This is a genomic window from Pseudomonas sp. B3(2017) (assembly GCF_002113595.1).
Taxonomy (GTDB): Bacteria; Pseudomonadota; Gammaproteobacteria; order Pseudomonadales; family Pseudomonadaceae; genus Aquipseudomonas; species Aquipseudomonas ekonensis.
Genome location: NZ_NEIU01000008.1, coordinates 1 through 55,462, shown reverse-complemented (window position 1 = coordinate 55,462; position 55,462 = coordinate 1). Strand labels below are relative to the sequence as shown.

General features: G+C 64.2%; 52 protein-coding genes, 4 tRNA genes and 1 pseudogene (1 of these 57 cut by a window edge). 25 read left to right on the top strand and 32 right to left on the bottom strand.

The annotated features are described in order from the left end of the window. The 6 genes from clpB to CAG33_RS13765 form a co-directional block, all read left to right on the top strand. Positions 1–945: the 3' portion of an ATP-dependent chaperone ClpB gene (gene clpB / locus CAG33_RS13790; protein ID WP_085584216.1), read on the top strand. Its footprint begins 1,620 nt before the window's first position; 945 of the gene's 2,565 nt are visible here — the last part of the coding sequence; the start codon falls outside the window, past its left edge; it ends in the stop codon at positions 943–945. A gap of 295 nt (positions 946–1,240) precedes the next feature. Beyond that, positions 1,241–1,316: transfer RNA gene (locus tag CAG33_RS13785), tRNA-Asn, on the top strand. A 9-nt stretch (positions 1,317–1,325) separates the two neighbouring features. Continuing rightward, a tRNA-Pro gene (locus CAG33_RS13780) sits at positions 1,326–1,402 on the top strand. A 5-nt stretch (positions 1,403–1,407) separates the two neighbouring features. Continuing rightward, a tRNA-Lys gene (locus tag CAG33_RS13775) sits at positions 1,408–1,483 on the top strand. Between the two features lie 93 nt (positions 1,484–1,576). Then, positions 1,577–1,653: transfer RNA gene (locus tag CAG33_RS13770), tRNA-Pro, on the top strand. A 169-nt stretch (positions 1,654–1,822) separates the two neighbouring features. Beyond that, entirely contained in the window at positions 1,823–3,448 is a 1,626-nt protein-coding gene (locus CAG33_RS13765) for a methyl-accepting chemotaxis protein (protein ID WP_085638852.1), read from the top strand. A 73-nt stretch (positions 3,449–3,521) separates the two neighbouring features. On the opposite strand, the gene CAG33_RS13760 is transcribed toward CAG33_RS13765, so the two are convergent. The 4 genes from CAG33_RS13760 to CAG33_RS13745 form a co-directional block, all read right to left on the bottom strand. Beyond that, entirely contained in the window at positions 3,522–3,929 is a 408-nt protein-coding gene (locus CAG33_RS13760) for a hypothetical protein (RefSeq protein ID WP_085584220.1), read from the bottom strand. Between the two features lie 389 nt (positions 3,930–4,318). Beyond that, on the bottom strand, positions 4,319–5,617 hold the full coding sequence (locus CAG33_RS13755; protein WP_085584222.1) for an NAD(P)/FAD-dependent oxidoreductase: 1,299 nt from the start codon (positions 5,615–5,617) through the stop codon (positions 4,319–4,321). Between the two features lie 63 nt (positions 5,618–5,680). Continuing rightward, the gene (locus CAG33_RS13750) at positions 5,681–5,854 is read right to left on the bottom strand and encodes a DUF3094 family protein (RefSeq protein WP_085584224.1); all 174 of its coding nucleotides are present in this window, start codon (positions 5,852–5,854) and stop codon (positions 5,681–5,683) included. Positions 5,855–5,997: 143 nt separating this feature from the next. After that, positions 5,998–6,624 (bottom strand): DUF1780 domain-containing protein, encoded by a 627-nt coding sequence (locus CAG33_RS13745; RefSeq protein ID WP_007959580.1) that lies wholly within the window; start codon positions 6,622–6,624, stop codon positions 5,998–6,000. Between the two features lie 224 nt (positions 6,625–6,848). On the opposite strand from CAG33_RS13745, the gene CAG33_RS13740 reads away from it, so the two are divergent. Both CAG33_RS13740 and CAG33_RS13735 read left to right on the top strand, forming a co-directional pair. After that, complete coding sequence (locus CAG33_RS13740) at positions 6,849–7,538, top strand: energy-coupling factor ABC transporter permease (protein WP_085584226.1); 690 nt, start codon at positions 6,849–6,851, stop codon at positions 7,536–7,538. Positions 7,539–7,603: 65 nt separating this feature from the next. After that, positions 7,604–7,819: a hypothetical protein gene (locus CAG33_RS13735; protein ID WP_085584228.1), complete on the top strand. Its 216-nt coding sequence runs from the start codon at positions 7,604–7,606 to the stop codon at positions 7,817–7,819. Positions 7,820–7,826: 7 nt separating this feature from the next. On the opposite strand, the gene yacG is transcribed toward CAG33_RS13735, so the two are convergent. Genes yacG through pilB form a run of 5 tightly spaced genes read right to left on the bottom strand, consistent with a single transcriptional unit; the run spans position 7,827 to position 12,438 of the window. After that, positions 7,827–8,027 (bottom strand): DNA gyrase inhibitor YacG, encoded by a 201-nt coding sequence (yacG, locus tag CAG33_RS13730; protein WP_085632277.1) that lies wholly within the window; start codon positions 8,025–8,027, stop codon positions 7,827–7,829. Further along, on the bottom strand, positions 8,024–8,647 hold the full coding sequence (gene coaE / locus CAG33_RS13725; RefSeq protein ID WP_085638849.1) for a dephospho-CoA kinase: 624 nt from the start codon (positions 8,645–8,647) through the stop codon (positions 8,024–8,026). Before coaE ends, yacG begins: the two co-directional genes overlap by 4 nt. Then, positions 8,644–9,516 (bottom strand): A24 family peptidase, encoded by an 873-nt coding sequence (locus CAG33_RS13720; RefSeq protein WP_085632273.1) that lies wholly within the window; start codon positions 9,514–9,516, stop codon positions 8,644–8,646. The genes coaE and CAG33_RS13720 overlap by 4 nt, the downstream gene beginning before the upstream one ends. Position 9,517: 1 nt before the next feature. Further along, complete coding sequence (locus tag CAG33_RS13715) at positions 9,518–10,735, bottom strand: type II secretion system F family protein (protein WP_085584236.1); 1,218 nt, start codon at positions 10,733–10,735, stop codon at positions 9,518–9,520. A gap of 2 nt (positions 10,736–10,737) precedes the next feature. Further along, positions 10,738–12,438 (bottom strand): type IV-A pilus assembly ATPase PilB, encoded by a 1,701-nt coding sequence (pilB, locus tag CAG33_RS13710; protein ID WP_085584239.1) that lies wholly within the window; start codon positions 12,436–12,438, stop codon positions 10,738–10,740. A gap of 226 nt (positions 12,439–12,664) precedes the next feature. On the opposite strand from pilB, the gene CAG33_RS13705 reads away from it, so the two are divergent. Together CAG33_RS13705 and CAG33_RS13700 are read left to right on the top strand one after the other, a co-directional pair. Beyond that, positions 12,665–13,084 carry a pilin gene (locus CAG33_RS13705; RefSeq protein ID WP_085584241.1) on the top strand — a complete coding sequence of 140 codons (420 nt, stop codon included), beginning with the start codon at positions 12,665–12,667 and terminating at the stop codon, positions 13,082–13,084. Positions 13,085–13,376: 292 nt separating this feature from the next. Then, positions 13,377–13,733: a BON domain-containing protein gene (locus tag CAG33_RS13700; protein ID WP_085584243.1), complete on the top strand. Its 357-nt coding sequence runs from the start codon at positions 13,377–13,379 to the stop codon at positions 13,731–13,733. A gap of 411 nt (positions 13,734–14,144) precedes the next feature. Here the strand turns inward: CAG33_RS13700 and CAG33_RS13695 are convergent, their stop codons facing one another. The 16 genes from CAG33_RS13695 to dksA form a co-directional block, all read right to left on the bottom strand. After that, entirely contained in the window at positions 14,145–14,441 is a 297-nt protein-coding gene (locus tag CAG33_RS13695; RefSeq protein ID WP_085638846.1) for a DUF2845 domain-containing protein, read from the bottom strand. Then, positions 14,441–17,392: a DUF748 domain-containing protein gene (locus tag CAG33_RS13690; protein WP_085632269.1), complete on the bottom strand. Its 2,952-nt coding sequence runs from the start codon at positions 17,390–17,392 to the stop codon at positions 14,441–14,443. Before CAG33_RS13690 ends, CAG33_RS13695 begins: the two co-directional genes overlap by 1 nt. Positions 17,393–17,501: 109 nt before the next feature. Further along, positions 17,502–18,518 carry a class I SAM-dependent rRNA methyltransferase gene (locus CAG33_RS13685; RefSeq protein WP_085638843.1) on the bottom strand — a complete coding sequence of 339 codons (1,017 nt, stop codon included), beginning with the start codon at positions 18,516–18,518 and terminating at the stop codon, positions 17,502–17,504. 66 nt (positions 18,519–18,584) lie between these two features. Beyond that, positions 18,585–19,457 (bottom strand): oxygenase MpaB family protein, encoded by an 873-nt coding sequence (locus tag CAG33_RS13680; protein ID WP_085638840.1) that lies wholly within the window; start codon positions 19,455–19,457, stop codon positions 18,585–18,587. 61 nt (positions 19,458–19,518) lie between these two features. Then, positions 19,519–21,456 carry an acetate--CoA ligase gene (acs, locus tag CAG33_RS13675; RefSeq protein ID WP_085632264.1) on the bottom strand — a complete coding sequence of 646 codons (1,938 nt, stop codon included), beginning with the start codon at positions 21,454–21,456 and terminating at the stop codon, positions 19,519–19,521. Between the two features lie 239 nt (positions 21,457–21,695). After that, complete coding sequence (pgi, locus tag CAG33_RS13670; protein WP_085584255.1) at positions 21,696–23,360, bottom strand: glucose-6-phosphate isomerase; 1,665 nt, start codon at positions 23,358–23,360, stop codon at positions 21,696–21,698. 224 nt (positions 23,361–23,584) lie between these two features. Further along, positions 23,585–23,965 carry an aspartate 1-decarboxylase gene (gene panD / locus CAG33_RS13665; RefSeq protein WP_047229851.1) on the bottom strand — a complete coding sequence of 127 codons (381 nt, stop codon included), beginning with the start codon at positions 23,963–23,965 and terminating at the stop codon, positions 23,585–23,587. 273 nt (positions 23,966–24,238) lie between these two features. Then, positions 24,239–25,099: a pantoate--beta-alanine ligase gene (panC, locus tag CAG33_RS13660; RefSeq protein ID WP_085638837.1), complete on the bottom strand. Its 861-nt coding sequence runs from the start codon at positions 25,097–25,099 to the stop codon at positions 24,239–24,241. Then, positions 25,096–25,896 (bottom strand): 3-methyl-2-oxobutanoate hydroxymethyltransferase, encoded by an 801-nt coding sequence (panB, locus tag CAG33_RS13655; RefSeq protein WP_085584259.1) that lies wholly within the window; start codon positions 25,894–25,896, stop codon positions 25,096–25,098. Before panB ends, panC begins: the two co-directional genes overlap by 4 nt. A 383-nt stretch (positions 25,897–26,279) precedes the next feature. Continuing rightward, on the bottom strand, positions 26,280–26,756 hold the full coding sequence (gene folK, locus CAG33_RS13650; RefSeq protein WP_085638833.1) for a 2-amino-4-hydroxy-6-hydroxymethyldihydropteridine diphosphokinase: 477 nt from the start codon (positions 26,754–26,756) through the stop codon (positions 26,280–26,282). A gap of 3 nt (positions 26,757–26,759) precedes the next feature. Further along, positions 26,760–28,145: a polynucleotide adenylyltransferase PcnB gene (locus CAG33_RS13645; protein WP_085584263.1), complete on the bottom strand. Its 1,386-nt coding sequence runs from the start codon at positions 28,143–28,145 to the stop codon at positions 26,760–26,762. 748 nt (positions 28,146–28,893) lie between these two features. Further along, positions 28,894–30,330, bottom strand: coding sequence for a sigma-54 dependent transcriptional regulator (locus CAG33_RS13635; RefSeq protein ID WP_085584267.1), 1,437 nt, complete (start codon positions 30,328–30,330; stop codon positions 28,894–28,896). A gap of 22 nt (positions 30,331–30,352) precedes the next feature. Next, the gene (locus CAG33_RS13630) at positions 30,353–33,307 is read right to left on the bottom strand and encodes a sensor histidine kinase (RefSeq protein ID WP_170930000.1); all 2,955 of its coding nucleotides are present in this window, start codon (positions 33,305–33,307) and stop codon (positions 30,353–30,355) included. Beyond that, the gene (locus tag CAG33_RS28270; protein ID WP_003176118.1) at positions 33,291–33,467 is read right to left on the bottom strand and encodes a hypothetical protein; all 177 of its coding nucleotides are present in this window, start codon (positions 33,465–33,467) and stop codon (positions 33,291–33,293) included. Before CAG33_RS28270 ends, CAG33_RS13630 begins: the two co-directional genes overlap by 17 nt. 77 nt (positions 33,468–33,544) lie before the next feature. Continuing rightward, the gene (gene gluQRS / locus CAG33_RS13625) at positions 33,545–34,432 is read right to left on the bottom strand and encodes a tRNA glutamyl-Q(34) synthetase GluQRS (RefSeq protein WP_170929999.1); all 888 of its coding nucleotides are present in this window, start codon (positions 34,430–34,432) and stop codon (positions 33,545–33,547) included. A 181-nt stretch (positions 34,433–34,613) separates the two neighbouring features. Next, positions 34,614–35,051 (bottom strand): RNA polymerase-binding protein DksA, encoded by a 438-nt coding sequence (dksA, locus tag CAG33_RS13620; protein ID WP_085632256.1) that lies wholly within the window; start codon positions 35,049–35,051, stop codon positions 34,614–34,616. 331 nt (positions 35,052–35,382) lie between these two features. Between dksA and CAG33_RS13615 the strand changes: the two genes are divergently transcribed. Beyond that, positions 35,383–36,555 (top strand): pyridoxal phosphate-dependent aminotransferase, encoded by a 1,173-nt coding sequence (locus CAG33_RS13615; protein ID WP_085584275.1) that lies wholly within the window; start codon positions 35,383–35,385, stop codon positions 36,553–36,555. Next, positions 36,555–37,268 carry a DNA/RNA nuclease SfsA gene (sfsA, locus tag CAG33_RS13610; RefSeq protein WP_085584277.1) on the top strand — a complete coding sequence of 238 codons (714 nt, stop codon included), beginning with the start codon at positions 36,555–36,557 and terminating at the stop codon, positions 37,266–37,268. Before CAG33_RS13615 ends, sfsA begins: the two co-directional genes overlap by 1 nt. Here sfsA and CAG33_RS13605 read toward each other — a convergent pair. Further along, entirely contained in the window at positions 37,265–37,582 is a 318-nt protein-coding gene (locus CAG33_RS13605; protein ID WP_085584279.1) for a Rieske (2Fe-2S) protein, read from the bottom strand. The two genes, sfsA and CAG33_RS13605, sit on opposite strands and share 4 nt — an antisense overlap. A 164-nt stretch (positions 37,583–37,746) precedes the next feature. Here CAG33_RS13605 and CAG33_RS13600 point away from each other — a divergent pair, with 164 nt between their 5' ends. From CAG33_RS13600 to CAG33_RS13585, 4 genes are read left to right on the top strand one after another with little or no spacing between them, the layout of a single operon-like run. Continuing rightward, positions 37,747–38,619, top strand: a complete 873-nt coding sequence (locus CAG33_RS13600; protein WP_085638830.1) for a hemin ABC transporter substrate-binding protein — start codon at positions 37,747–37,749, stop codon at positions 38,617–38,619. Positions 38,620–38,669: 50 nt separating this feature from the next. Beyond that, the gene (locus CAG33_RS13595; protein ID WP_170930003.1) at positions 38,670–39,653 is read left to right on the top strand and encodes an iron ABC transporter permease; all 984 of its coding nucleotides are present in this window, start codon (positions 38,670–38,672) and stop codon (positions 39,651–39,653) included. Continuing rightward, on the top strand, positions 39,653–40,420 hold the full coding sequence (locus tag CAG33_RS13590) for a heme ABC transporter ATP-binding protein (RefSeq protein WP_085638824.1): 768 nt from the start codon (positions 39,653–39,655) through the stop codon (positions 40,418–40,420). Before CAG33_RS13595 ends, CAG33_RS13590 begins: the two co-directional genes overlap by 1 nt. Before the next feature lie 21 nt (positions 40,421–40,441). After that, a complete protein-coding gene (locus tag CAG33_RS13585) occupies positions 40,442–41,290 on the top strand; it encodes a ChaN family lipoprotein (RefSeq protein ID WP_085638821.1) in 849 nt (282 codons plus the stop codon). 226 nt (positions 41,291–41,516) lie between these two features. Here the strand turns inward: CAG33_RS13585 and CAG33_RS13580 are convergent, their stop codons facing one another. The 4 genes from CAG33_RS13580 to CAG33_RS13565 all read right to left on the bottom strand — a co-directional run bounded on the left by CAG33_RS13580 (position 41,517) and on the right by CAG33_RS13565 (position 44,791). Next, positions 41,517–42,308, bottom strand: coding sequence for a Crp/Fnr family transcriptional regulator (locus tag CAG33_RS13580; protein ID WP_085632246.1), 792 nt, complete (start codon positions 42,306–42,308; stop codon positions 41,517–41,519). 16 nt (positions 42,309–42,324) lie between these two features. Further along, positions 42,325–42,597: a TfoX/Sxy family protein gene (locus tag CAG33_RS13575; protein WP_003228231.1), complete on the bottom strand. Its 273-nt coding sequence runs from the start codon at positions 42,595–42,597 to the stop codon at positions 42,325–42,327. Positions 42,598–42,798: 201 nt separating this feature from the next. Beyond that, a complete protein-coding gene (locus CAG33_RS13570; protein ID WP_085584291.1) occupies positions 42,799–43,143 on the bottom strand; it encodes a pentapeptide repeat-containing protein in 345 nt (114 codons plus the stop codon). Between the two features lie 91 nt (positions 43,144–43,234). After that, entirely contained in the window at positions 43,235–44,791 is a 1,557-nt protein-coding gene (locus CAG33_RS13565) for a bifunctional aminoglycoside phosphotransferase/ATP-binding protein (protein WP_085584293.1), read from the bottom strand. 116 nt (positions 44,792–44,907) lie between these two features. On the opposite strand from CAG33_RS13565, the gene mrcB reads away from it, so the two are divergent. The 3 genes from mrcB to CAG33_RS13550 are packed head-to-tail and all read left to right on the top strand — an operon-like array spanning position 44,908 to position 48,333. Further along, positions 44,908–47,232, top strand: a complete 2,325-nt coding sequence (gene mrcB / locus CAG33_RS13560) for a penicillin-binding protein 1B (protein ID WP_085584295.1) — start codon at positions 44,908–44,910, stop codon at positions 47,230–47,232. Between the two features lie 16 nt (positions 47,233–47,248). Then, positions 47,249–47,998: a tetratricopeptide repeat protein gene (locus CAG33_RS13555; RefSeq protein WP_085584297.1), complete on the top strand. Its 750-nt coding sequence runs from the start codon at positions 47,249–47,251 to the stop codon at positions 47,996–47,998. Beyond that, positions 47,998–48,333, top strand: a complete 336-nt coding sequence (locus CAG33_RS13550; RefSeq protein WP_085584299.1) for a YqcC family protein — start codon at positions 47,998–48,000, stop codon at positions 48,331–48,333. Before CAG33_RS13555 ends, CAG33_RS13550 begins: the two co-directional genes overlap by 1 nt. An 18-nt stretch (positions 48,334–48,351) precedes the next feature. Here the strand turns inward: CAG33_RS13550 and CAG33_RS13545 are convergent, their stop codons facing one another. Further along, positions 48,352–48,777 carry a DUF4124 domain-containing protein gene (locus CAG33_RS13545; RefSeq protein WP_085584301.1) on the bottom strand — a complete coding sequence of 142 codons (426 nt, stop codon included), beginning with the start codon at positions 48,775–48,777 and terminating at the stop codon, positions 48,352–48,354. 401 nt (positions 48,778–49,178) lie between these two features. Here CAG33_RS13545 and CAG33_RS13540 point away from each other — a divergent pair, with 401 nt between their 5' ends. The 6 genes from CAG33_RS13540 (at position 49,179) to msrQ (ending at position 55,161) form a co-directional block, all read left to right on the top strand. Next, positions 49,179–50,903, top strand: coding sequence for an acetolactate synthase 3 large subunit (locus CAG33_RS13540; protein WP_085584316.1), 1,725 nt, complete (start codon positions 49,179–49,181; stop codon positions 50,901–50,903). Between the two features lie 2 nt (positions 50,904–50,905). Further along, positions 50,906–51,397 carry an acetolactate synthase small subunit gene (gene ilvN / locus CAG33_RS13535; protein WP_040064172.1) on the top strand — a complete coding sequence of 164 codons (492 nt, stop codon included), beginning with the start codon at positions 50,906–50,908 and terminating at the stop codon, positions 51,395–51,397. A gap of 48 nt (positions 51,398–51,445) precedes the next feature. Further along, positions 51,446–52,462: a ketol-acid reductoisomerase gene (gene ilvC, locus CAG33_RS13530; protein WP_085632244.1), complete on the top strand. Its 1,017-nt coding sequence runs from the start codon at positions 51,446–51,448 to the stop codon at positions 52,460–52,462. A 147-nt stretch (positions 52,463–52,609) separates the two neighbouring features. Continuing rightward, positions 52,610–53,467: a CDP-diacylglycerol--serine O-phosphatidyltransferase gene (gene pssA / locus CAG33_RS13525; protein ID WP_085584305.1), complete on the top strand. Its 858-nt coding sequence runs from the start codon at positions 52,610–52,612 to the stop codon at positions 53,465–53,467. Positions 53,468–53,530: 63 nt separating this feature from the next. Then, complete coding sequence (gene msrP, locus CAG33_RS13520; protein WP_085638819.1) at positions 53,531–54,544, top strand: protein-methionine-sulfoxide reductase catalytic subunit MsrP; 1,014 nt, start codon at positions 53,531–53,533, stop codon at positions 54,542–54,544. Beyond that, positions 54,544–55,161, top strand: coding sequence for a protein-methionine-sulfoxide reductase heme-binding subunit MsrQ (msrQ, locus tag CAG33_RS13515; RefSeq protein WP_085638816.1), 618 nt, complete (start codon positions 54,544–54,546; stop codon positions 55,159–55,161). The genes msrP and msrQ overlap by 1 nt, the downstream gene beginning before the upstream one ends. Before the next feature lie 116 nt (positions 55,162–55,277). Here msrQ and CAG33_RS28670 read toward each other — a convergent pair. Beyond that, positions 55,278–55,462: pseudogene (locus tag CAG33_RS28670) on the bottom strand (hypothetical protein); the annotation flags it as partial.

The following is a 55,462-nucleotide window of genomic DNA, read 5'->3' as shown; positions in this document are numbered from 1 at the left end:
TCGAAATGGACCGGTATTCCGGTGTCGAAAATGCTCGAAGGCGAGCGCGACAAACTGATGAAGATGGAAAGCCTGCTGCATCAGCGTGTGATCGGCCAGGACGAGGCGGTGGTGGCGGTGGCCAACGCCGTGCGGCGTTCCCGCGCCGGGTTGGCGGATCCGAACCGGCCGAGCGGCTCGTTCATGTTCCTCGGCCCGACCGGGGTCGGCAAGACCGAGCTGTGCAAGGCACTGGCTGAATTCCTTTTCGACACCGAAGAGGCGATGGTGCGGATCGACATGTCCGAGTTCATGGAGAAACACTCCGTGGCCCGGCTGATCGGTGCGCCGCCAGGCTACGTGGGCTACGAAGAGGGCGGTTACCTGACCGAAGCGGTGCGGCGCAAGCCGTACTCGGTGATCCTTCTGGACGAAGTCGAGAAGGCCCACCCGGACGTGTTCAACATCCTGCTGCAAGTGCTGGAGGACGGACGCCTGACCGACAGCCACGGGCGCACGGTGGACTTCCGCAACACAGTGATCGTGATGACCTCCAACCTCGGCTCGATGCAGATCCAGGAACTGGTGGGCGACCGCGAGGCCCAGCGTGCGGCGGTGATGGACGCGATATCCACCCACTTCCGGCCGGAGTTCATCAACCGGGTCGACGAAGTGGTGATCTTCGAGCCGTTGGCGCGGGATCAGATCGCCGGCATCACCGAGATCCAGTTGGGCCGCCTGCGCAGCCGTCTGGCCGAGCGCGAGCTGAAGCTGGAGCTGAGCCCGGAGGCGATGGACAAGCTGATTGCCGTCGGCTACGACCCGGTCTATGGCGCACGGCCGCTGAAGCGGGCGATCCAGCGCTGGATCGAGAACCCGTTGGCGCAGTTGATCCTGTCCGGACGCTTCATGCCGGGGGAAACGGCGACCGGCGTGGTGGAGAACGACGAGATCACGTTCAACTGACGCTCGGCGCCAAAAGAGAAGGCCTCGCCCATCGCGAGGCCTTTTTTTTCGCCAGGCTGTTGAACTCAAAGGAAAAGGCTTGTAAAGTGCGCCCCGCAGTCAGTCACCCGCAGGGCTTCAGCTCACTGAGCTGAAAACCGAAATAAGTTGCAAATCATTAACTTGAAAGCAATTTAGGGGGTTGACAGAGGTGTTCTAGGTTGTAGAATAGCGCGCCTCAGACACACGAACGCAGCGATGCGAACGGGTGGCAGAGGTGAGGAAAACCTCACTGTTGTAACTTGAAATATGTAGTTCCGTGATAGCTCAGTCGGTAGAGCAAATGACTGTTAATCATTGGGTCCCAGGTTCGAGTCCTGGTCACGGAGCCAATTTCAAACCGGGGTATAGCGCAGTCCGGTAGCGCGCCTGCTTTGGGAGCAGGATGTCAGGAGTTCGAATCCCCTTACCCCGACCATATTTGGGTCGTTAGCTCAGTTGGTAGAGCAGTTGGCTTTTAACCAATTGGTCGTAGGTTCGAATCCTACACGACCCACCATTTTTGAAACCAGTTCGCTGGGATCGAATCTTAAGATCAGACGCCAAAAGCTCTGTTCGCAGAAGGCGCCTTTCGAAGGTGCCTTTTTTTTACCGGGGTATAGCGCAGTCCGGTAGCGCGCCTGCTTTGGGAGCAGGATGTCAGGAGTTCGAATCCCCTTACCCCGACCATACAAAGAAATCCCCGCATCGAAAGATGCGGGGATTTTTTTTGCCCGTCAGAAATGCAATTTCATTCAAGTCATCGTACAACTTGCCGATAGCCCGCTAGCAAAAGAGGGGCAGGCCGCCGTGCCGTTCGCCCCCTAACCTGGCCAATACAAGAAAAAGGGCGTTCGTCATGTTGCTTCGTCAGTTGAACATTGCTCCCCGTGCCGCACTGGGATTCGCTGTGATCGCGGTATTGGTGGCGCTGCTCGGGGTGTTTTCGCTGGGGCAGATGTCGAGTATCCGCGACAGCGAGGTCGCGGTGGAAACCCAATGGCTGCCGAGCATCCGTGGCGGTGACGAGATCCGCGAGATCATGCTGCGCATCCGCACCATCTCCTTGCGCATGGCACTGGATCCGGATCCGAAGAACGACGCCGCCTACCGCAGCCAGATGGACACCCGCGACAAGGAACTGAGCGAGAAGATCGCCGCCTACGACAGGCTGGTGGTCACCCCTGAGGGGCAGCAGTTGTACGATCAGTTCAAGAAAACCTTCGCTGCCTACCGCACCGGCATCGCCCAATCCTTCGTCCTCGCCGAACAAGGCAAGCGCGATGAGCTGACCAAGCTGCTGCTGGTCGACATGAAGACCGTGGTCGACGGCTCCGGCAAGCAGCTCAGCGACCTGGCGGATCTGTTCACCCGGCAGGTCGCCGCCGAGAGCCAGAACTCCGCCGCACACTACGAGACCTCGCGCACCATCGTCAGCCTGTTCATCGTGCTGGCGGCGCTGGCCACCGTGGCGCTGGCGATGCTGCTGACCCGCAGCATCGTGCGTCCGCTGGCGAGCGCGGTGGACGCCGCCGAAAGCGTGGCCGGCGGCGATCTCACCCGCCCGATCGAAGCCCACGGCAACGACGAGGTCAGCCGCCTGCTCAAGGCGTTGGCGACCATGCAGCAGAACCTGCGCGAGACCCTGCAGGGCATCAGCGGCTCGGCCACGCAACTGGCCACCGCGGCCGATGAACTGAACGCCGTCACCCTCGACAGCACCCAGGGGCTGCAGCAGCAAAACAATGAAATCGAACAGGCGGCGACGGCGGTCAACGAGATGACCACGGCGGTGGAGGAAGTTGCGCGCAATGCCGTGTCCACCTCCGACGCCACGCGCCAGTCCAGCGAATCGGCGCACTTGGGGCAGGAGCGTGTCGGCGAGACCGCCGAGGCCATCAATGCGCTGGTCAGCGAAGTGCAGCACACCGGCGAGCTGGTGCAGTCCCTGGCCGACCAGTCCCAGGACATCGGCAAAGTGCTCGACGTTATCCGGGCGATCGCTGAGCAGACCAACCTGCTGGCCCTCAACGCCGCCATCGAGGCGGCCCGGGCGGGCGAGAGCGGACGGGGCTTTGCGGTGGTGGCCGATGAGGTGCGGGCGCTGGCCTATCGCACCCAGCAATCGACCCAGGAGATCGAACAGATGGTGCAGGGCATGCGCAGCGGATCGGGCCTGGCGCTGGAATCGATGCAGGCCAGCGCCTCCCGGGCCGCCACGACGCTGGTGCTGGCCGAGCGGGCGGGCGAGGCGCTGCAGACCATTACGGCGTCGGTGCACGAAATCCACGAGCGCAACCTGGTGATCGCCAGCGCCGCCGAAGAGCAGGCGCAAGTGGCGCGGGAGGTGGACCGAAACCTGGTGAACATCCGCGACCTGTCGGTGCGCTCGGCGGCCGGGGCCGACCAGACCAGCGCCTCCAGCCATGAACTGTCGCAACTGGCCAATGCCTTGCAGGGCATGGTGCAACGCTTCCGCCTCTGACTTCTGCGGGCACGAAAAAGCCGCGCTTCTCGTAGGAGAACGCGCGGCTGTGTGTCGGGCGTCAGATGGGCAATCAGGCGCCGTCTTGATCCTTCAGGTGCTCGAACAGGCCTTTGGGCATTTTCTTGCCGTTGGCTTCGAAGTTGGCTTTGACGTTGTTGTACGCCTCCTGCTCGTCGATGAAACCGTCATGGTTGGTGTCGATCTTGTCGAAGTCGGACTTCGGCGCGACCTTCAGGAACTCGGCGCGGGACACCTTGCCGTCGCCATCGGTGTCGGTCTTGGCCATCGAGGCATCACCGCATTTACCTTCGCCGCATTTGCCTTCCGGCGTCTTCACCGAAGTCTCGGCGGAGGCGACCATGTAGCCCTGGGCCAGCGGCTGGGCGGCGAACACCGAGCCGGACAGCATCAGGCCGCCGGCCAGCACGGCGCCGACCAGGCCAATGGAGTTCTTGCCGATTTTCGAGGTACGGGACATTGCATTCTCCTACGGTTGCTCAGTGCAACCACGCGTTAAGGGCATTTGCCGGCGCGGGTGCGCTCGGGTGTGGCCATTAGGCGGCGCCGATGTATCGCGACTGTGTCGCGGGGCGGGGCGTTTGTAAGCGAAGGCGGGAAATGCGGGGACGGGATACAGTGAGAAACAGAGGTTCGGGCGCGGGTCGGACAATGAGGGTTTGATCCAGACCAACGTCGGCTTCACCGGCGTCATCGCCAGCAGGCTGGCTCCCACAGGGTTGGGTGGGTGAATTCAGGGGCTGCGGTCACAGCGTGGGAGCGAGCTTGCTCGCGATGGCGTCGATCCAGGCGAGATCAACTCGTCTGGATCACCGCATCGCGAGCCGGCTCGCGCCTACAGGTGTTGCATCAATGCAGCTTCAGGCGCGGCTCGGTGCCCCGGCCGATCTTGCTGCCCAGCATCAGCATCGCCGTGCGGAACGGCCCGTACAGTGCCATCTGGTGCATGCGGTACAGCGACACGTAGAACATCCGCGCCAGCCAGCCCTCCAGCATCACGGTGCCGGTCAGGTTGCCCATCAGGTTGCCCACCGCCGAGAAGCGCGACAGGGAAATCAGCGAGCCGTAGTCGGTGTACTTGTACTCCGGCAGGGCCTTGCCTTCGATCCGCAGCTTCAGCGACTTGGCCAGCAACGACGCCTGCTGGTGCGCAGCCTGGGCGCGGGGCGGCACGTTGCGGTCCGTGCCCGGTTGCGGGCAGGCGGCGCAGTCGCCGAAGGCGAAGATGTTCTCGTCGCGGGTGGTCTGCAGCGTCGGCAGCACCTGCAGTTGGTTGATGCGGTTGGTCTCCAGGCCGTCGATGTCCTTGAGGAAGCCCGGTGCGCGGATCCCGGCGGCCCAGACCTTGAGGCTGGCCTTGATCTGGCTGCCGTCGGCGGTGATCAGGCTGTCGGCGGTGACTTCGCTGACCGACGCATTGGTCATCACGTTGACCCCGAGCTTTTCCAGGGTCTTGTGCACCGGGCCGCTGATCCGTTCCGGCAAGGCCGGCAACACCCGCGGGCCAGCTTCGATCAGGGTGATGTGCATGTTTTCCGGTTTGATCCGGTCGAGGCCGTAGGCCGCCAGCTCATGGGCGGCGTTGTGCAGCTCGGCCGCCAGTTCGACGCCGGTGGCGCCGGCGCCGACGATGGCCACGCTGATCTGCTCGTCGCTTTCGTTCTGGCCGGCATGGGCGCGCAGGTAGTGGTTGAGCAACTGCTGGTGGAAGCGCTCGGCCTGTTTGCGGGTGTCGAGGAACAGGCAATGCTGCGCCGCGCCCTGGGTGCCGAAATCGTTGGTGGTGCTGCCGACGGCGATCACCAGGGAGTCGTAGGGCACTTCCCGGGCAGGCACCAGTTCGATGCCGTTTTCGTCGTAGGTGGCGGCCAGTTGGATTTTCTTCGCGGCACGGTCGAGCCCGCTCATGCGCCCCAGCTGGAACTCGAAGTGGTTCCATTTCGCCTGGGCGACATAGTTGAGTTCGTCTTCGGAGGAATTCAGCGACCCGGCGGCCACTTCGTGCAGCAGCGGTTTCCAGATGTGGGTCAGGTTGGCGTCGACCAGCATGACGCTGGCGGTGCCGCGCTTGCCCAGGGTCTTACCCAGACGGGTAGCCAACTCCAGGCCGCCGGCGCCGCCGCCGACAATGACAATACGATGGGACATGGGAACAACTCGCAAGGCTAAAGGAAATCGTTGTCGTGGTTACCCGAGCGAGCGCAAGGCAGCTCATAGCGTCAGGTAACTGATGAGTCGGCTCAACAGGCCGAGGCCGACGGTCACCGCCACCACCAGCACCAGGAGCATCCACGGCCTGAAGGGCCGGCGCTCGACGCGGTGCTGGGACAATTGCAGGTACTCTTCGACATGCTTCTGGTCATCGGGGTTCAGGCGGCTGGTCATGTGAGGCCTCGTCAGGGATAGACGTTGCTGGATGCGCAGACGTTACAGCGGTTTGCCTGCGCGCGTTGAACGGCGCAGGGCATCCGGGCGAATGATTGCGCTTTTTTAACATCCGACCGGTGTTTGCGCCATCCTGCCAAGGGCTAAAGGCTGATGCCGACGTCGAACACGATGCTGCGCCCCAGGTTGCCGCGCAGGAAGTCCGGCGCGTCCGGGTGGGCGAACAGCACCCGGGCGAAGGTCGGCCCGACCAGCGACAGCGAGCGCCAGCCCTGGCGCAGGTACTCGGTCGGCGGCGGAAAGTGGCTGTTCAGGTCCAGCACTTCGCGCTTGAGGCTGGCGAAGGCGATGATGTCCAGCTCCCCCAGGTCCATGCCGCGTTCCTTGTAGTTGTGGGCCTTCTTGCGCAGGGTCGGGGCCAGGCGCAGGAGGAACTCGTTGGCCGGGATCCGCCGCGGCTTGGCTTCGCGGCGCACCAGTTGGCTCAGGGAAAACGCGCTGCGCCGGCGTTGCAGTTCATCGCGCCATTCGTCGTTGAGCCGGCGGCCTTCGTCGAGGACGAAGAACACCTCGAAGTTGGCGTCGCGGAACAAGACGTCCGGCGGCTCCCCGGCCGGGGCGAACTCATCGGCCCGATAGGGAATGTTCAGGCCTTGCAGCAGGCGCTGGCAGACCCAACGCTCACGCTCCCATTTGCGGGCATTGGACAGGAAGGCGTTGGCTTGCTCGGCCGCGATGGTCAGCAGGCGCAGGTAGTCTGAGTCATCCATAGGCCCAAGCTTAGCGTTCAAATGCGACAGGCAGATAGATTTGCGTCGGTTCGCCCTCGGCAGACGCGAGCCTGCTCGGCAAATGCATCGGCGGGGGCCTCATCGCCAGCAGGCTGGCTCCCGCAGGGTTTGCGGCGGGCGCAGGCCCTGCATTGAGCAGCGTTGTGGGGGTGTAGACTGCCACAGCTGCCACCAGGGAATTTGTCGCAAGGGATGAGGGAATCATGATCGGTGCCGAACTGCTGTCTTCCACGAGCCTGACCTTGGGCTGGCTGATCTATCTGCCGGTCTTGCTGTGGGCGGTCTGGAGCGCCTCGTGGGTCGAGCTGTTCAGCGACAGCCGGCGTCAGCACTTGCTGTTCGGCACTGTGTTCGCGCTGTTCCTGCTGTGGCTGGTGCGCAGAGACTTCGACACCGGCGTGTCGTACCACTTCATCGGGATGACGGCGGTGACGCTGCTGCTGGACTGGCCGTTGGCGATCGTCGGCGGGCTGGTGGCGCAGGCCGGGCTGGTGTTGCTCGGGCGCCAGGATCTGGTGGCGGTGGGGGTCAACGGCACATTGCTGATCCTGTTGCCGGTGCTCGTCACCGAATGCGTGGCGGTGATGGTCGAGCGCGCCCAGCCGCGCAACCCGTTCGTGTACATCTTCTGCTCCGGCTTCTTCGCCGCTGCGCTGGCGGCGCTGCTGTGCCTGGTGTCGAGCCTGGCGCTGCTGTGGTACGACGGCCTGTTCGCCCTGCCGGAGTGGCTGGAGGACTTCATCGGCTACCTGTGGCTGCTGATCTTTCCCGAGGCGTTCATCAACGGCATGGTGATCAGCGCGCTGGTGGTGTTCTGCCCGGAATGGCTGGAGACCTTCAACCGCACCCGCTACCTTTCGGCGCCCTGGAAGGACGACGACCCCAAGTCTTGATCCACATCAAATCCGCCGCCCGCCGTGCCTTCATGCTCCTTCGAATTCCTTCAGGAGCGAGCGGCATGAGCGTTTACGAGTGGGCGAGGCAGGAGTTGCGTCAGAGTCTGGACATGGCGCAGGAGGTGGGGTTCGATCCGGGGCTGAGCCTGCGGGCCTTGCTCAGCGCGGTGGTACAGCAGAGCAAGACCGTGCGCAACGCCGAAGACCTGGCCGACGAGTTGCGCTTTCTGGCGGAAAACCTCGACGACGATCAGGACTACGGCTTCATGCGGCCCTGACGGCGGGTCAGTGGCGCGGATCGAAGTCGCCGGAGAACAGTTCATCCTCGGCGTCCGGGGCGACCGGGATCTTGTGTTCCTCCGAGGCCCAGGCGCCGAGGTCGATCAGTTTGCAGCGGTCCGAGCAGAACGGCCGGTTGATGTTGCCGGCCACCCATTCCACGGGGGCGCCGCAGGTCGGGCAGTTGACGGTTGGGGTCTGGCTCATGGCTGGCCTCCGGATAAAGTCAGGTAAAAGTGATGCAGGCGCTCGACCTCGCTGTGCAGCCAGGCGAGGTCGCGGTCGTTGACCACCACGTCATCGGCACGGCTCACACGGTCCTCGCGGCTGGATTGGGCCTTGAGGATCGCCTGGACCTGCTGTTCGCTGGTGTGGTCGCGTTGCAGGGTGCGTTCGATCTGCAGGTGTTCTGGGGCGTCGATCACCAGGATCCGCCGGGTCATCGCGTATTGCCCCGACTCGATCAGCAGCGGCGAGACCAGGATCGCATAAGGCGATTCTGCCAGCGCCAGGTGATGGGCGATTTCCTCGGCGATCAACGGATGCAGCAGGGCTTCGAGCCAACGGCGCTCATCGGGCACTTCGAAGATCAGCTTGCGCAGGGCGGCGCGGTTCAGCGTACCGTCGGCCTGCAGCACGGCGGGGCCGAAATGTTCGGCGATCTTCGCCAGCGCCGGGCGCCCCGGCTCGACCACCCAACGTGCCGCATGGTCGGCGTCCACCACGTGGATGCCGAGGTCGATGAAGTGTTGGGCGGCCGCGCTCTTGCCGCTGCCGATGCCGCCGGTCAGGCCGAGAATCCAGGGTTTTTCCACAGGGGTATTCATTTCAAACCGACAAACTGCCAATAGTAGGCCGTCATTTGACCACCCCAGAGCATGGCAATCCAGCCGGCGATCGCCAGATAGGGGCCGAAGGGGATCGGCGTCGAGGCGTTGCGGTCGCGCAGGCGCAGCAGAATGATGCCGATGACCGCACCCACCAGCGACGACAGCAGGATGGTCAACGGCAGGATCTGCCAGCCGCCCCAGGCGCCGAGCATCGCCAGCAGCTTGAAGTCGCCGTGGCCGATGCCGTCCTTGCCGGTGAGCAGCTTGAACAGCCAGAACACCGACCACAGCGACAGGTAGCCGGCCACCGCTCCCCACAACGCATCGTGCAGCGACGTGAACAGGCCGAAGCTGTTGGCGATCAGGCCCAGCCACAGCAACGGCAGCACCAGCACGTCGGGCAGCAATTGGTGCTCGGTGTCGATCAGGCTCATCGCCAGCAGGCCCCAGGTCAGCACCGTCAGCAGGCACGCGGGCCAGCCGAACCCCAGGTGCCAGGCGATGAAGGCCGAGAGCAGGCCGCAGGCCAGTTCCGTCAGCGGATAGCGTCTGCCGATGGGCGCGGCGCAGGCCGAACAGCGTCCGTGCAGCCACAGGTAACTGAGCAGCGGAATGTTTTCCCACGCCCGGATGCGGTGGGCGCAATGCGGGCACTGCGAAGCCGGCAGCATCAGGTTGTAGGTAGGCAGCGGCGTTTCGCCGGGCATCCCCAGGATGTCGCGGGCCTGCTGGCGCCATTCGCGTTCGAGCATCTTCGGCAGGCGCCAGACCAGCACGTTGAGGAAGCTGCCGACCACCAGCCCCAGCAACAGGGCGGTGCACACGAAGGCCAGCGGATACAGGGCAAACAGTTCGTCGAGGGGCATGTCAGATCGCAGAGCCGAGTTGGAAGATCGGCAGGTACATGGCCACGACCAGCCCGCCGACGATCACCCCCAGCACCACCATGATGAACGGTTCCATCAGGCTGGTGAGGTTGTCGACCATGTTATCCACTTCGTCCTCGTAAAACCCGGCGACCTTGGCGAGCATGTCGTCGAGGGCGCCGGACTCCTCGCCGATGGCGGTCATCTGCACCGCCATGGTGGGGAACACCCCGGTGGTGCGCATCGAGAAATTCAGCTGCATGCCGGTGGCCACGTCCTGGCGGATGCGCAGCACGGCGTTCTTGAACACCACGTTGCCGGTGGCGCCGGCCACCGAGTCCAGCGCCTCGACCAGCGGCACCCCGGCGGCGAACGTGGTCGATAGGGTGCGGGCGAACCGCGCCACGGCGGACTTGTACATCAGCGTGCCCACCAGCGGCAGCTTCAGCAACCAGGCGTCCCGGCGGTCGCGCAGGGCCTTGGAGCGTTTGAGCGCATGGCGGGTGCCGAAGAAGGCGGCGACCAGGGCCGCGAGGATCGCCCACCACCATTGCTGCATGAATTCCGAGAGCGCGATCACCATCAGGGTGAAGGCCGGCAGCTCGGCGCCGAACCCGGAGAACACCGACTGGAACTGCGGCACCACCTTGACCAGCAGGATCCCGGTGACCACCGCCGCCACCAGCACCACGGCGGCGGGGTAGGTCATGGCCTTCTTGATCTTGGCCTTGAGGCTTTCGCTCTTTTCCTTGTAGGTGGCGACCCGCTCCAGAAGGGTGTCGAGGGCCCCGGACTGCTCGCCGGCATCCACCAGGTTGCAGTAAAGCTCGTCGAAATGCTGCGGCTTCTTGCGCAGGGCGGCGGCGAAGCTGTTGCCGGCGGCGACTTCCTGCTTCACCTCGTCCACCAGCTTGCGCATGGCCGGGTTCTCGAAGCCCTCGCCGATGATGTCGAACGACTGCAGCAATGGCACGCCGGCCTTCATCATGGTCGCCATCTGGCGGGTGAACAGCGCGATGTCCTGGGCCTTGATGCGTTGGCCGAAGCGGAGCAGCGAGGCGGACTTCTTGCGCACCTTGCCGGGGTTGATCCCTTGCTTGCGCAACTGCGCCTTGATCAGCGCCGGGTTCTGCCCGCTCAGTTCGCCGGTCACCTTGCCGCCTTTCTTGTCCGTGCCTTCCCAGGCGTACACGCTGGTTTTCGCTGCCTTGACCGCCATGTTCAGTCCTTGGTGACCCGGTTGATTTCCTCAAGGCTGGTGATGCCTTGCATGGCCTTGATCAGGCCGGAGGTGCGCAGGTCGTTGAAGCCGTCCCGGCGCATCTGGGTGTCGATCTCCAGCGAGTTGCCTTCGGCCATGATCAGCCGTTGCAGTTCGGCGGTGTTCTTCACCACTTCATAAATGCCCACGCGTCCCTTGTAGCCGCCGTTGCAGTGGTCGCATCCGGCAGGCTCATAGAGCGTGAAATGGCCGATGCGTTCCTCGGGGAAGCCTTCCTTGAGCAAGGTCTCCCGGGGGATCTCGGCGGGACGCCGGCAGTGGCTGCACAGCTTGCGGGCCAGGCGCTGGGCGATGATCAGGCTGACCGAGGTGGCGATGTTGAAGCCGGGGATGCCCATGTTGTGCAGGCGGGTCAGCGTCTCGGCGGCGCTGTTGGTGTGCAGGGTGGAGAGCACCAGGTGGCCGGTCTGCGCGGCCTTGATGGCGATCTCCGCCGTTTCGAGGTCGCGGATCTCGCCGACCATGATCACGTCCGGATCCTGACGCAGGAACGAACGCAGGGCCTGGGCGAAGTCCATCCCCTGTTTCGGGTTGACGTTGACCTGGTTGATGCCTTCCATGTTGATCTCCACCGGGTCTTCGGCGGTGGAGATGTTGATGTCGACGGTGTTGAGGATGTTCAGCCCCGTGTACAGCGACACGGTCTTGCCCGAGCCGGTGGGGCCGGTGACCAGGATCATGCCCTGGGGTTGCTTGAGGGCGGCCATGTACAGGTCTTTCTGCTCCGGCTCGTAGCCGAGGGCGTCGATGCCGATTTGGGCGCTGGAGGGGTCGAGGATCCGCATCACCACCTTTTCGCCCCACAGGGTGGGCAGGGTGTTGACCCGGAAATCGATCGACTTGCTCTTGGACAGGCGCATCTTGATCCGCCCGTCCTGGGGCTTGCGGCGCTCGGAGATGTCGAGGCTGGCCATCACCTTCAGGCGCGCGGCGATCCGGCCGGCCAGCTGAATCGGCGGCCGGGCCGCTTCGCGCAGGATGCCGTCGGTGCGCATCCGCACCCGGTAGTTCTTCTCGTAGGGCTCGAAATGCAGGTCGGACGAGCCGCTCTTGATCGCGTCCAGCAGCATCTTGTGGACGAAGCGCACCACCGGCGCATCGTCGGCGTCGAACCCGCCGATGGCATCCTGCCGGCTGTCGTCGACGGACTCGACGTCCAGGCCGTCCAGGTCGACGTCGGCCATTTCCTCAAGGCCGGTGGCGTGGGTGTCGAAGAATTTCTCGATGGCGTCGGTGAGCTTGTCGTCCTCCACCAGGATGGCTTCGGTGCTCAGGCCGGTGCTGAACTGGATGTCGTTGATCGCCTGCTGGTTGCTCGGGTCGGAGATCCCCACGAACAGCTTGTTCCCGCGGCGCCACAGGGGCAGCGCGTGATGCTGGCGCACCAGTTTTTCGCTGACCAGGCCTTTGGGCTGGGTTTCCTTGTCCAGGCAGTTGAGATCCAGGTAGGCCACGCCGAAATGCTCCGAGGCGATTTCGGCGACCTGCCAGCTTTTCACCAGTTTGTTCTGCACCAGATAGCTGACCAGCGACAAGCGGTTGCGCTGGGCCTGTTGCCAGGCTTGCTGGGCACTTTTTTCCGTCAGCAGTTCGGCCTGCACCAGTTGCTTGGCCAGACCGCTCAGAGCGATGTCATTCATGGGGATCCCGGACGCAGACAGTTCATGACTTATAGCCTAGACAAGTGACAGCGCCAAACCTGTGGGGTGCAGGTGACAAAAAGTGTCAGATACTGCGGTTCAAGGCTGTAGGACGTGCCTTGGGCATGCCGCCGCGCCCAGCCTTCAGGGCCTGCAAGGGATTGGCACGGGCTGTGCTGAGTCGTGTTCAGACCATGAGATTCCGACTCATGCAAGGAGCGTGTCTATGAAGAAACAACAAGGTTTCACCCTGATCGAGCTGCTGATCGTCGTGGCGATCATCGGTATCCTGGCGACCATCGCGCTGCCGCAGTACTCCAAGTACCAGGCCCGTTCGAAAGTGACGGCGGGGCTGGCGGAGATCAGCGCCATGAAGGTGCCGTTCGAGGACACCATCAATCAAGGCACCGACCCGACACTGACGCTGGTGGCCGGCAGCGCCACGGCGACCACGTCCAACTGCGGCACGCTGGCGGCGTCGGGCACAGCCTCCACCGGGGCCGGCACCATCACCTGCACCCTGGCCAATGCGCCAGGTCCGGTGCTGGGCAAAACCATCACCCTGACCCGCACCGCCGCCACCGGCTGGAGCTGCGCGACCACGGCAGCCCAGGACTACGCGCCGAAGGGCTGCACCGGGACCTGAGGGTCGCGCTGCGTCTCCCGAATGCCCCGCCTAGCGGGGCATTCTGTTTTCCGGGCGGCGGAAAAAGCCTGAATTGTTTCAGTGCCTTAGGAACTTTTCAGAAATCCGCAAGTTGCATGCAGAACGGATCGCGGTCATGCAAATTGCATGATTCCGTCAACTGAGTGTTTTCATAGGTTGTTGATTTTTAATGATTTATTTTTGTCGCGGAGTTGGCACAGCGTTCGCAATATCTCCAGTAACCTGCTGACAAGAAGCGCAGCAGACTTTCCAGAAAACAGGAGTTACTCGTATGAAGAAGTTCGCTATCACTGCCGCTGCTGCTACCGCGCTGACTCTGACCATGGCCACCGGCGCATTCGCCCAGTCCACCCAGACGGCTCAGGCGCCCATGACGCTGGCAGCCGGCGAAGTTACCAAAGCCAAGGAAGCCACTTCCGATACCTGGATCACCACCAAGGTCAAAGCTGACCTGGTCACCGAAAAAGGCATTCCCGGCACCGACATCAAGGTCGAAACCAACAAAGGCGTGGTGTCCCTGTCGTCCACCGTCGCCGTGACCGATTCGCAGAAAGAGATGGCGGTCGCGATCGCCAAGAAAATCAAAGGCGTCAAGGCGGTTTCCGCCGACGGCCTCAAAGCCGAGTAAGGCAAGGCTTCTCGCCTGGACGGGAGGAGGCGCGACAGGCGATCCGTGCAATACGTCTGCCGCACTTGTAGTTCATGCGAACGGCCACAGGGATGTGGCCACTGCGGGCCCCGGTTGATTGCCGGGGCCCGTTTCGTTTCGGGGCAACGCATGCCGCATCGCCTGGGATGGCGTCATCGCCAGCAGGCTGGCTCCCACAAGGGATCTGCGATGCTGGCGGATTCATTGCTCCTTGCCAGCGATGAGGCCGGCACTGCGGCATCTGTGTTGCCTGACCCGCCGCCATCGCCGGCAAGCCGGCTCCCACAGGGTTCAGCAGCGGCCGCAGTTCTGTGCTCACCACAAAAACCTGTGGGAGCGTGCCTGCAAGCGATGAGGCCGTCACAGCCAACATCGCCCACAGGGGGGATTTCAGTTGCCGCGCTTGCTGTTGATCTGCTTCAGGCGGTTGCCCTCGAAGCGCAGGTACTGGTACATGCCGTTGCTCGGGCCGTAGGTCCATTCCTCGACCTGGAACTCCTCACGGCGATTGGCGCTGCGCTTGTACCCCAGCACGTCACGGCTCAGCGGCTCGCCGCATTTCTGCAGCACTTCGCTGGCGCGGTCGCCGAGGCTGACCAGCTGGCTGCCGCAACGCAGGGTGTCGGACGCAGACGCTTGGCCGACGGCCAACGCCAAGAGGATTGCGGGCAGCCATTTGCGGTTCATCATTCGGCATCCAGATGCATTTGCGTCACCACCCGGCCATCGCTTTCCGCTTCGCCGAGGTTGGCGTCGATGAAGTACACCCGGTCGTCGGCCAGTTGGCCCTTGTCCACCAGGTAATCCTTGATGCTGCTGGCGCGGTCCTGACCGAGCTGGCGCAGCAGGACATCGCTGGAGCTCCAGAACTTGATCACGTCCTCGCGCATCTTCGCGGTGCGCTCTTCCTTGCCCAGGTCCTTCCATTCGGCTGGTGGCTGGGTCTTCAGGCGGGTGCGGTAGATGCCTTCGAGCAACGGGCCTTTCTCGCCGTCCGGCACCTGCAGCAAGGAAGCCTGGGCCGGCACCTTGTCGCCCCGGCGCTGGAGCATCTTGTAGTAGTTGTACTGGTATTCACGCTCCAGGCGCTGCTCGGCGATGAGCGGGCCGTCGCTGCTCTTGGCGGCGGTGCCTTCGATTTCCAGGCGCAGGGCCGGACGCTCCTTGAGCGCCTGGGACAGCTTGACCAGCGCCGCTTCAGCGTCCTTGCTCAGCTCGCTGGAGCCGGGCGCGAACGACACGCTGCCCAGGTCCTCCGAACCTCCGCCGCTGACCAGGCCGCCGATCAGCTTGAACGGCGCGGCGGCGGCCTTGACGATCAGGTTGCGCAAAGTCTGCCAGACGATCGGCATCACGCTGAACTGCGGGTTGTTCAGGTCGCCGCTGACCGGCAGCTCGATGGAGATCTTGCCGTCCACGTCCTTGAGCAGGGCGATCGCCAGTTTCAGCGGCAGGCTCACGGCGTCCGGGCTGTCGACCTTTTCGCCCAGCTGCAGTTGTTCCACCACCACCTTGTTCTCGGCCTTGAGCTGGCCCTTGGTGATCAGGTAGTGCAGGTCGAGGTTGAGCCGGCCCTTGCGGATCCGGTAGCCGGCGAACTTGCCGGAGTAGGGGGTCAGGGTGGTCAGCTCGACGCGCTTGAAGCTGGTGGCGATGTCGAGGCTGGCCATCGGGTCGAACGGGTTCACCGAACCTTTGATGGTCACCGGCGCATAGCGGTCGACCTTACCTTTGACGTCGACGCTGGCCGGCTTAGCCTGGCGGCTGTCGATGGTGCCGATCTGGCCGTTGAGCTGCTGGATCGCGGTGGCGAAGTTCGGGGTCAGGCTGAAGTCGGCGAAGTTGGCCGAACCGTCGTTGATCGCGATGGCGCCGATGTGGATGCCCAGCGGCTTGTCGCCTCCGGACGGCTGCTTGGCGGCGGCCGGCTTCGCCGCCGAATCGGCGGGCTGCGGCACCAGCAGGTCGTCGATGTTGGTGGTGCGGTCATCGTTGATCATGAACCGCGCATAGGGCTGGAACAGGTTGATCCGGTCGATGGACAGGCTGTCGCCGTGCTGGTAGTTCAGGCCCTCCACCACCACCTGCTGCCACTTGAGGAAGTCGCGGGTCTTGAGGGTGTCGAGGGTGTGCAGCTGATCGACCTGGGCACGCCCGGTGACGCTGAGCGCCAGGGGTTCGGTGCTCTTGAGGTTGACCTTCAGGTCGCTGCCGAGCATGCCGCTGCGCAGTTCCAGGCGGATGAACGGGGTGATGTAGGACTGGGCGACCCGCAGGTCGATGTCCTGGGTCTTCACGTTGAGCTGGGCGGTGACCGGCGCGAGGTTGACCACGCCGTCGGCGCTGATCTTGCCCTGCTTGCCCAGGCCGGTGTCGAGCTTGAGGTTGAAGGGCGAACCGTTGAGGCTGTCGAAGTTCTGCAGGTCGAGGTTCAGCGGGCCGACCTCCAGGGCCACCGGCGGCTGCGGCTGGCGGTCGGCCAGGTGCACCTGGTAATTGCGCAGCTGCACGTCCTTGAGCAGCACTTGCCAGGGCTTGGCCGGCGCTGCCGGTTCCTTCGGCGAATCGGCGGCGGCCGGCGCGGTCTTGGGTTCGGCGGCGGCCTTGGCCGCCGGTTTGGACGGCTGGCTGGCGAACAGCTTCTGCCAGTCCAGTTGCCCGTCGGCTTCGCGGGCGGCCCAGGTCTCCAGTTTCTGGCTGCGGATCTTGCCCACCACCACCTGCTGCTTGGCCAGGTCCACCGTGGTCTCGCTGACGTCGAGGCGTTCGAGCTTCGCCAGCGGACGGCCGTCCGGGGCCTTGATGGCGAACGGCGCGACGCTGACGGCGACGTTGTTCAGCAGCAGTTCGGTTTGCTTGGACAGATTGAGCTTGTAGTCGGTGCTGAGGCTGACCACGCCGTCTTCCAGCACCAGCGGCACGGCGTCGCGCACGTAGGGCCAGAAGGCCTTCATCTTGCCGTCGGTGATTTTCAGCGTGCCTTCGGAGGTGATCGGGATCAGGCTGAAGTTGCCGCTCCAGTCGATGCGCCCGCCGGCGGGGCCGACGGCGACCAGGGTCATGTCGGCGCTGTCTTCGGGCAGGGTGCTGAGGTTCTTCAGTTCGAAGTCGAGGGTGTCGTAGAGGAATTCGATCGGCTCGCTCGGGCGCGCGTCCTCGAAATGCACGGCGCCGCCGGCCAGCTTGATGCGGTCGATGCGCAGCGGAAACGGTTTGGCGTCGGGGTCGGCCGGCGCGGGTTCGCTGGCCGGAAGCTTGAACAGGCCGAGCAGGTTGAGCTGGCCGTCCTTGGCGAACAGGATTTCGGTCTTGGGCTTGTCCAGTTCGATGTCGGCCAGGTGCAGGGCCTTTGTCCACAGGCTGTCGAGCTGCAGGTTGGCGTAGAGGCGTTCGAACCCGACCTGTTCCTTGCCCGGTTCGCCGATGACCAGCCCCCACAGGGTGAGCTCAAGGCTGAACGGATTGAGTTCGATGCGCTGGATATGCGCCGGCACGGTGGCGTAGTTGGCCAGTTGCTGGTTGGCGACCCGTAACGCAATGCCCGGCAGAATCAGAAACCCCAGCAGGCTATAGAGGGCCAGAGCGGTCAACAGGGCGCCAATCGCGCGAATCAATCCTTTGGGCATGTGCGGCTTCATCTGTCTGAATCGGAGTGCCTTGGAGTATGGCACGCGATTGCGGTTCCGAAGTAATTGCCCATGGCCAGGATTGTTCAGATTTTTCTGTGGGAAATTTCCCAAGCAGACTTCACAGCTGGAGGATCAGGGTCTTCAGCGGCGGTTGTCCGTCCATGGACGGGAAGTCCCGGCCCGGTGTCATCACCGTCCATTCGCGCACCGGCCGCCCGGCCTTTTCCGCGCAGCGCAGCACCTGTTCGCGCCAGTCGTCCATGCTGACTTTCGCCAGGTTGTTGCAGCAGATCAGCACGCCGTCTTCGGCGGTGGCCAGCAGGGCCGGCTTGAGCAGGCTCTGATAGTCGCGCAGCAGGTCGACGGTGCCGAACGCGCTCTTGGCCCAGGCCGGCGGATCGAGCAGCACCAGATCGTACTGGCGCTGTTCCAGGCGCGGATAGCTCGGCAGCTTTTGCCCGCGCCGCTGGGTGATCGGCAGCCCGGCCAGTTGGCGGATCGCCGGGAAGTAGTCGGACTGGATGAATTGCATGGCCGGCAGTTGCGGATTGAGCTGGCCGTTCTCGCGGCCGACCGCCAGGTTGCCCTCGGCGAAGTCCAGGTTGCACACCTCGCGCGCACCGCCGGCGGCGGCACTGAGGCCGACCCCGCAGGTGTAGGCGAACAGGTTGAGCACGCTTTTGCCCTTGGCGTGATCCTTGACCCAGCCCCGGGTGTTGCGCAGGTCGAGGAACAGCAGCGGATCCTGCCCGGCGTGGCGCCCGCGCACGCGGTAGTTCAGGCCCCACTCGTGGCCGACCAGATCCGCCAGCGCCGCCTCGTCGGCCCGGTAGACGGGGTCGGTGCGGTCGATCCGCGAGTTGCCCCGGGAGCGGTCGTTGTAGACCAGCAGGGTTTCCAGGCCCAGGGTCTCGTTGACGGTCTCGTGCAGGTGCAGCAAGGCATCGCGTTCCAGGGTCTGGTGGAAGCTTTGCACCATCAGTTGCGGGCCGTAGCGGTCGACGGTCAGGCCGCCCGCGCCTTCCTGGCTGCCGTGGAACAGGCGGTAGCAGTCGGTGCCCTGGCCGTGCAGTTCGGCGAGCAGATCCTGGCGTTTGTCGAGGGCGGCGCGCAGCGCCTGGTTCAAGGAAGACATGCGGGCGCCTTGCTGGAGGGAATGGGGGCGCGGGAGTTTAGCATTGTCGGCGTCTGTGGCGAGGGATCAGGGCAGCAGCCCCATCCGCCGCTGGGCGCGCTGCACCGAGCCGTTGCGCATGGCCCAGCGCAGCATCGGCGCGCTGCGGTTGACGCTGGCGCGGATCAGCTGGCGGCGCAGCGGGTTCTGGCGCACGCCGAACATGTCGCTGGCCCAGTCCGGCAGCAGGTCGATGCCGGCCTTCATCATCAGGTCGCCGAAGGGTCGGGCCAGCAGGCTGGGGGCCGGTGCGTCGAGCAACAGTCGCAGGACTTCCCGGCTGCGCCCGTCGCACAGCAGCTGCGGGCGCATGCGCTGCAGGTAATCGGCCACCGCCGCGCGCGAACGGGGCACGTCCCGGGCGCCGAGCCGTTCGGCGATCACGGCGATCTCAGCGTAGTAGCGATCCTGGTCCGCCAGGGACAAATGCGGATTGCGGTAGCGCAGGTGGGCGGCGAGGAAATTGCTGACCTCCGCCACATGCACCCAGGTCAGCAGATCCGGGTCGCTGGCCGCATAGGGGCGGCCGTCCGGAGCGGTGCCGACCACTTGCAGGTGAATGGTGCGCACCTTTTCGATCAGCCAGTCGGCGTCCTTGCGCGAGCCGAACGTGGTGCCCGAGACGAACTGGCTGGTGCGGCGCAGCCGTCCGAGCATGTCCTGGCGAAAGTTCGAGTGGTCCCACACCCCGGCCAGCGCCAGCGGGTGCAAGGCCTGCAGCAGCAGCGCGGCGATGCCGCCGATCAGCATGCTGCTGAAGTCGCCGTGCACTTGCCAGCTGACCGAGTCGGGGCCGAACAGGCCGGGATCGCCCTTGGGGTTTTCCAGGTCGAGCTGGCCGAGGGACAGCCCGGTCAGGCTCATGAGCTGGCTTTCGATGCGGTGGCGGATGAATTCCATGGGGTCTCGACGGATGGCTTCAGGGCAGGGACGGCGCGGCCGGACGACCGCGCCGGCGCCGCTACCGGTTGAGGCGCTTGTCGATCAGGCCCTGCACCACGCTCGGGTCGGCCAGGGTGGAGGTGTCCCCGAGGCTGTCGAGCTCGTTGCAGGCGATCTTGCGCAGGATCCTGCGCATGATCTTGCCTGAGCGGGTTTTCGGCAAGGCCGGCGCCCACTGGATCAGGTCCGGCTTGGCGAAGCTGCCGATTTCCTTGCTGACGTGGGCCAGCAGTTCTTTCTTCAGTTCGTCGCCGGCCTCGGTGCCGTTCATGGGCGTGACGAAGGCGTAGATGCCTTGGCCTTTGACGTCGTGGGGATAACCGACCACCGCCGCCTCGGCGATGCTGTCGTGCAGCACCAGGGCGCTCTCCACTTCGGCGGTGCCGATGCGGTGGCCGGATACGTTGATCACGTCGTCGATGCGGCCGGTGATCCAGTAGTCGCCGTCCTCGTCGCGGCGGGCGCCGTCGCCGGTGAAGTAGTAGCCGGGGTAGGGTTTGAAATAGGTGTCGACCATCCGCTGCGGGTCGCCGTAGACGCTGCGGATCTGCGCCGGCCAGCTCGACTTGATCGCCAGCACGCCGCTGCCGGCGCCCTTGATTTCCTTGCCGTGCTCATCGAGCAGCACGGGCTGCACGCCGAACATCGGCCGGGTGGCGCAGCCTGGCTTGATCAGCTGGGCGCTGACCAAGGGGCTGAGCATGATGCCGCCGGTCTCGGTCTGCCACCAGGTGTCGACGATGGGGCAGCGCTGCTCGCCGACCACGTTGAAATACCATTCCCACGCTTCCGGGTTGATCGGCTCACCGACGCTGCCGAGCAGTCTGAGGCTTTGCCGCGAAGTTTCCTGCAGCGGGCCGGCCCCTTCGCGCATCAGGGCGCGCAGGGCGGTCGGCGCGGTGTAGAAGATGTTGACGTGGTGCTTGTCGATCACCTGCCAGAACCGCGAGGTGGTCGGGTAGCTCGGCACGCCTTCGAAGATCAGGGTGGTGGCGCCGTTGGCCAGCGGGCCGTAGACGATGTAGCTGTGGCCGGTCACCCAGCCGACGTCGGCGGTGCACCAGAACACTTCGCCGTCGCGGTAGTCGAGCACGTACTTGAAGGTCATCGCCGCCTGCAGCAGATAGCCGCCGGTGGTGTGCAGCACACCTTTGGGTTTGCCGGTGCTGCCGGAGGTATAGAGGATGAACAGCGGGTCTTCGGCGTCCATCGGTTCCGGCGGGCAGTCGTCGCTGACCTCGCGCACCGCCTGGTGATACCACAGGTCGCGGCCTAAGGTCCAGTCCACCTTGCCCTGGGTGCGCTCGACCACCACCACGGTGCTGACGTCCGGGCAGCTTTGCAGGGCCTTGTCGACGTTGTGCTTGAGCGGCACGAACTTGCCGCCGCGCACGCCTTCGTCGGCGGTGATCACCGTGCGGCAGTCGGCGTCGAGGATGCGGTCACGCAGGGAGTCCGGGGAGAAGCCGCCGAACACCACCGAATGGATCGCGCCGATCCGCGCGCAGGCCAACATGGCGTAGGTCGCTTCGGGGATCATCGGCATGTAGATGCACACCCGGTCGCCTTTCTTCACGCCGCGGCTTTTCAGCACGTTGGCCAGCCGGCAGACGTGGTGATGGAGCTTGCGGTAGGTGATCTGCGCCGATTCGGCGGGGTCGTCGCCTTCCCAGAGCAGGGCGGTCTGCTCGCCGCGCCGTTCCAGGTGGCGGTCGATGCAGTTGTGGCTGACGTTCAGCTTCGCCCCGGCGAACCAGGTGGCTTCGCCGGTCTTCAGGTCATAGCGCTGGACGGTCTGCCACGGGGTGCTCCAGTCCAGGAAGCGCTTGGCCTGTTCGGCCCAGAAGGTGCTGGGGTGTTCAATGGATTCGCGGTACAGGCGCTGGTAGTCGTCCTGACTCAACTGTGCGGCCCGGCGGACGGCATCGGCTTTGGGGAACGTGCTGATATCGAACATGACGGTTCCTTATTCTTGTTGTGCGACAAGAATAAAGATGCGCCGAGTGCCCGAGAGGTTCAAGCCATGACCAAAACGACTGTGGGAAAGGTGGGCACACAAAAGACTGTGGGAGCGGGCTTGCCCGCGAAGGCGTCGTGTCAGTCACCTTTGTGTTGACTGATTCACCGCATTCGCGGGCAAGCCCGCTCCCACAATGGAAGGTGCTGCCCGCAGAGGCTGCGGGCAGCACGGCCGGATCAGCCGCGGTGACGGCCGCGGAAGTAGCTGATCAGGCCTTGGGTGGACGGATCCTCGGCGGCGCTCTCTTCGCTGCCGACCAGGCGGTTGTAGACGCCCTTGCCCAGTTCCTTGCCCAGTTCCACGCCCCACTGGTCGAAGGCGTTGATGCCCCAGACCACGCTCTGCACGAACACCTTGTGTTCGTACATCGCCACCAGGGCGCCGAGGCGGCGCGGGCTGATGCGTTCGACCACCAGGGTGTTGCTCGGGCGGTTGCCCGGGATCACCTTGTGGGCGGCGAGCTTGTGCACCTGCTCTTCGCTCATGCCTTTGTCGCGCAGCTCGGCCTCGGCTTCGGCCAGGGTCTTGCCGAGCATCAGGGCCTGGCTCTGGGACAGGCAGTTGGCGTACAGCCACTGGTGATGGTCGGACACCGGGTTGAAGCTGACGACCGGCACGATGAAGTCGGCCGGGATCAGTTGGGTGCCCTGGTGCAGCAGCTGGTGATAGGCATGCTGGCCGTTGCAGCCGACGCCGCCCCAGATCACGGGGCCGGTGTCGGTGGACACCGCTGTGCCGTCCTGGCGCACGCGCTTGCCGTTGGACTCCATGTCCAGTTGCTGCAGGTGCTTGGTGATGTTGCGCAGGTAGTGGTCGTACGGCAGGATCGCGTGGCTCTGCGCACCCCAGAAGTTGCCGTACCACACGCCGAGCAGGGCCAGCAGCACCGGCATGTTCTGTTCGAACGGCGCGCTCTGGAAATGCTGGTCCATGGTGTAGGCGCCGGACAGCAGTTCCTTGAAGTTGGACATGCCGATGGCCAGGGCGATCGGCAGGCCGATGGCCGACCACAGCGAGTAGCGGCCACCGACCCAGTCCCACATCGGGAAGATGTTCTCTTCGCGGATGCCGAACGCCACGGCCGCCGCGTTGTTGCTCGAAACGGCGATGAAGTGGCGGTGCAGTTCGGCTTCCGAACCGCCCTGGGCCAGGTACCAGGCGCGGGCGGCCTGGGCATTCTTCAGGGTTTCGAGGGTGTTGAAGGATTTCGACGACACGATGAACAGCGTGGTTTCGGCCCGCAGCTTCTGGGTCAGGCCGTGGAACTCGCTGCCGTCGATGTTCGCCAGGTAGTGGCAACGCACGCCTTTCTGGGCGTAGGACAGCAGGGCTTCGGACACCAGCTCAGGGCCGAGGAACGAGCCGCCGATGCCGATGTTCACGACGTCGGTGATCGGCTTCTCGGTGTAGCCGCGCCACAGGCCGTCGTGGATGCGGCCCACCAGATCGGTCATCTGGTTCAGCACCTTGTGCACGTCCGGCATCACATTGACGCCGTTGACCGACAGCTTGTCGCCCACCGGGCGGCGCAGGGCGGTGTGCAGGGCAGGGCGGCCTTCGGAAGCATTGACGATTTCGCCGTCGAACAGCGATTTGATCGCGCCCTTGAGGTCGACCTCGTTGGCCAGTCCCACCAGCAGGTCGCGGGTCTGGGCGTTGATCAGGTTCTTCGAATAGTCGAGAAACAGTCCGCAGCTGCTCAGGGTGAATTGGTTGAAGCGCTGCGGGTCGGCGTTGAAGGCTTCGCGCATGCTGAAATCCTGCATGGCTTGGCGGTGGTCTTTCAACGCTTGCCAGGCAGGCAGAGCGGTAACGTCATGAGGAGTGCGGTAGTACGCCATCGCTGCGGTTTTCCTTTTTACTTGAACGGCCTTTGGTACACGGATCGAACCGCCAGGCCCGGTCAGGGCATGGGGTCAGCTGCGTTGACACGGTTTCAGGGCGCAGGGCCAATACAGTAAACCCCGCGCTGCGATCTGTCTTGACTTTGTCTGACCCGTTTCCTGTACTTTTTTAACATCTGTCCAGGAAACGGCCGACGAACGGAAGGGCGGGGGCGGCCTGCTCAGGCGACCTGCACCGGGATGGCGTTGCTGGTGTGGCTCAATTCGTTGCCCGGCGCCATGTAGAGCATGCGCGGCTTGAAATTCGCAAGTTCGGCTTCGCTGTAGTGGGCGTAGGCGCAAATGATCACGCGGTCGCCGACCTTGGCCTTGTGCGCCGCTGCGCCGTTGACCGAGATCATCCGCGAACCTTCTTCGCCTCGGATCGCGTAGGTGGTGAAGCGTTCGCCGTTGTCGACGTTGTAGATCTGGATCTGCTCGTACTCACGGATGCCGGACAGGTCCAGCCATTCGCCGTCGATGGCGCAGGAACCTTCGTAATCGAGTACCGCGTGGGTGACTTCGGCGCGGTGCAGCTTGGCCTTGAGCATGATGGCGTGCATGAGGGGTTCCCCTGGTCGGAATCGAACGGCAGGCAGTGTGCCCGAAGGGGGGGAGGGCGGCAATATGGCTGCGCACCGGGCATGGGCGATGCGCAAGCGGCTGGCTCTCGGTGCGTCTTCGCCGATGCCATCGCCAGCAGGCGGGTTCCCACAGGGGGCTTGGGCGGATGCAGGATTTTCGGTCGCCGCAAAACAATGTGGGAGCGGGCCTGCTCGCGATGGCGGACGGATGGCCATCGCGGGCAAGCCCGCTCCCACAAAGGATGACGGCGCTCAGGCCGGGGTGTCGAGGTTCAGGTGCAGGTTGTCGATCAAGCGGGTGGTGCCGAGGAACGCGGCCACCAGGATCACCAGGTCGCGGTCGTCTGCCGTGGCCGGGCGCAGGGTCAGGGCGTGGCGGATCTCCAGGTAGTCCGGACGCAGGCCCGCCGCTTCCAGTTGCTTGAGCTGTGCCTGGATCAGGGCCGGGAAATCGCGCTCGCCTTGCTTGATCGACTCGGCGATGGCGCTCAGGGTGCGGTAGACCACCGGCGCCACGGCGCGCTGCTCTTCGCTGAGGAAGCCGTTGCGCGAGGACAGCGCCAGGCCGTCGGCGGCCCGCACGGTCGGCTCGCCGATGATCTGGATCGGCATGTTCAGGTCATGCACCAGCGCGCGGATCACCGCCAGTTGCTGGAAGTCCTTCTGGCCGAAGATCGCCAGGTCCGGCTGCACCATGTTGAACAGCTTGCTGACCACCGTCGCCACGCCTTCGAAATGCCCCGGACGGCTGGCGCCGCACAGGCCTTCGGACAATTGCGGGACGCTGACCCGGGTCTGTCCGGCCATGCCGTCGGGGTACATTTCCTCGACGGTCGGGGCGAACAGCAGGTCGCAGCCGGCTTCCAGCAGTTTTTCCTGGTCTGCCGCCAGGGTGCGCGGGTACTTGTCGAGGTCTTCGCCGGCGCCGAACTGCAGCGGGTTGACGAAAATGCTCGCGACCACGAAGTCCACGCGCTGGGTGGCCTTGGTGATCAGCGCGATGTGGCCGCTGTGCAGGTTGCCCATGGTCGGCACGAAGCCGATGCGCTTGCCTTCGCTGCGGGCGCGGGCCACGGCGGCGCGCAGTTCACGTACGGTTTTGACGGTGTTCATGCGGAGAATCCGTGTTCGACGCCAGGGAACGTGGCGGCTTTGACTTCAGTGACGTAGGCCTTCAGGGCGTTCTGGATGCTGTCCTGGCCGTGCATGAAGTTCTTCACGAACTTCGGCACGCGGCCGCTGATCGACAGGCCAAGCATGTCGTGCAGCACCAGCACCTGGCCGTCGGTGGCGCTGCCGGCGCCGATGCCGATCACCGGGATCTTCACCGCCTGGCTGATTTCGGCGGCCAGTTCGCTCGGCACGCATTCGAGCAGCAGCATGGCCGCGCCGGCCTGCTCCAGCGAGATGGCGTCGGCGCGCATCTGCCGCGCCTGGTTCTCGTTGCGGCCCTGCACCTTGTAGCCGCCGAGGATGTTCACGGCCTGCGGGGTCAGGCCCATGTGCGCGCACACCGGAACGCCGCGCTCGGCCAGCAGGCGGATCGACTCCGCGAGCCACAGGGCGCCCTCGACCTTGACCATGTGCGCGCCGGCCTGCATCAGCATCGCGCTGTTGGTCATGGTCTGTTCCAGGGTGGCGTTGGCCATGAACGGCAGGTCCGCGAGGATCAGGGCATCGGTGTTGCCGCGCTTGACGCTGGCGACGTGGTAGGCCATTTCCGCAGTGGTCACCGGCAGGGTGCTGTCGTGGCCCTGCAAGACCATGCCGAGGGAATCGCCCACCAGCAGCACTTCGACACCGGCCTCGTTGCAGGCGTGGGCGAAGGTCGCGTCATAGCAGGTCAGCATGGTGATCTTTTCACCTTTCTGCTTGAGGCTCTGGAGCGTGGTCAGGGTGATGGCTGGCATGTAAGAAATCCTCGTTCAGGCGCATTGGAAACTGCTGCGGGTAACGCGCGTGATTCGTCATCTATTCAGGCGCACGCTCTTTTGTCGTGCTTATAAGGCCTGGATTGCGCCCTTGTGCGCCGGGTTGGCGGCAGCGGGACGCCTATAGTCGTGATGAGAACCCAGGAAGTCAATTACGTGTGTTACCGCATTGTTACGACGGGAGTGTTACCGGCGTTACTGATGCGATTCAGCGCTGCGGCGGGTCTGGGCTGCCGAATTTTTGTCCTACAAAAAAGGCAGTTGCGGGGAGCGGCGGGGGCGTCGGCAGTGATCCCTGTGGGAGCCAACCTGCTGGCGGTGACGTCAGCCCAGGCAGCCCCGGGCTGAGGCAGGGGAATCCGTCAGAGGCGTTCGAGGCCGATGAACGGGCAGGCCGCCAGCAGCGCGGCCAGGGTGCGGCCGTCGGCCAGGCGCAAGTCCTGCGGCGCCAGCTCCGCCAGGGGGTACAGGACGAACGCGCGTTCCTGCATGTGGTAGTGCGGCACCTTGAGGCGGGGCTCGTCGATCAGTCGGTCGCCGAACAGCAGAATGTCCAGGTCCAGCGTGCGCGGGCCCCAACGTTCCAGGCGTTCGCGGCCCTGATCGTTTTCGATGGCTTGCAGGGCGTCGAGCAGTTCCAGCGGGGAGAGCGAGCTGTCCAGCGCCGCGACCGCGTTGGTGTAGCGCGGTTGGCCCGGCAGCAGCGAATCGCTCTGGTAGAACGCCGAAACGCCGGCCAGGTCGGTGGCGGGCAGGTGCGCCAGCGCGTCGACCGCGCTGCGCAATTGCTCGGCCGGGGCAGCCAGGTTGCTGCCCATGCCGATGTAGATGCGTTCCATGCCTTATTCGCCCGCTGCGCTCTTGCGCTTGGCGTTGCTGCGCCGGCGCTTGCGCGGTGCGCCGCCGGTGCCGTCGTCCTTGCCGCTGAGTTCGCGGATCATGTCCCGGCGCCCGCTGTCGTTGGCGTCCTGGTAATCGGTCCACCACTCGCCCAGGCCGTCGGTCTGCTCGCCGGCGCTTTCGCGCAGCAGCAGGAAGTCGTAGCCGGCGCGAAAGCGCGGGTTGTCCAGCAGCAGGTCGGCGCGTTTGCCGCTGCGCCGCGGCAGGCGTTCCTGCATGTCCCAGATCTCGCGGATCGGCATCGTGAAACGCTTCGGAATGGCTATGCGCTGGCACTGTTCGGCGATCAGTTCGTGGGCCGCTTCCTGCATCGCCGGAATCGGCGGCATGCCCCGTTCCTGAAGACGCAGCACGCGGGCCGGCAGGGCGGGCCACAACAGGGCGGCGAACAGGAATGCCGGGGTCACCGGTTTGTTCTGCTTGATCCGCAGGTCGGTGTTGGTCAGGGCTTCGCTGATCAGCGTGTGGGTGTATTCCGGGTTGTGCTCCAGCGCGTCGGCGCTGGCCGGGAACAGCGGTTCGAACAATTGCAGGTCGACCAGCATTTCATAGGTGATCGCACCGTGGCCGGAGAGGAACAGCTTGAGCACTTCCTCGAACAGGCGGGCCGACGGGATCTCGCGCAGCATCGGCGCCAGGTCGCGGATCGGCTGGACGGTGTGCTTCTCGATGCCGAAATTGAGCTTGGCGGCGAAGCGCACGGCCCGCAGCATCCGCACCGGGTCTTCCTGGTAGCGCTGCACCGGGTCGCCGATCAGGCGGATCAGGTGGTTGCGGATATCGTGCACGCCGTTGGCGTAGTCGAGGATGCGCTCGCTGACCGGATCGTAGTACAGGGCGTTGATGGTGAAGTCGCGGCGTTGCGCGTCCTCCTCCAGGGTGCCGTAGACGTTGTCGCGCAGGATGCGCCCGCTTTCGTTGCGGGAGGACTGGTTGCTGTCTTCGTCGTCTTCGTTTTGCGGGTGGTTGGCGCGGAAGGTCGCGACCTCGATGATCTCGCGGCCGAAATGGATATGCACCAGCTTGAAGCGGCGGCCGATGATCCGCGCATTGCGGAATTCGGCCCGGACCTGCTCAGGGGTGGCGCTGGTGGCCACGTCGAAGTCCTTGGGCGTGATGCCCAGCAGCATGTCGCGCACGCAGCCGCCGACCAGGTAGGCCTGGTAGCCGGCGCTCTGCAGACGTTCGACGATGTTGACCGCATAACGGCTGAATTGCGCCTTCTGCAGCGAGTGCTGGCCGCTGTTGAGGACTTCAGGCGTGCTGCGGATGTGTTGTTGCGTACGACGCAGGGGCGTTCGAAATGACTGGAACAGCTTCTTCAGCATGGGATGCACTGTTTGAAGGAATGTTCGGCCTTACCGGGGAATGGCCGCATGATGGGCGGGGATTCTAGCATTTAGTCGGCGAATGGTGTAGGACGCAGCGGATTTGAGCTGCAGGCCGCCGTCTAGGGCGTTCGGAGCCGCAATTTCTGGAGGGGGATCGCCAGGGCGGACGTCAAGGTGACAGAAACTACAAGGGGAGCCGAAGCTCCCCAAGAAGTAGTTGCGTGCTCTTTTTATTTTTGATTCGGGCTTCTTGTTTTTGTTGAGCGCCCTCGTCATGAAGTTTTCCCTTCATGACCCTCCCATTCGGGAGCCAAGAGCAAACGGATTGCTTTGGTCGCTGAGTTGCAGTGATCTTGCGATCCAACCAGTACAGGCTCTGTCTCAAGACAGTTTTTGTTGTTCTCGGCCTGGTCGTGGGACGAATCCCAAATACAACGCCTCTCCAAAAGAATCAGTTAGCTGCGCCTCTCGCCGTCTTGTTTTTATTGTGCGTGAGTCGATTCGTCTTATTTTTATTGTCTTATGCATTGCTTGTTATTGTTCTTGTACCAAACATATAGCAGGTGCCGTGCCAACTTTTGCAAACCCCAGTAAAACAAGGGGTTGGGACGGTCTGGCAGGTTTTTGAGGGCGAAAAAAAGCCGGGGTTTCGTTACCGATAACCCCGGCTTCTGTTACGTGAAATGGCTGAGGTAACAGTTTTCTCAGCCTTTCAACAGTTACCCGCACGCTCGACAGGTAACGTTCAGCTCTCGCTGGTGGCCCCGGTCTTGCGCCGCGGAATGCCCAGGCGCTGACGGCGTTCCCACAGGCACTTGCGGCTGACGCCCAGCTTGCGCGCCAGTTCGGTCTCGGTCATGTGGTCCTGATGCTCGAGGACGAAGTGCTGGAAGTAGTCCTCCAGCGACAGGTCTTCGGTCGGCTCGTGGCTGTTGGTGGGTGCGCTGGCGGCCGCTTGCGCCGGCAGGCCGATGAATTCGTCCTCCTCCAGGTCCCCCAGCTCGATGTCGATGCCCAAAAGGTCGGCGGAGATTTCCGGGCTCTCGCTCAGGATCACCGCGCGTTCCACCGCGTTCTCCAGCTCCCGCACGTTGCCCGGCCAGGAGTAGTGACGGATCGCCTGTTCGGCGTCCGCGGCGAATTTCAGGTCGGTGCGGTTGATCCGGGCGCTCTGGCGGGCGAGGAATGCGTTGGCGATTTCGTTGACGTCGGCGCCGCGCTCGCGCAGGGCCGGCAGCTTCAGGGCGATCACGTGCAGGCGGTAGTACAGGTCTTCACGGAACTGGCCGATCTTCGCCAGGTTCTTGAGGTCCCGGTGGGTCGCGGCGATCAGGCGCACATCGACCTTTTGCGACTGTACCGAACCGACCCGGCGGATTTCGCCTTCCTGCAGCACGCGCAGCAGGCGGGCCTGGGCCTCCAGCGGCAGTTCGCCGATCTCGTCGAGGAACAGCGTGCCGCCGTCCGCCGCTTCCACCAGGCCGGCGCGGCCGGCGCTGGCGCCGGTGAACGCGCCTTTCTCGTGGCCGAACAGTTCGGACTCGATCAGGCTTTCCGGGATGGCGGCGCAGTTCACCGAGATCATCGGTGCCTTGGCGCGCCTGGACAGGTTGTGCAGGGCCCGGGCCACCAGTTCCTTGCCGGTGCCGGACTCGCCCTGGATCAGCACATTGGAGTCGGTCGGCGCGACCTTGCGGATCTTGCCGTACAGATCCTGCATCGGCGGACAGGAGCCGATGATGCCGATCTCGCCGTTGCCCGCATCGACGGCGGCCTTGCCGCTGCCGTTGGCGGACTTGCCCGCGACGGCTTCGCCGGCGGCGGGGGCGGCCTGGCGGTCACGCAGGATCCTGGCCACGGCCTGGAGCATCTCGTCGTGGTCGAAGGGCTTGGCGATGTAGTCGACCGCGCCCATCTTCATCGAGTCCACGGCCGAGCGCAGGCTGGCGTAGCTGGTCATGATCAGCACCGGGGTGCCCTGGCCGAGCTTGATCAGCTCGGTGCCCGGTGCGCCCGGAAGTCGCAGGTCGCTGACGATCAGGTCGAAAGTGGGAATGCTGAAGCGTTCTTGTGCTTCCTGCACTGAACCGGCTTCGCTGACCTGGTACTGGTTGCGTTCCAGCAGGCGGCGCAAGGCGGAGCGGATGATGGTTTCGTCTTCGACGATCAAAATGTGCGGCATTGATTCGATACTCTCGACGGTCTCAGTTCACAGCGGACGTCGCTTCGACATGACGCGGCAAAGTCACCCGGATACGGGTGCCGCGCTGGCTCTGTACATCAGCCGGGCTGTCGATGGTGATTTGTCCATAATGCTCTTCAACGATGGAATAGACCAGTGCAAGGCCCAGGCCGGTGCCTTCGCCAGGGTCCTTGGTGGTGAAGAAAGGTTCGAACAATCGGTCCATGATGCTCGACGGGATGCCGCTGCCTTCGTCTTCCACGATCAGGTCGACCGTGTGTTCGTAGGCTTCGCTCCTCACCCGCACCGCACTGCCGGCGGGCGAGGCGTCACGGGCGTTGGACAGCAGGTTGATCAATACCTGGGCGAGCCGCTGCGGGTCGCCTTCGACCCAATGGTCCGGGTCGCACAGGTTGAAGAACTGAACCTCGAAGTTGCGCCGGTTCAAGGCTAGAAGACCGATGGCGTCCTGCGCCACTTCCGCCAGACAGACGGGTTCGTCGCTGTGCTGATGGCTGCCGGCGTGGGCGAAGCTCATCAGGGACTGGACGATGCGCGACACGCGTTTGGTCTGTTCGAGGATCTGGCCGCTGATTTCCGTCAGTTCGCCGTCCTCTTCGCGCTCCTCGCGCAGGTTCTGCGCCAGGCAAGCGATGCCGGTGATCGGGTTGCCGATTTCGTGGGCCACGCCGGCCGCCAGCCGACCGATGCTGGCCAGGCGTTCGGAGTGCACCAGCTTGTCTTCGAGCATCTGGGTTTCGGTCAGGTCCTCGACCAGCAGCACCAGGCCACTGTTGCCCGGCGCCAGCGGTTCGTCGATCGCCGCCTTGTGCAGGTTCAGCCAGCGGGTCTGGCCGTCGAGGGTCAGGTGCTGCTTGTGCAGGTGCTCGTCCGGCACGTTGATGAAGCCTTGCAGCAGTTCTTTCCACGGGTTGGCGATGGTGCCCAGGCGCGAGCCGACCACCCGTTGCGCCGCGATACCGGTCAGTTCCTCCATCGCCTTGTTCCACATCAGGATCTCCTGATCCTTGGCCAGCGAGCAGACGCCCATCGGCAGCTCCTGCAGGGTCTGGCGGTGGTAGCGGCGCAGGGCGTCGAGTTCGGCGGCCAGCCCCGTGAGGCGGGAGTGGTAGTCCTCGAGGCGGCTTTCGATGAAGTGGATGTCTTCGGTGACGTAGTTTTCGCCGCCGGCCTTGTAGGGCAGGAAGGTTTCCACCATGTCCTGGGCCACGCTCGGCCCCATCAGGCCGGACAGGTTCGCTTCGATGCGGTCGCGCAGGCGGCGCAGGGCGTAGGGGCGGCGCTCGTCGAACGGCAGGTAGAGGTCGCGCAGGGCCTGTTCGACTTCCTTCTGCGCGGCTTTGGCGCCCAGCGGCTTGGCCAGCTGGGTGGCGAATTCCTGCGGCGAGGCGGCGTGCAGTTCCCGGCGCTGCGGACGGCGCACGTTGTCCACCGCGCAGGCTTCGGCGGCGCTGGCCTCTTCGGGGCTGGCGTTGGTGAACAGCGAAATCAGGGTGAACATCAGGACGTTGGCGGCCAGCGAGGCGATGGCCGCCATGTGCCAACTGGTGTCGTCCAGCACGTAGATCATGTTCAGCAGCGGGATGTAGAAGCCCTGCAGGTTGCCGACCAGCGGCAGCAGCATGGTCACCACCCACACCATGATCCCCGCCAGCAGGCCGGCGATGAAGCCGCGCCGGTTGGCGGTCGGCCAGTACAGCACCGACAGCACGCCGGGCAGGAACTGCAGGGTGGCGACGAAGGCCACGATGCCGAGGTTGGCCAGATCCTGGCCCGGGCCGAGCATCAGGTAGAAGCAGAAGCCGGCCATGATGATCGCGACGATCAGCGCCCGCCGCGTCCATTTCAGCCAGCGGTAGATGTTGCCCTCGGCCGGCGGCTGGTAGAGCGGCAGCACCAGGTGGTTGAGCGCCATCCCGGACAGGGCCAGGGTGGTGACGATGATCAGCCCGCTGGCCGCCGACAGGCCGCCGACGTAAGCCAGCAGCGCCAGCGCCTTGCTGTCGGCGGCGATGCCGATGCCGAGGGTGAAGTATTCGGGGTTGGTGGTGGCGCCCAGCTTGAGCCCGGCCCAGAGGATCAGCGGCACCGCCAGGCTCATCAGCAGCAGGAACAGCGGCAGGCCCCAGCTCGCGCTCACCAGCGAGCGCGGGTTGAGGTTCTCGGTGAAGGTCATGTGGTACATGTGCGGCATCACGATGGCCGAGGCGAAGAACACCAGCAGCAGGGTGCGCCACGGGCCTTCCTGCAGCGGCGTGTGCAGGGCGGCGAGGGCGGTCTGGTTCTGCAGCAGCCACAGTTCCAGCTGCTGCGGGCCGTCGAACACGCCGTACAGCGCGTAGAGGCCGACGCCGCCCAGGGCCACCAGCTTGATCACCGACTCGAAGGCGATCGCGAACACCAGGCCTTCGTGCTTCTCGCGGGTGGCGATGTGCCGGGAACCGAAGAAGATCGTGAACAGGATGATCAGCGCACAGAACGCCAGGGCCACGCGGTTCTGCACCGGCTCGCCGGTGAGGGTGCCGATGGAGTCGGCCACGGCCTGGATCTGCAGCGCCAGCAGCGGCAGCACGCCGATCAGCATGAAGATCGTGGTCAGCGCGCCGGCCCAGGTGCTGCGGAAACGGAAGGCGAACAGGTCCGCCAGCGACGACAGCTGATAGGTGCGGGTGATCTTGAGGATCGGGTACAGCAGCACCGGCGCCAGCAGGAACGCGCCGGAGACCCCCAGGTAACTGGACAGGAACCCGTAGCCGTACTGATAGGCCAGGCCGACCGTGCCGTAGAACGCCCAGGCGCTGGCATAGACCCCCAGCGACAGGGTGTAGGTCAGCGGATGGCGAATGATCGCCCGCGGGATCATGCCCCGTTCGCTGATCCAGGCCACGCCGAACAGGGCGGCCAGGTAGGCGGCGCTGATCAGCAGCATCTGGGTCAGGCTAAAGCTCATCGGCATCTTTTTGGCTCTGCAGGATGAAGGTCACGACGATCAGGATCAGCCACAGCAGATAAGGGCGATACCAGGCGCCCGTGGCGTCGATCCACCAATCCATGATGGCCGGCGAAAACAGGTAGATCCCCACGACCAGAAGCAGGACCAAGCGATAGATGTACATCCCGGCCTCTCTTTTTTATGCGCGTGCCCGAAAACGTGCGGCGATGGTAACGGATGGGCGCGCCACTGCAAGTGCCGTCACAGCAGTTGTGCTTCGGGCAATGTCAGTGTGCGCGGGATTTTCGCGGCGTCCCAGTGGGCGCAGCCCCAGGCCAGCAGTTCCTGCGGGGTGGCGTCGGCCAGTTCCGGGCCGGGTTCCTGGCCCAGCGCCCGCAGGGCCCTGAGCAGCAGGGGCGTTGCCTGGTCGGCGGTCAGCGGCGGGGAGCGGTAGGACTTGCCGAGCTTGTTGCCGTCCGGCTGGGTGATCAGCGGCAGGTGCAGGTAGCGCGGCTGGCGCAGGCCCAGCAGTTCCTGCAGGTAGAGCTGGCGCGGTGTGGAGTCGAGCAGGTCGGCGCCGCGCACGATGTCGGTGATGCCCTGCCAGGCGTCGTCCAGCACCACGGCCAGTTGGTAGGCGTAGAGACCGTCGCGGCGGCGGATCACGAAGTCGCCGACGTCGCGGCCCAGGTGCTGGCGGAACTCGCCCTGCACGCGGTCGGTGAAGCGGTACTCCAGCTCCGGCACGCGCACGCGGATCGCCGCGTCCTCCTGGCCATGGCCGGCATTGCGGCACAGCCCCGGGTAGATGCCGCCGTAGGGCTCCAGTTGCTTGCGCGAGCAGGTGCAGGCGTAGGCCAGGCCTTGATTGAACAGGCGGTTGAGCACTTCGGCGTAGGCGTCGTGGCGGTCGCTCTGGCGCACCATCTCGCCGTCCCATTCGAAGCCGTAGCGCTCCAAAGCCTCGAGGATCGCGGCCTGGGCGCCGGGTTCTTCCCGGGGCGGATCGAGATCCTCCATGCGCACCAGCCAGCAGCCGCCGACCGAGCGCGCGTCCAGATAGGACGCGAGGGCGGCCACCAGCGAGCCGAAGTGCAGGTGTCCGCTGGGGGTGGGGGCGAAGCGGCCGATGTAGGCAGGGGAGGTCATGGCGGTCATGGGGATGGCGATACGGGTTCCAGGCTTGCGCCGACTCGCTGCGGGAGCGGGCTTGTCCGCGGATGCGATGTTTCGTTCAGCATAGGACGGGGCTGACGCTGCGTTGTCGCAGGTTCAGGAGCGGAAACGAAAACGGAGCGTTCGCACGCTCCGTTCTCTGCTCGGGCCGGGATTACTTGCCGACCTGCTTTTCCTTGATTTCCGCCAGGGTCTTGCAGTCGATGCACAGGTCGGCGGTAGGACGGGCCTCGAGGCGCTTGACGCCGATCTCGATGCCGCAGGACTCGCACCAGCCGTACTCTTCGTCCTGGATCAGTTCGAGGGTCTTGTCGATCTTCTTGATCAACTTGCGCTCGCGGTCGCGGGCGCGCAGCTCGAGGGCGAACTCTTCTTCCTGGCTGGCACGGTCGGCCGGATCCGGGAAGTTGGCAGCCTCATCCTTCATGTGGTCTACCGTCTTGTCGACCCCTTCCATCAGCTCTTTTTTCCAGCTCATCAAAAGCTTGGTGAAGTGAGCGCGCATGGGGGCGCCCATGTACTCCTCGCCTTCGGCCGGAACGTAAGGTTCGAAACCGCTGATCGTCGGTTGTTGCTTTGCTTGGGTGGGCATGAATGGACCGCCTCTACTCTTGTAATCCATTGCGCAGGATTGCTCCATCACCGACACCTGCCGGCCCTGCGGCTGCAAGCGGGCGAACTTACCAGATCAATTCGGCCCGCGCCACTCCCGGATGTCGAGCCCGCGGCCGGTGGCGCCTGCAAATGTTTGCCAGGCCGTGTCCGGTGGTGCTGGAGACCTGATCAATCACTGATTTTAGTCAATCCTGGAGCATACGTATGGCTCGTTACAGTCCAGAGTCTCAGAGGTTCTGACCGCTGCGGGTTCTCGACCGTTCCGCGACGTGGGTAGAATCGCTTCTTTTCCCTGGGAAGCAAGGCCGATGGCTCAGTCCTACAGTGCGCGCAGTCGTGCGATCGAACCGTTTCATGTCATGGCGCTGCTGGCGCGGGCCAACGAGCTCCAGGCCGCCGGCCACGACGTGATCCACCTTGAGATCGGCGAGCCGGACTTCACCACCGCCGAGCCGATCATCCGCGCCGGGCAGGCGGCGCTGGAGGCAGGGAAAACCCGCTACACCGCCGCCAGGGGCATTCCCGAGCTGCGCGAGGCGATCGCCGGCTTCTACCGCCAGCGCCATGGCCTGGACATCGATCCGCAGCGCATTCTGATCACGCCCGGCGGTTCCGGCGCACTGCTGCTGGCCAGCGCCTTGCTGGTGGATCCGGGCAAGCATTGGCTGCTGGCCGACCCCGGCTACCCGTGCAACCGGCATTTCCTGCGGCTGGTCGAAGGCGCGGCGCAATTGGTGCCGGTCGGCCCCGAGGTGCGCTATCAGCTGACGCCGGACCTGGTCGACCGTCATTGGGACCACGACAGCGTCGGCGCGCTGGTCGCCTCGCCGGCCAACCCCACCGGCACGGTGCTGAGCCGCGACGAGCTGGCGGCGCTGTCCGCGGCGGTCAAGGCGCGCCACGGCCATCTGGTGGTGGACGAGATCTATCATGGCCTGACCTACGGCACCGACGCTGCCAGCGTCCTTGAAGTGGATGACAGTGCTTTTGTCCTGAACAGTTTTTCCAAGTATTTCGGCATGACCGGGTGGCGCCTCGGCTGGCTGGTGGCGCCGCAGGCGGCGGTCGGCGAGCTGGAGAAGCTTGCACAGAACCTCTACATCAGTGCCCCGAGCATCGCCCAGCAAGCCGCGCTGGCGTGCTTCGAGCCCAATACCATCGCCATCCTCGAGGAACGCCGCGCCGAGTTCGGCCGCCGTCGGGATTTCCTCCTGCCGGCACTGCGCGAATTGGGCTTCAACATCGCCGTGGAGCCGGAAGGGGCGTTCTACCTGTACGCCGACATCAGCCGGTTCGGCGGCGATGCCTTCGCGTTCTGCCGGCATTTCCTTGAGACCGAGCATGTGGCATTCACGCCGGGGCTGGACTTCGGCCGTCATCAGGCCGGCCATCACGTGCGGTTCGCCTACACGCAAAACCTTGCGCGCCTGCAAGAAGCGGTGGATCGGATCGCCCGCGGCCTGAAGAGCTGGCAAGGCTGATGCGCTTTCATCCTCCCCTCGAAGAGGCGCGGCTGATCCGGCGCTACAAGCGGTTTCTCGCCGATGTCGAGACGGTCGGCGGTGAGTCGTTGACGCTCCACTGTCCGAACACCGGCTCGATGCTCAATTGCCTGGTGGAGGGCGGGCAGGTCTGGTTCAGTCGCTCCAACGATCCCAAGCGCAAGCTGCCCGGCACCTGGGAGATCGGCGAAACCCCGCAGGGCCGGCGGTTCTGCGTGAACACCGGGCGGGCCAATGCCTTGGTCGAGGAGGCGTTGCAGGCCGGAGTGATCCGCGAGCTGAACGGGTTTACCGCGCTGAAGCGCGAAGTCGCTTACGGTCAGGAAAAGAGCCGGATCGATTTTCGTCTCGACTACCCGCAAGGGCCGGCCTACGTGGAAGTGAAGAGCGTCACCCTGGGCTTCGACGGCACGGCGGTGGCGGCGTTTCCCGATGCGGTGACCGAGCGCGGCGCCAAGCACCTGCGCGAGCTCGCGCACCTGGCCCGGGACGGCATCCGGGCGGTGCAGCTGTATTGCGTCAATCTCAGCGGCATCGACGCGGTGCGCCCGGCCCGTGAAATCGATCCGGGCTACGCCGATGCCCTGCGCGAGGCGGTGGCCTGCGGGGTCGAGGTGCTGGCCTATGGCGTGCGGCTGGATCATCAGCAGATGGTGATCGACCGCCGGTTGGACGTCTTGCTCGACGGCTAGAGGTCGACCCACAGCCCTTGGGCGTCTTCGCGGCAGGGGATGGCGGTCAGCGCCTGTCCGGCGCAGGGGCCGGAGACGCATTCGCCGTCCTCGATCAGAAACAGCGCGCCGTGGGTAGCGCACTGGATCAGGCTGTTGCTCGGGTCGAGAAAACGGTCCGGGTGCCATTCCAGCCCCACGCCCCGGTGCGGGCAGCGGTTCAGGTAGACATAGGCCCGGCCGCTGCGGCGCACCGCGAACAGCCTTTTCCCTTCGATATCGAAACCGCGGCTGCCGGCCTCGGCCAGCTCGGCGCCCGCGCACAGAAACTTCATGGCTATCCTCAAATGTCGGCTCGTGTCCGGATGTGTCCGAGCTTGACGTTCAAATGCAAACAATTATCAAATGGCCGCCTTCGTCCGCCGCCTGGCGACCCGATGCCGAGGATACTTGTCCTCGCGTCGCGATGCCCGGAAAAACCTGTTCAAGGAAGCTGTTCATGCGCCTGAGTACCCGCATCGCCGTGCTGTGCACCGGACTGTTCGTCAGCCACCTGGCAGGGGCGGCGGACTTGCCGCAACGCTGGGTCAGCGCCGGCGGGGCCTTGTCGGAATGGGTGAGCGCGTTGGGCGGCGAGGCCAAATTGGTGGGCGTCGACACCACCAGCCAGCATCCGGAATCGCTCAAGGCGCTGCCGAGCATCGGCTATCAGCGCAGCCTTTCGGCCGAGGGGATCCTGAGCCTGCGCCCGCAGATTTTGATCGGCACCGAGGAAATGGGCCCGCCGCCGGTGATTTCCCAGGTGCGCAGCTCTGGCGTGCAGGTGGAGCTGTTCTCGGCCCAGCCTGACCTGCCGACCCTGGAAAAGAACGTCAACCGTCTGGGGGCGCTGCTGGGGGCCGATGAGCAGGCCGCGCAGCAGCTGCACAATTATCAACAGCAGCTGGATACGCAAAAGCAGCGCGTGGCTCAAGCGCAGGCGAAGCAGAAGGCTCCGGGCGTGCTGCTGATCCTGGGGCATGCCGGCGGCAAACCGCTGATCGCCGGCACCGACACCGCCGCGGACTGGATGATCCGCCAGGCCGGTGGGCGCAACCTGGCGACGCAATCCGGCTACAAGCCTTTTTCCGTGGAGTCGCTGGCGGGCCTGGATCCTGAAGTACTGGTCTTCGCCGACCGGGCGATGAACGGCGAGGCGGCGAAGGCGGCCCTGTTCAAGGAAAACCCGATCCTCAACGCCAGCCGTGCGGCCAAGGCCGGGCGGGTGCTGGAGCTGGATCCGACGCTGCTGGTCGGCGGCCTCGGGCCGCGTCTGCCGGCGGCGCTGAAGGCGCTGTCCGACGGTTTCTACCCGGCCAAGGGCGGGCAATGAATCCAGTGGTCAAACCCCGGGGCCTGTTCATCGGCCTGATCCTGTTGTGCCTGTCGGCGACCTGGCTGTCGTTGGCGCTGGGGCCGGTCAGCCTGCCGTTGCTGGATACGCTGCGCACGGCCTTGCGCATGCTCGGCGTGCCGCTGGCGGCGGACGGGCTGGAGCAGGCCGAACTGATCCTTTGGCAGATCCGTCTGCCGCGCACGCTGCTCGGGCTGGCGGTCGGCGGGGTGCTGGCGCTGTCCGGCGTGGCGATGCAGGGGTTGTTCCGCAATCCGTTGGCCGACCCGGGGCTGGTCGGTGTGTCCAGCGGCGCGGCGTTGGGGGCGGCGGTGGCGATTGTCGGCGGTTCGCTGTTCGGTGGGCTGCCGGAGTGGTTCGGCCCCTATTTGTTGTCGGCGTGCGCGTTTCTCGGCGGCCTCGGGGTGACGGCGCTGGTGTACCGGCTGGGCCGGCGCAACGGGCAGACCAATGTCGCCACCATGCTGTTGGCGGGGATCGCCCTGACCGCGCTGGCCAGCTCGGCCGTCGGCCTGTTCACTTACCTGGCGGATGACGCGACCCTGCGCACCCTGACGTTCTGGAACCTGGGCAGCCTCAACGGCGCCAGTTACGCACGCTTGTGGCCGCTGCTGATCATCAGCGCCGGGGTGGCCTTGTGGCTGCCGCGCCGGGCACGGGCGCTGAATGCGCTGTTGCTGGGGGAGTCCGAGGCCGGGCATCTTGGCATCGATGTCGAACGGCTCAAGCGCGAACTGGTGTTCTGCACGGCCCTCGGCGTCGGCGCGGCCGTGGCGGCGGCGGGAATGATCGGTTTCGTCGGCCTGGTGGTGCCGCATCTGGTGCGGCTGCTGGCCGGGCCCGATCACCGGGTGCTGTTGCCGGCGTCGGTGCTGGCCGGGGCGAGCCTGCTGTTGCTGGCGGATCTGGTGGCGCGGCTGGCGCTGGCGCCGGCGGAACTGCCGATCGGCATCGTGACGGCGTTCATCGGGGCGCCGTTCTTCCTTTATCTGCTGCTGCGGGGGCGGGCCTGATGTTGCGCGCAGACAATCTGCACATCCGCCGCGGCCGCAAGACGGTGCTGGCCGGGGTCAGCCTGCAGCTTGCGCCGGGCGAGGTGCTGGGGGTGCTGGGCCCGAACGGCGCGGGCAAGAGCACGTTGCTCGGCGCCTTGTGCGGCGAGCTGGCGCCGGACGACGGTGACGTCCTGCTTGAGGGCGTGGCATTGGCGCAGTGGCGCGGCAGCCGACGCGCCCAGCGGCTGGCGGTGCTGCCGCAGGTGTCCACCCTGGAGTTCGCTTTCCGCGTCGAGGAAGTGGTCGGGATGGGGCGCTTGCCGCATCAGGCCGGACGGGTGCGCGACGATGAAATCATCATCGAGGCGTTACAGGCGGCGGATGCGGCGCACTTGAGCGGACGCAGCTATCTGGCGCTGTCCGGCGGCGAACGCCAGCGTGTGCACCTGGCGCGGGTGCTGGCGCAGTTGTGGCCGGGGCAGGCCGGGCAGACCCTGCTGCTGGACGAGCCGACGTCGATGCTCGATCCGCTGCATCAGCACACCACGCTGCAGGCCGTGCGGGCGTTTGCCGACCGCGGCGCGGCGGTGATGGTGATCCTGCATGATCTGAATCTGGCGGCGCGCTATTGTGATCGCATCCTGCTGCTCGAAGGCGGGCGGCCCGTGGCGCTGGACACGCCGCAGCAGGTGTTGCGGCCGGACTCGCTCAAGGCGGTGTTCGGCCTGGAGGTGCTGGTGCAACCGCATCCGGAGCGCGGACACCCGCTGATCATCGCCCGCTGAACGGTTCTACGAGGTGCAGGCATGCGCGCAATCCTGTTGTTGGCGATCTTGTTGCTCGGCGGCTGTCAGGCTGTGGCACCGCCTCCGGTCACGGGCGAAATCCGGGACCTGCGTAGCGCTGAGGCGCTGACGCCCCGGCAACTGCTGGCACGCCTGGGCGAGCCGCAGCGGGTGATCGTCGGCGAGCAGCACGACAATGCCGACCACCATGGCCTGCAGCTGTGGCTGCTGCAGAACCTGGAAAAGGAACGCCCCCAAGGCAGCCTGCTGTTGGAAATGCTGGTGCCCGAGCAACAGGCGCGGGTCGATGATGTGCGCAGGTCCGCTGCGCCTCCCGCAGACCTTGCCCAAGCCTTGGCCTGGCAGGATGGATGGGACTGGAGCCTGTACGGGCCGATCGTCCGGTTTGCCCTCGCTCAGCCTTATCCGCTGCTGGCGGCCAATCTCGATGCCGCCGACGTTCGGGCGTTCTACCGCGAGTCTCCGGCGTTGAGCGGAACCCGCAGCAACGCTGCACCGGTCAAGAAGCAATTGCTGGAGCAGATTGCCGATTCTCACTGCGGCTTGCTGCCGGCCTCGCAAATGCCGGCGATGCTGGCGGTTCAGCAACAGCGGGATCGGCGCATGGCCTCGCGCTTGTTGGCGGCGCCTGCGCCCGCGATGCTGTTCGCCGGAGCCTTTCATGCGCACAAGGATGTCGGCGTGCCGCTGCATGCGCTGGATCTTGGCGCAGAGGAAGCGCCGACGGTGCTGCTGCTGGCGGAACAGGGCAGTGAAGTGTCGGCGAGCATGGCCGACTATGTCTGGTTCACGCCTGCCCGACCGCCGCAGGATTACTGTGCCGAGATGCGAAAGCAGTTCGGCAAATGACTTTTCCACAGGCAAAAAAAGACCCGGTAAAAACCGGGTCAAATAACCGTGATTAGCCTGATGAGGAGATAATCTGAGAGTCCGAACCAAGGGCCTTTCAGAATATCGACCGGTCTCGCGACCAGTTGTGATAATCATAGCGATTCTCATTACCAAGTCAACATCCCTTTCCGATTTCTTTTCCCTTGTCTGGAAAAAGGCCAAAAAGCCCCGGAAACAAGGGACGTCAATGCTGGGCGTGAAACGCGGCAAGCTGGCGGTTGAGCTGGTCGATGCGCCGCGCCATGCTTTCGATCAGGCTGTGGGCGATTTTAGGGTTGGTGCGCGTCATGCTGAGAAACTGATCGCCGGGAATCAGCATCACGGTGCTCGGCTCGCTGGCGATCACCGTAGCGTTGCGCGGTTCGCCGGTGAACGCCGCCATGGCCCCGAAGATCTCGTCCTTGGGCACATCGCCCACCTTGTGTCCGTCGACAAACGCTTCGGCATGCCCTTCGATGATCACGAACACATGGTCGGAGGTGTCGCCCTGCTGAATCAGCACTTCACCTGTAGGAACCCGTTTGAACCCGTTGGTGCTGCGGAACTCGCGGGGCTTAAGCTCGGCGACGGCATGGGCGAGCAGGGCGGTCTGGCCGAGCAGGTAGCGCAGGAACAGGTCGCCGTTCGCGGGCGTCGAGTACACATGCTGGAACACATCGTTTCGCCGATACGGCAACAGGCTCAGTGGGCCGTCTGCGCACAGCCGCAGATCCGTCCACTCCGGCCCTTGCTGCAGGCCGATCAGGTCGCCCTCGTGCCAATAGAACAAGGTCCGGGCGGCGAGGCTGCCGTTGACCACGCCTTGGCTGAGCATAAACAGCCGGTCGCCGGGCAACTGCGCCATCAGGTCGTCCGCCGACTCCAGCTCCAGCGGCGGCCCGCAAGGCGCAAGCCCCGCCAGGCATTGCATCGGCAGGTCCTGCAGGCGACTGGTCAACGCATCGGCATAGGCCGACTGATCCCCGAGCAAGTACATGGCGGCGAGTGCCCGTTCAATTCTTGTGGCGGGAGGAAATGGCTTCGAGCTGCTTGTTCAGAGCGTCCTTGCGCTCGGCGGGGATGTCGTTCCAGTGCACGTCCATCAACGCCCCTTCAATCGCGTACAGCAACACCTTCGACGCCCGGAACCCTCGGGTCCGCACGGCACGGTAAGCGTCCACCGCGCCCAGGCGGCGCAGATCCGAAGCGCTGTGGATGCCCACGGCATGCAGCCATTGCGCCGACGTCTTGCCGAGATTCTTCAGGTGTTGCAGTTCATCATTCATCAAGCCTCCTTGCGACGGCCGAATGGTGCGTGGGCGATCTTCTCAGGAGTGTAGCCATCAGCAGGAAAAGCGTGGTTCGTTGGTCGGATTGGACGCAAACGCTTCTAAGGGGCGGCCGATTGCTCAGCAGCAGTGGCGGGGCGTGGGAAGGAACGGGCGGCATGCCGTCCAGCGCAGGGGCGCTGGACGGCTCGGGCGGCTTCAGCGGGTGCGGTAGCGCAGCCGGGTGCCGAAATTCATCGACATCAGAATCTCGTCGGCGCTCAGCTCAGGCGGAAAGTACGCGCCGGAGATCTGCGCGTGGGCCAGGCTGGCGCCTTCCAGCGAGGCTTGGCGAAAGTCGATGCCGCGAAGGTCGGCGGAGCGGAAATAGGCGTCGGTGAAATCAACGCCGTCAGCGTTCAGTTCACGCAGGTCGAGGCCGCGGAAATCGCCGCCCACCATATCGATCGGCCCGTCCTTGGGTCGCTCCTTGTTGAAGCCTGCGATGTCGTCCTTGTGCAGCAAGGCGTACAGCGGAGTGTCGAGTAGTTTCGGCTGGCTCATGTCAATTCACCTGTTGGTTTTATGACGCCAGTATAATGCCACTATTTGACGGCCGTGAAGCAAGCGGGGGCTTCACGGCCGAAATAGTCCCTTACAGGCCTGGCAGACGCTGACGGATCTGTGCCACTACGGTGTCCAGCGTGCCGGATTCATTGGTCTGCACGCGCTTGCTGCGCAGGATCTCTTCCGGGGTCAGGGCTTCTCGGTTGGCCTGTTGCGCCTCGATGACGGCCAGGGTCGCGTCGGACGGATCTTTTTTGTCCGCCTGACGAATCGCCAACCAGCTTTCGATCACGGCTTGCGGCGCGTTGCAGTCCAAGATCAGGAACGGCGTGCCGGTGGCCTCGGCGACGGCCGCCGCGCTGTCGCGCTGGCCGCGCTTGAGGTAGGTCGCATCGATCACCACCGGGAAGCCTGCACGCAGGATCACCGCCGCCACTTCATGCAGACGGTCGTAGGTGGCGACGCTGGCTTCAGGGCTGTAGATGCCGGCCTGGACGTCATTGGCGACGGTCTGCTCGCCGAACAGGCGCTTGCGCTCCACGTCGGAACGCAGGCGGACGGCGCCCAACGCTTCCACGAGGCGCATGGCCACGTGGCTCTTGCCCACCGCCGATACGCCGTGGGTGATCGCCATGAAGCGCGAAGGGATGGTGCTGTAGCTTTCCGCCAGGTTGGCGTAGTTGCGGTACTGGCGCAGGGTGGTGGCGCGCTGCACCGGCGTGGCGTCGGCCGGCATGCTGAACAGCGACACCTTGGCGCGCACCAGGGCGCGATAGGCCTTGTAGAAGTTCAGGACTTCCAGGCCCTGGTAGTCGCCGGTCAGTTCCAGGTACTGGCTGATGAAGCGGCGGGCCAGGGATTTCAGGCCACGGTCTTCCAGGTCCATCGCCAGGAAACCGATGTCGGCGTAGACGTCGGTGAAACGGAACGGTTCGTTGAACTCGATGCAGTCGAAGATCACGACCTTGCCGTCGATCACGGTGGCGTTGCCCAGGTGGATGTCACCGTGGCATTCGCGGGTGAAGCCCTCGGCCTTGCGTTGGGCGAACAGCGGCTTGAGGCGATCGAAGCTGGCTTCGGCCCAGGCCTCGAGGGCTTCGAGTTGCAGCAGGTCGTTCTTGTCGCTGAGGAACGGACGGATCTGCTCGAAGTTCTGGCGAACCGGCGCCATCACGCTGTCCGGCGTGCCGGCGTCGTGTTCGGCCGGCACCTTCGGCGCATTGAGGTGGAAACGGGCGATCTGCTCGGCCATCTCGTCGATGTGGGCAGTGGTCAGCTCGCCGTTGGCCTGCAGGGTGCTGAGCAGCCCGGTCTGCGGGAACTGGCGCATCTTCAGCACGTATTCGATGGCCGGGCCGTCGCCGCCCAGTTGCGGGTTCTCGGCGGTGCCGGTGACCGGCAGGACCTCCAGGTAAAGGTCGTCGGTCAGGCGCTGGTTCAGCCGCAGCTCTTCGCCGCAGAAATGCGCGCGGGACTCGAGGCCGGTGAAGTCGAGGAAGCCGAAGTTCACCGGCTTCTTCACTTTATAGGCGAACTGACCGGTGAGCAGCACCCACGAGATGTGGGTTTCGATGACCTGGAACCCTTCGACGGGGTGCGGGTAGAGGGCCGGGTTTTGCAGGGCAGCGATCAGGGACTGGCTCACAGGTGATCCTTCAGTGTCTGGGGGATTCGAGGCGCTCATTATGGCCGCTCGCCCGCCCGACGCAAACCTCGGAGCGCTCCTGTTGAGTATGAATAAAGTGCGTATAATCCGCCGCCATGACACGTACCCGATCCCCCCGCACACCGAAAAAACCACCCTCCCGGGGCCTGCGCCCATGGCTGGGCTGGGCCCTTAAACTCAGCCTGGTCGGCCTTGTGGTGCTGGCCGGCTTCGCCGTGTACCTCGATGCCGTGGTGCAGGAGAAATTCTCCGGCAAGCGCTGGACGATCCCGGCCAAGGTGTACGCGCGGCCGCTTGAGCTGTTCGTCGGACAAAAGCTGAGCAAGGACGATTTCCTCACCGAACTCGATGCCCTCGGCTACCGCCGCGAAAGCGTCAGCAACGGCCCCGGCGCGGCATCGGTCAACGGCAACACCGTCGACCTGAACACCCGTGGCTTCCAGTTCTATGAAGGGCTGGAAAAACCGCAGCCGGTGCGCGTGCGGTTCTCCGGCGACTACGTGGCCGAGCTCTCGGCGACCAACGGCTCGAAACTGTCCGTGGTGCGCCTGGAGCCGCTGCTGATCGGCGGGATCTACCCGAAAAACCTCGAAGACCGGATCCTGATCAAACTCGACCAGGTGCCGCCGTACCTGCTGGAAACCCTGGTGGCCGTGGAAGACCGGGATTTCTACAGCCACTGGGGCGTGTCGCCGAAGTCGATCGCCCGGGCGGTGTGGGTGAACACCTCCGGCGGCAAGATGACCCAGGGCGGCAGTACGCTGACCCAGCAGTTGGTGAAGAACTTCTACCTGACCAACGAACGCAGCCTGACCCGCAAGCTCACCGAAGCCATGATGGCGATGCTGCTGGAGCTGCATTACGACAAGAAGGAAATCCTTGAGGCGTACCTCAACGAAGTGTTCGTGGGCCAGGACGGTCAGCGTGCGGTGCACGGTTTCGGTCTGGCCAGCCAGTTCTTCTTCGGCCAGCCGCTGTCCGAGCTGAAGCTGCATCAGGTCGCGCTGCTGGTGGGCATGGTCAAGGGGCCGTCCTACTACAACCCGCGCCGCAACCCGGAGCGGGCGCTGGAGCGACGCAACCTGGTGCTCGACGTGCTTGAGCAGCAGGGCGTCGCGACCGCCGAACAGGTGGAGGCGGCGAAGAAGATGCCGCTGGGCGTGACCACCCGCGGCAAGCTGGCCGACAGCTCGTTCCCGGGCTTCATCGATCTGGTCAAGCGCCAGTTGCGTGAAGACTACCGCGACGAAGACTTGACCGAAGAGGGCCTGCGGATTTTCACCAGCTTCGATCCGATCCTGCAGATGAAGGCCGAAGCGTCGGTCAACGACACCTTCAAGCGCCTGTCCGGCCGCAAAGGCGCCGACGACGTGGAAGCGGCAATGGTCGTGACCAACCCGGAAACGGGCGAGGTCCAGGCCATGATCGGCAGCCGTCAGGCCAGCTTCGCCGGCTTCAACCGGGCACTGGATGCGGTGCGGCCGATCGGCTCGCTGATCAAGCCGGCGGTGTACCTGACCGCGCTGGAGAAGCCGAGCCAGTACACGCTGACCAGTTGGCTGTCGGACGAATCCTTCTCGGTGAAGGGCGCGGACGGGCAGGTCTGGAAACCGCAGAACTATGACCGCCGCTCCCACGGCACCGTGTTCCTTTATCAGGGACTGGCGCATTCCTACAACTTGTCCACAGCCCGTCTGGGGCTCGCCATCGGTGTGCCCAACGTGCTCAAGACCTTGGGACGCCTGGGCGTTACCCGCGACTTCCCGGCCTTCCCATCGATGCTGCTGGGGGCAGGCGGCATGACCCCGATGGAAGTGGCGACCATGTACCAGACCCTGGCCAACGGCGGCTTCAACACGCCGATGCGCGGGATCCGCAGCGTGCTGACCGCCGAGGGCGAACCGCTCAAGCGCTATCCGTTCCAGATCGAACAGCGCTTTGATCCGGCCTCGATCTACCTGATCCAGAACGCCATGCAGCGAGTCATGCGTGAAGGCACCGGCAGTTCGGTCTATAACGTGTTGCCCAAGACCCTGACGCTGGCCGGCAAGACCGGCACCAGCAACGACTCGCGCGACAGCTGGTTCGCCGGGTTCAGCCAGGACCTGCTGGCGGTGGTGTGGCTGGGCCGCGACGACAACGGCAAGACGCCGTTCACCGGCGCCACCGGCGCGCTGCAGGTCTGGACCAGTTTCATGCGCAAGGCCGATCCGCTGCCGCTGGACATGCCGCAACCGGACAACGTGGTGCAGGCCTGGGTCGATGCGCGCACCGGCCAGGGTTCCGACGCCAATTGCCCGGGTGCGGTGCAGATGCCGTATATTCGCGGCAGCGAGCCTCCGCCCGGCGCTGCGTGTGCGGGCGAAAACCCCACACCTGCCGAGTCGGTGATGGATTGGGTCAAGGGCTGGATGAATTAAGCAAAGAGGGATTCAAGTGAACAAGTGGTTGATTCCGGCGGTGACCGCCGTGGCGCTGCTCAGCGGCTGCTCCACCGTGCAGCGTGGTTCGATTCCGGTTGTGGATTCCGGCACCGCCGTGTCCAACAGCGAGCGCATTTCGGCCAATGGCGGGTTCCGGCAGACGACCGTGAAGCGGCCGGCGCAGAGCCAGGCCCAGGCCATTCCCCAAGGCGACACCGGCGTGGTGGTGATGGTGCCGGGCGGCGCGGCGACCTCGACGCCGATCAGCACCTCGCCGATCGTTCCGGGCCCGGCGTCCGGCGGCATCACCCCGGGGCCGTACAACGCTGCGCCGGTGGAATCCGCACCGATCGGCTCCGGCAGCTACAGCATGCCTTCGGCACCGAGCGGCATCCCGTCGGCCAGCGGCAGCGGCGGCGGTCTGTCCGCCGACGAGCAACTGGACGGCCCGGTGCTCGCGCTGTTGACCACCGCCCAACAGCAACAGGCCGGCGGCGACCTCAACGGCGCCTCGTCCAGCCTGGAGCGTGCCCAGCGTGTGGCCCCGCGTGAGCCGCAAGTGCTTTACCGCCTGGCCCAGGTGCGCATGGCCCAAGGCGATGCGCCGCAGGCCGAGCAGTTCGCCCGCCGTGCCCTGACGATGGCCAACGGTCGTCCGGACCTGCAGGCCAGCCTGTGGGAGCTGATCGCCCAGGCCCGCGAGAAGCAGGGCGATGCCTCCGGCGCCGCGCTGGCCCGTCAGAAAGCCCGGGTCTCGCTGTGATGGACGTGCGTTTTCCGAAAGTCGCCGATCAGTTGCTGCTGATCGAGCGTGAACTGCGCGCCCAGGGCTGGTGGGACGACGTGCCGCCGTCCGCCGAGGCCCTGAACAGCGTCGAGCCCTTCGCCGTCGATACCCTCGAGTTCGAGCAGTGGCTGCAATGGATCTTCCTGCCGAAGATGAAGATCATCCTTGAGCAGGATCTGCCGCTGCCCAACGCGTCGGGCATCCAGGAAATGGCCGAGATGGTCTTCGCCCAGCGCAACGTGCAGGGCAAGGACCGTCAACTGCAGGTGCTGCTCAAAGAGTTCGACCTGCTGATCACCGCATCGCGTTGAGCCGGAAACTGCCGGTGGCTACTGGCAGTTTTCGTTTATCTGCTTGTGCGTTTCGGCGATTCGCTCCTGACGCTGCTCTTCGTTGAGCCGTCGCACCTTTCCCTCCACTTCTTCCCTCAGGCGCGGATTGTTCTGCAACTGCGCAAGATTGGTGCGCGCCTGGTCGCAAAACGCCGTCAGCTGCGCTTGCTGTTCGGCGACTTGCCGCTTGACCTTTTCGTCGATGGCTTTCTGGTCGCCGAGTGCGCCGCTGCCCGGCATTGCCGATGGCTTGGACGCAGAGGGGAGGGGCGGGGCAGAGGGCTGCACGGTGATGGCGGGCTGTCCCGGCGGCGGTTGCGCGTCGAAATGCGTGACCCCTTGGGCGTCCACCCAAGTGTAGATCTGACCGGCCATGCACCACGGGCTAAGGCCGATCAGCAGACTGGCGATAAGCGTTCGCATGCTGATTCCTTGGTAAAACTGCGCAATCGGAGCTAACAGAGTAGCTCTTTACAGGTTTTTTCTTGCGTTCTCATGTATTTACCCACAATTAAGCCCATAGACGGCTTGACTTGCAGAGGGCGAAACAGAAGAATCCAAAGTCCGCTGTAGAGGGACTGCCAGAAGCAGACCCGCTCGGCAGATCATGAGGCGCCTATCCGCGTCGACCTGTTACACCCGCAACGCGTTACCTCGCGCTGGGTGGGAAAGGCCCGCAACACTTGGGACGATCCCAATACTTGCTCAGTCAGTGCTGACGTAGTCGGCGACCACCGTCGCTCATGCTCTGCCGAGAAGTAAACCTATTAAGACCCGTTCCGCTATTTCGTGGACGGTATTCTGGCGTTTTAGAGGTGAACAACGTGGAGCTTTTATCTGGCGGTGAGATGCTCGTCCGCTTCTTGCGTGACGAAGGCGTCAAATATATCTACGGGTACCCGGGTGGTGCTCTCCTTCATGTCTACGATGCCCTGTTCAAAGAACCGGAAGTGACCCACATCCTGGTTCGTCACGAACAAGCGGCTACCCATATGGCTGACGGCTATGCCCGTGCCACCGGCAAGGCCGGCGTGGTGCTGGTGACGTCCGGTCCTGGCGCCACAAACGCCATTACCGGTATCGCGACCGCCTACATGGACTCCATTCCGATGGTGATCATTTCCGGTCAGGTGCCGAGCACCATGGTCGGCACCGATGCGTTCCAGGAAACCGACATGATCGGCATCTCCCGGCCGATCGTGAAGCACAGCTTCATGATCAAGCACGCTTCGGAAATCCCGGAAGTCATGAAGAAGGCCTTCTACCTGGCGCAATCCGGTCGTCCGGGCCCGGTCGTTGTCGATGTCCCGAAAGACATGACCAACCCGGCCGAGAAGTTCGAATACGTCTTCCCGAAAAAAGCCAAGCTGCGTTCCTACAGCCCGGCCGTCCGCGGCCACTCCGGGCAAATCCGCAAGGCAGCGGAAATGCTCCTGGCGGCCAAGCGTCCCGTGCTCTATTCGGGCGGCGGCGTGATCCTCGGCAACGGCTCCGCGCCGCTGACCGAACTGGCCAAGATGCTCAACCTGCCGGTGACCAACACCCTGATGGGCCTGGGCGGTTTCCCCGGCACCGACCGTCAGTTCATCGGCATGCTCGGCATGCACGGCAGCTACACCGCTAACCTGGCGATGCACCATGCCGATGTGATCCTGGCCGTCGGCGCACGTTTCGACGACCGTGTGATCAACGGCGCGCCGAAGTTCTGCCCGAACGCCAAGATCATTCACGTCGACATCGACCCGGCGTCGATCTCCAAGACCATCAAGGCCGACGTACCGATCGTAGGTCCCGTCGAGAGCGTCATGACCGAAATGGTCGCGATCCTCAAGGAAATCGGCGAGACCCCGAACAAGGACGCCGTGACCAGCTGGTGGAAGCAGATCGACGAGTGGCGCGGTGACCGCGGCCTGTTCCCTTACGACAAGGGCGACGGCAGCAAGATCAAGCCGCAGACCGTGATCGAGACCCTGTGCGAAGTGACCAAGGGCGATGCCTTTGTGACCTCCGACGTGGGCCAGCACCAGATGTTCGCTGCGCAGTACTACAAGTTCAACAAGCCCAACCGTTGGATCAACTCCGGTGGCCTGGGCACCATGGGCTTCGGTTTCCCGGCGGCCATGGGCGTGAAGCTGAGCTTCCCGGATTCGGACGTCGCGTGCGTGACGGGCGAGGGCAGCATCCAGATGAACATCCAGGAACTGTCGACCTGCATGCAGTACGGTCTGCCGGTGAAGATCGTCAACCTGAACAACGGCGTGCTGGGCATGGTTCGCCAGTGGCAGGACATGAGCTACGGCAGCCGCCACTCGCACTCCTACATGGAATCGCTGCCTGACTTCGTCAAGCTGGCCGAGGCCTATGGTCACGTGGGCATCCGCATCACCGACCTGAAGGACCTGAAGCCGAAGATGGAAGAGGCGTTCGCCATGAAGGATCGCCTGGTGTTCCTCGACATCCAGGTCGACACCAGCGAGCACGTCTACCCGATGCAGATCAAAGACGGCTCCATGCGCGATATGTGGCTGAGCAAGACGGAGCGTACCTAATCATGCGGCACATCATTTCCTTGCTTCTGGAAAACGAACCCGGCGCCTTGTCGCGTGTGGTCGGCCTGTTCTCGCAGCGCAACTACAACATCGAAAGCCTGACCGTGGCGCCGACCGAGGACCCGACCCTGTCGCGTCTGACGCTGACCACCGTCGGCCACGATGAAATCATCGAGCAGATCACCAAGAACCTGAACAAGCTGGTCGAGGTGGTCAAGCTGGTGGATCTGTCGGAGAGCGCTCACATCGAGCGCGAACTGATGCTGGTCAAGGTCAAGGCCACCGGCGCCCAGCGCGCCGAGATCAAACGCACCACCGATATCTATCGTGGGCAGATCGTCGATGTCAGCGCCAGCGTCTATACCGTTCAACTGACCGGTACCAGCGACAAGCTCGACAGCTTCATCCAGTCGATCGGCACTGCCTCGATTCTGGAAACCGTACGCAGCGGCGTCACCGGGATTGCCCGCGGCGACAAAGTGCTCAGCATCTAAAACAATTTGGCGAACGGCCTGAACGGCCTGGATATATAGGGGAATTTCATGAAAGTTTTCTACGATAAAGACTGTGACCTGTCGATCATCCAGGGCAAGAAAGTTGCCATCATCGGTTACGGTTCCCAAGGTCACGCCCAGGCGTGCAACCTGAAGGACTCGGGCGTCGACGTCACCGTCGGCCTGCGCAAAGGTTCCTCCACCGTCGCCAAGGCCGAGGCCCATGGCCTGAAAGTCACCGACGTGGCCACCGCTGTCGCCGGCGCCGACCTGGTCATGATCCTGACCCCGGACGAGTTCCAGTCCCAGCTGTACAAGAACGAAATCGAGCCGAACATCAAGAAGGGCGCCACCCTGGCCTTCTCCCACGGCTTCGCGATCCACTACAACCAGGTCGTTCCGCGTGCCGACCTCGACGTGATCATGATCGCGCCGAAAGCGCCGGGCCACACCGTGCGTTCCGAGTTCGTCAAAGGCGGCGGCATCCCTGACCTGATCGCCGTCTACCAGGACGCTTCGGGCAACGCCAAGAACGTTGCGCTGTCCTACGCGGCAGGCGTCGGCGGCGGCCGTACCGGCATCATCGAAACCACCTTCAAGGACGAGACCGAAACCGACCTGTTCGGCGAACAAGCCGTTCTGTGCGGCGGTACCGTCGAGCTGGTGAAAGCCGGTTTCGAAACCCTGGTCGAAGCAGGCTACGCGCCTGAAATGGCCTACTTCGAGTGCCTGCACGAACTGAAGCTGATCGTTGACCTCATGTACGAAGGCGGCATCGCCAACATGAACTACTCGATCTCCAACAACGCCGAGTACGGCGAGTACGTGACCGGCCCGGAAGTGATCAACGCCGAATCCCGTCAGGCCATGCGCAATGCCCTGAAACGCATTCAGGACGGCGAGTACGCCAAAATGTTCATCAGCGAAGGCGCGACCGGCTACCCTTCGATGACCGCCAAGCGTCGCAACAACGCCGCTCACGGCATCGAAATCATCGGCGAGCAACTGCGCTCGATGATGCCGTGGATCGGTGCCAACAAGATCGTCGACAAAGCCAAGAACTAAGTCCTCGACCCTTGTGCGAAAAACGCGGCCTCGGCCGCGTTTTTTCGTTTGAGCCCGACGCTTCTGGTATAAAGCTGCATCGTTTGCGGCCGAACCGTCGTCCCAGACACCTGTCGAAACTGTCCAATCCGTTGCAAGGTAATGTCCATGAGCGAACGTCCTGAAGAGCCGAACCAGGCTTCCGACGCCGAAAGCCTGCTGCCCGTCGACGAGCACGTCGAAGAGGGCCATGACGCCGAAGGCCGTAAAGTCCGGCATCGTGGTATCTATCTTCTGCCGAACCTGTTCACCACCGCGAACCTGTTCGCAGGGTTCTATTCCATCATCAACTCCATGAGCGCCCAGGCCGCATTGAGCGCGGGGGATGCGGCCAATGCGAGCAAGTACTTCGCTTTCGCCGCCATCGCGATCTTCGTCGCCATGGTGCTCGACGGCCTCGACGGCCGCGTCGCGCGGATGACCAACACCCAGAGCGCGTTCGGTGCCGAGTACGACTCGCTGTCCGATATGGTTGCCTTCGGCGTGGCCCCGGCGTTGCTGGCGTTCGGTTGGGCGCTGGGCGACATGGGCAAGGTCGGCTGGATGGTCGCCTTCATTTATGTGGCCGGTGCGGCACTGCGTCTGGCGCGCTTCAACACTCAGGTCGGCACGGCGGACAAGCGTTACTTCATCGGCTTGGCCAGCCCTGCTGCCGCCGGCGTGGTGGCGGGCATCGTCTGGGCGTTCAGCGATTACGGGATCCAGGGTTCGAAGATGTCGTTCCTGGTTGCCCTGATGGTCGCCGCTGCGGGCATGCTGATGGTCAGCAACATCAAGTACAACAGCTTCAAGGAACTGGACCTCAAAGGCCGCGTGCCTTTCGTGGCGATCCTCGCGGTGGTGCTGGTCTTTGCCGTGGTGTTCAGCGATCCGCCGCGCATCCTGCTGCTGGTTTTCCTTGCCTATGCAGCGTCCGGCCCGGTGCAGTACCTGTTGCATCTTCGTCGCCACAAAAACGCCGAGTGATGTAATTTCCCTCATACTCCGCAGTCTACGGGTGCATCTGTCCTCCAAAACTGCGGAGTTGTCATGCTGATCAAAGTCCCCAAGGCGTCCGGTTGCACTGAGTCGGACGTCACGCCCGAATCCATCTACCTGTCCCGTCGGCAACTGCTTGGCGCAACGGCCGCCGGCCTGGCCATGACCGGCCTGCCGCGCTGGGCCGGTGCCGAAGAGACTGCGCGTTACGCCGATGTCGATCCCGGAAAGGCACCTGCCTGGTTTGCCGAAAAACTGCCCTCCACCCAATGGGGAGCGGTCAGCGCCAAGGACGAGGCCATCACGCCGTTCAAGGACGCGACCCATTACAACAACTTCTATGAGTTCGGCACCGACAAGGGTGACCCGGCAGCCAACGCCGGCTCCCTGAAGACCGAACCCTGGAGCGTGGTGGTGGACGGCGAGGTGGGGAAGCCGGGGCGTTATGCGCTGGAAGACTTCATGAAGCCCTACCGATTGGAGGAGCGGATCTATCGTTTGCGCTGCGTCGAGGCGTGGTCGATGGTCATTCCCTGGATCGGCTTTCCTCTGTCGGCGTTGCTCAAGCAGGTCGAGCCGACCTCCAACGCCAAATTCATCCGTTTCGAAACCCTGCAGGATCCCAAGATCATGCCGGGGCAGCGATCCGGGTTCGCCCTGATCGATTGGCCCTATGTAGAGGGTTTGCGTCTGGATGAGGCAATGCATCCGTTGGCGATTCTGGCGGTCGGCATGTATGGCCGAGAACTGCCGAATCAGAATGGTGCGCCCCTGCGTCTGGTGGTGCCTTGGAAGTACGGCTTCAAGAGCGTGAAGTCGATCGTGCGGATCAGTCTGGTGAGTGAGCAGCCGAAGACCACCTGGCAAAGCATCGCGGCGAATGAATACGGCTTTTACGCGAACGTGAACCCGACGGTCGACCACCCAAGGTGGACGCAGGCGCGGGAGCGGCGTCTGCCGAACAGCCTGTTCAAGCCCAACGTGCGTGATACGCAGATGTTCAACGGCTACGCGGAAGAGGTTGCTTCTCTTTATGCCGGGCTCGATCTGCGGAAGAACTACTGATGCGGCATACCTTTTGGCGTATGGGTGTTTTTGTCGCCGCGGCGATCTGGCCGCTGCTGTGGTTCTACCAGGCCTTTTCGGATCTGCTCGGGCCGGATCCAGGCAAAGTGCTGGTCGATCGGTTAGGGCTAGGCGCGCTGGTGCTGCTGCTGGTCACCTTGAGCATGACGCCGGCACAGAAGCTGACCGGGTGGGCGGGATGGATTGCCGTCCGCAGGCAGCTGGGCCTTTGGTGCTTCGCCTATGTGGTTGTGCATTTGTTCAGCTATATGGCGTTCATCCTGGGGTTCGACTGGTCGCAGCTGGGGGGTGAGTTGCGCAAGCGTCCGTACGTCATCGTCGGAGCGCTGGCATTCCTGGGATTGCTGGCGCTAGCCGTCACCTCCAACCGTTACAGTCAGCGTCGGCTGGGTGTCCGTTGGAAGAAGCTGCATCGGTTGGTTTATCCGATCCTCGGGCTTGGGTTGCTGCATATGCTTTGGATCGTACGGGCGGACCTCAAGGAGTGGGCAGTCTATGCCTTTATAGGTGCCTCTCTATTGGTGCTGCGGATCCCTCCTGTGACGCGTCGGATCCCGCGGTTGATGGGGAAAAAGCGGATTCTGCAAGAAAAGTGAAATTAACGGTTGACGGTAGATTTCAGTTCTCTATAATTCGCCCCACTTCCGGCGCAGTCGAAACGGAAAACTCCTTGAAATTCAGCGAGTTATGAAGTTTTCGGCAGCGAGTCGCTTCAGTTCAGCGAAGCCCGGAGGGAGTCGAAGAGGGTGGTGCTGTTTGGCCCTTTCGGCGTTTCGATCCTCTCGGTCGAAAGCGGAGAAAAGAGGTGTTGACAGCAGCGTGCAACGCTGTAGAATTCGCCTCCCGCTGACGAGAGATCGAAAGCGCAAGTGGTTGAAGTTGAAAAAGAAATTTTGA

Excerpts from the sequence above, each read along its gene's own strand:
- CAG33_RS13750 (WP_085584224.1), bottom strand. The coding sequence starts at position 5,854 with ATGACCAGCCGCCTGAACCCCGATGACCAGAAGCATGTCGAAGAGTAC.
- mrcB (WP_085584295.1), top strand. The coding sequence starts at position 44,908 with ATGACACGTACCCGATCCCCCCGCACACCGAAAAAACCACCCTCCCGG.
- CAG33_RS13680 (WP_085638840.1), bottom strand. The coding sequence starts at position 19,457 with ATGGAATTCATCCGCCACCGCATCGAAAGCCAGCTCATGAGCCTGACC.
- sfsA (WP_085584277.1), top strand. The coding sequence starts at position 36,555 with ATGCGCTTTCATCCTCCCCTCGAAGAGGCGCGGCTGATCCGGCGCTAC.
- CAG33_RS13735 (WP_085584228.1), top strand. The coding sequence starts at position 7,604 with ATGAGCGTTTACGAGTGGGCGAGGCAGGAGTTGCGTCAGAGTCTGGAC.
- CAG33_RS13765 (WP_085638852.1), top strand. The coding sequence starts at position 1,823 with ATGTTGCTTCGTCAGTTGAACATTGCTCCCCGTGCCGCACTGGGATTC.
- pgi (WP_085584255.1), bottom strand. The coding sequence starts at position 23,360 with ATGGCGTACTACCGCACTCCTCATGACGTTACCGCTCTGCCTGCCTGG.
- CAG33_RS13580 (WP_085632246.1), bottom strand. The coding sequence starts at position 42,308 with ATGTACTTGCTCGGGGATCAGTCGGCCTATGCCGATGCGTTGACCAGT.
- CAG33_RS13705 (WP_085584241.1), top strand. The coding sequence starts at position 12,665 with ATGAAGAAACAACAAGGTTTCACCCTGATCGAGCTGCTGATCGTCGTG.
- CAG33_RS13600 (WP_085638830.1), top strand. The coding sequence starts at position 37,747 with ATGCGCCTGAGTACCCGCATCGCCGTGCTGTGCACCGGACTGTTCGTC.
- CAG33_RS13605 (WP_085584279.1), bottom strand. The coding sequence starts at position 37,582 with ATGAAGTTTCTGTGCGCGGGCGCCGAGCTGGCCGAGGCCGGCAGCCGC.
- panC (WP_085638837.1), bottom strand. The coding sequence starts at position 25,099 with ATGAACACCGTCAAAACCGTACGTGAACTGCGCGCCGCCGTGGCCCGC.
- CAG33_RS13635 (WP_085584267.1), bottom strand. The coding sequence starts at position 30,330 with ATGCCGCACATTTTGATCGTCGAAGACGAAACCATCATCCGCTCCGCC.
- dksA (WP_085632256.1), bottom strand. The coding sequence starts at position 35,051 with ATGCCCACCCAAGCAAAGCAACAACCGACGATCAGCGGTTTCGAACCT.
- yacG (WP_085632277.1), bottom strand. The coding sequence starts at position 8,027 with ATGAGCCAGACCCCAACCGTCAACTGCCCGACCTGCGGCGCCCCCGTG.
- coaE (WP_085638849.1), bottom strand. The coding sequence starts at position 8,647 with ATGAATACCCCTGTGGAAAAACCCTGGATTCTCGGCCTGACCGGCGGC.
- CAG33_RS13685 (WP_085638843.1), bottom strand. The coding sequence starts at position 18,518 with ATGTCTTCCTTGAACCAGGCGCTGCGCGCCGCCCTCGACAAACGCCAG.
- acs (WP_085632264.1), bottom strand. The coding sequence starts at position 21,456 with ATGTTCGATATCAGCACGTTCCCCAAAGCCGATGCCGTCCGCCGGGCC.
- CAG33_RS13715 (WP_085584236.1), bottom strand. The coding sequence starts at position 10,735 with ATGGCGGTCAAGGCAGCGAAAACCAGCGTGTACGCCTGGGAAGGCACG.
- folK (WP_085638833.1), bottom strand. The coding sequence starts at position 26,756 with ATGGAACGCATCTACATCGGCATGGGCAGCAACCTGGCTGCCCCGGCC.
- msrQ (WP_085638816.1), top strand. The coding sequence starts at position 54,544 with ATGCGGCATACCTTTTGGCGTATGGGTGTTTTTGTCGCCGCGGCGATC.
- CAG33_RS13760 (WP_085584220.1), bottom strand. The coding sequence starts at position 3,929 with ATGTCCCGTACCTCGAAAATCGGCAAGAACTCCATTGGCCTGGTCGGC.
- ilvC (WP_085632244.1), top strand. The coding sequence starts at position 51,446 with ATGAAAGTTTTCTACGATAAAGACTGTGACCTGTCGATCATCCAGGGC.
- CAG33_RS13615 (WP_085584275.1), top strand. The coding sequence starts at position 35,383 with ATGGCTCAGTCCTACAGTGCGCGCAGTCGTGCGATCGAACCGTTTCAT.
- CAG33_RS13585 (WP_085638821.1), top strand. The coding sequence starts at position 40,442 with ATGCGCGCAATCCTGTTGTTGGCGATCTTGTTGCTCGGCGGCTGTCAG.
- CAG33_RS13575 (WP_003228231.1), bottom strand. The coding sequence starts at position 42,597 with ATGAATGATGAACTGCAACACCTGAAGAATCTCGGCAAGACGTCGGCG.
- CAG33_RS13590 (WP_085638824.1), top strand. The coding sequence starts at position 39,653 with ATGTTGCGCGCAGACAATCTGCACATCCGCCGCGGCCGCAAGACGGTG.
- CAG33_RS28270 (WP_003176118.1), bottom strand. The coding sequence starts at position 33,467 with ATGTACATCTATCGCTTGGTCCTGCTTCTGGTCGTGGGGATCTACCTG.
- msrP (WP_085638819.1), top strand. The coding sequence starts at position 53,531 with ATGCTGATCAAAGTCCCCAAGGCGTCCGGTTGCACTGAGTCGGACGTC.
- CAG33_RS13695 (WP_085638846.1), bottom strand. The coding sequence starts at position 14,441 with ATGAACCGCAAATGGCTGCCCGCAATCCTCTTGGCGTTGGCCGTCGGC.
- CAG33_RS13645 (WP_085584263.1), bottom strand. The coding sequence starts at position 28,145 with ATGCTGAAGAAGCTGTTCCAGTCATTTCGAACGCCCCTGCGTCGTACG.
- CAG33_RS13745 (WP_007959580.1), bottom strand. The coding sequence starts at position 6,624 with ATGGATGACTCAGACTACCTGCGCCTGCTGACCATCGCGGCCGAGCAA.
- CAG33_RS13720 (WP_085632273.1), bottom strand. The coding sequence starts at position 9,516 with ATGCCCCTCGACGAACTGTTTGCCCTGTATCCGCTGGCCTTCGTGTGC.
- CAG33_RS13700 (WP_085584243.1), top strand. The coding sequence starts at position 13,377 with ATGAAGAAGTTCGCTATCACTGCCGCTGCTGCTACCGCGCTGACTCTG.
- CAG33_RS13690 (WP_085632269.1), bottom strand. The coding sequence starts at position 17,392 with ATGAAGCCGCACATGCCCAAAGGATTGATTCGCGCGATTGGCGCCCTG.
- CAG33_RS13630 (WP_170930000.1), bottom strand. The coding sequence starts at position 33,307 with ATGCCGATGAGCTTTAGCCTGACCCAGATGCTGCTGATCAGCGCCGCC.
- CAG33_RS13755 (WP_085584222.1), bottom strand. The coding sequence starts at position 5,617 with ATGTCCCATCGTATTGTCATTGTCGGCGGCGGCGCCGGCGGCCTGGAG.
- ilvN (WP_040064172.1), top strand. The coding sequence starts at position 50,906 with ATGCGGCACATCATTTCCTTGCTTCTGGAAAACGAACCCGGCGCCTTG.
- CAG33_RS13740 (WP_085584226.1), top strand. The coding sequence starts at position 6,849 with ATGATCGGTGCCGAACTGCTGTCTTCCACGAGCCTGACCTTGGGCTGG.
- pssA (WP_085584305.1), top strand. The coding sequence starts at position 52,610 with ATGAGCGAACGTCCTGAAGAGCCGAACCAGGCTTCCGACGCCGAAAGC.
- panB (WP_085584259.1), bottom strand. The coding sequence starts at position 25,896 with ATGCCAGCCATCACCCTGACCACGCTCCAGAGCCTCAAGCAGAAAGGT.
- CAG33_RS13545 (WP_085584301.1), bottom strand. The coding sequence starts at position 48,777 with ATGCGAACGCTTATCGCCAGTCTGCTGATCGGCCTTAGCCCGTGGTGC.
- CAG33_RS13550 (WP_085584299.1), top strand. The coding sequence starts at position 47,998 with ATGGACGTGCGTTTTCCGAAAGTCGCCGATCAGTTGCTGCTGATCGAG.
- CAG33_RS13570 (WP_085584291.1), bottom strand. The coding sequence starts at position 43,143 with ATGAGCCAGCCGAAACTACTCGACACTCCGCTGTACGCCTTGCTGCAC.
- panD (WP_047229851.1), bottom strand. The coding sequence starts at position 23,965 with ATGCACGCCATCATGCTCAAGGCCAAGCTGCACCGCGCCGAAGTCACC.
- pilB (WP_085584239.1), bottom strand. The coding sequence starts at position 12,438 with ATGAATGACATCGCTCTGAGCGGTCTGGCCAAGCAACTGGTGCAGGCC.
- gluQRS (WP_170929999.1), bottom strand. The coding sequence starts at position 34,432 with ATGACCTCCCCTGCCTACATCGGCCGCTTCGCCCCCACCCCCAGCGGA.